Source organism: Saxibacter everestensis (assembly GCF_025787225.1).
Lineage (GTDB): Bacteria > Actinomycetota > Actinomycetes > Actinomycetales > Brevibacteriaceae > Saxibacter > Saxibacter everestensis.
This window is the reverse complement of record NZ_CP090958.1, coordinates 1,885,605-1,943,275: the sequence shown is the minus strand read 5'-3', so window position 1 is coordinate 1,943,275 and position 57,671 is coordinate 1,885,605. Positions and strand designations below refer to the sequence as shown.

At 62.7% G+C, this 57,671-nt stretch carries 51 protein-coding genes and 1 pseudogene (2 of these 52 cut by a window edge); 38 read left to right on the top strand and 14 right to left on the bottom strand.

The genetic code is table 11. The features are described from left to right. Positions 1–912, top strand: partial view of an Nramp family divalent metal transporter gene (locus tag LWF01_RS09320; protein ID WP_349640739.1) — the 3' portion only. The gene continues 498 nt to the left of window position 1, outside the view; 912 of the gene's 1,410 nt are visible here — the last part of the coding sequence; the start codon falls outside the window, past its left edge; its stop codon occupies positions 910–912. Here LWF01_RS09320 and LWF01_RS09315 read toward each other — a convergent pair. Beyond that, complete coding sequence (locus tag LWF01_RS09315) at positions 909–1,454, bottom strand: DUF488 domain-containing protein (RefSeq protein WP_349640738.1); 546 nt, start codon at positions 1,452–1,454, stop codon at positions 909–911. The genes LWF01_RS09320 and LWF01_RS09315 overlap by 4 nt on opposite strands. 185 nt (positions 1,455–1,639) lie before the next feature. Here LWF01_RS09315 and lhgO point away from each other — a divergent pair, with 185 nt between their 5' ends. From lhgO to LWF01_RS09300, 3 genes are all read left to right on the top strand, one after another. Beyond that, on the top strand, positions 1,640–2,839 hold the full coding sequence (lhgO, locus tag LWF01_RS09310; RefSeq protein ID WP_349640737.1) for an L-2-hydroxyglutarate oxidase: 1,200 nt from the start codon (positions 1,640–1,642) through the stop codon (positions 2,837–2,839). 376 nt (positions 2,840–3,215) lie between these two features. Beyond that, complete coding sequence (locus LWF01_RS09305) at positions 3,216–5,675, top strand: S1 family peptidase (RefSeq protein WP_349640736.1); 2,460 nt, start codon at positions 3,216–3,218, stop codon at positions 5,673–5,675. A gap of 155 nt (positions 5,676–5,830) precedes the next feature. Beyond that, the gene (locus tag LWF01_RS09300) at positions 5,831–6,391 is read left to right on the top strand and encodes a hypothetical protein (RefSeq protein WP_349640735.1); all 561 of its coding nucleotides are present in this window, start codon (positions 5,831–5,833) and stop codon (positions 6,389–6,391) included. A gap of 12 nt (positions 6,392–6,403) precedes the next feature. On the opposite strand, the gene soxR is transcribed toward LWF01_RS09300, so the two are convergent. Continuing rightward, positions 6,404–6,868 (bottom strand): redox-sensitive transcriptional activator SoxR, encoded by a 465-nt coding sequence (gene soxR / locus LWF01_RS09295; protein ID WP_349640734.1) that lies wholly within the window; start codon positions 6,866–6,868, stop codon positions 6,404–6,406. 64 nt (positions 6,869–6,932) lie between these two features. Between soxR and LWF01_RS09290 the strand changes: the two genes are divergently transcribed. After that, the gene (locus LWF01_RS09290; RefSeq protein ID WP_349640733.1) at positions 6,933–8,351 is read left to right on the top strand and encodes an MFS transporter; all 1,419 of its coding nucleotides are present in this window, start codon (positions 6,933–6,935) and stop codon (positions 8,349–8,351) included. A 33-nt stretch (positions 8,352–8,384) separates the two neighbouring features. Here LWF01_RS09290 and LWF01_RS09285 read toward each other — a convergent pair whose 3' ends face one another. Beyond that, the gene (locus tag LWF01_RS09285; RefSeq protein ID WP_349640732.1) at positions 8,385–9,425 is read right to left on the bottom strand and encodes a glutathione S-transferase family protein; all 1,041 of its coding nucleotides are present in this window, start codon (positions 9,423–9,425) and stop codon (positions 8,385–8,387) included. Between the two features lie 134 nt (positions 9,426–9,559). On the opposite strand from LWF01_RS09285, the gene LWF01_RS09280 reads away from it, so the two are divergent. Further along, a complete protein-coding gene (locus LWF01_RS09280; RefSeq protein WP_349640731.1) occupies positions 9,560–10,474 on the top strand; it encodes an Fpg/Nei family DNA glycosylase in 915 nt (304 codons plus the stop codon). 25 nt (positions 10,475–10,499) lie between these two features. On the opposite strand, the gene LWF01_RS09275 is transcribed toward LWF01_RS09280, so the two are convergent. Then, positions 10,500–10,880, bottom strand: coding sequence for a nuclear transport factor 2 family protein (locus tag LWF01_RS09275; RefSeq protein WP_349640730.1), 381 nt, complete (start codon positions 10,878–10,880; stop codon positions 10,500–10,502). An 83-nt stretch (positions 10,881–10,963) separates the two neighbouring features. Here LWF01_RS09275 and LWF01_RS09270 point away from each other — a divergent pair, with 83 nt between their 5' ends. Together LWF01_RS09270 and LWF01_RS09265 are read left to right on the top strand one after the other, a co-directional pair. After that, entirely contained in the window at positions 10,964–12,019 is a 1,056-nt protein-coding gene (locus tag LWF01_RS09270) for an FUSC family protein (RefSeq protein WP_349640729.1), read from the top strand. Positions 12,020–12,030: 11 nt separating this feature from the next. Continuing rightward, positions 12,031–12,333, top strand: a complete 303-nt coding sequence (locus LWF01_RS09265; RefSeq protein ID WP_349640728.1) for an ArsR/SmtB family transcription factor — start codon at positions 12,031–12,033, stop codon at positions 12,331–12,333. Here the strand turns inward: LWF01_RS09265 and LWF01_RS09260 are convergent. The 3 genes and pseudogenes from LWF01_RS09260 to LWF01_RS09250 all read right to left on the bottom strand — a co-directional run bounded on the left by LWF01_RS09260 (position 12,330) and on the right by LWF01_RS09250 (position 14,134). After that, a complete protein-coding gene (locus LWF01_RS09260; RefSeq protein ID WP_349640727.1) occupies positions 12,330–13,157 on the bottom strand; it encodes an aldo/keto reductase in 828 nt (275 codons plus the stop codon). The genes LWF01_RS09265 and LWF01_RS09260 overlap by 4 nt on opposite strands. Before the next feature lie 103 nt (positions 13,158–13,260). Then, a pseudogene (locus LWF01_RS09255) lies at positions 13,261–13,431 on the bottom strand (ISL3 family transposase); the annotation flags it as partial. A gap of 10 nt (positions 13,432–13,441) precedes the next feature. Then, positions 13,442–14,134: a helix-turn-helix transcriptional regulator gene (locus LWF01_RS09250; protein ID WP_349640726.1), complete on the bottom strand. Its 693-nt coding sequence runs from the start codon at positions 14,132–14,134 to the stop codon at positions 13,442–13,444. Between the two features lie 203 nt (positions 14,135–14,337). On the opposite strand from LWF01_RS09250, the gene LWF01_RS09245 reads away from it, so the two are divergent. Further along, positions 14,338–15,783: an MFS transporter gene (locus LWF01_RS09245; RefSeq protein WP_349640725.1), complete on the top strand. Its 1,446-nt coding sequence runs from the start codon at positions 14,338–14,340 to the stop codon at positions 15,781–15,783. After that, entirely contained in the window at positions 15,780–17,147 is a 1,368-nt protein-coding gene (locus LWF01_RS09240) for an amidase family protein (RefSeq protein WP_349640724.1), read from the top strand. Before LWF01_RS09245 ends, LWF01_RS09240 begins: the two co-directional genes overlap by 4 nt. A 240-nt stretch (positions 17,148–17,387) precedes the next feature. Here the strand turns inward: LWF01_RS09240 and LWF01_RS09235 are convergent, their stop codons facing one another. Beyond that, positions 17,388–19,211 carry an AMP-dependent synthetase/ligase gene (locus LWF01_RS09235; protein ID WP_349640723.1) on the bottom strand — a complete coding sequence of 608 codons (1,824 nt, stop codon included), beginning with the start codon at positions 19,209–19,211 and terminating at the stop codon, positions 17,388–17,390. 303 nt (positions 19,212–19,514) lie between these two features. Between LWF01_RS09235 and leuS the strand changes: the two genes are divergently transcribed. From leuS to LWF01_RS09200, 7 genes are all read left to right on the top strand, one after another. Further along, on the top strand, positions 19,515–22,469 hold the full coding sequence (leuS, locus tag LWF01_RS09230; protein WP_349640722.1) for a leucine--tRNA ligase: 2,955 nt from the start codon (positions 19,515–19,517) through the stop codon (positions 22,467–22,469). An 83-nt stretch (positions 22,470–22,552) separates the two neighbouring features. Beyond that, positions 22,553–24,019, top strand: coding sequence for an NAD-dependent succinate-semialdehyde dehydrogenase (locus LWF01_RS09225; RefSeq protein WP_349640721.1), 1,467 nt, complete (start codon positions 22,553–22,555; stop codon positions 24,017–24,019). Between the two features lie 117 nt (positions 24,020–24,136). Continuing rightward, positions 24,137–24,958 carry an NAD(+) synthase gene (gene nadE, locus LWF01_RS09220; protein ID WP_349640720.1) on the top strand — a complete coding sequence of 274 codons (822 nt, stop codon included), beginning with the start codon at positions 24,137–24,139 and terminating at the stop codon, positions 24,956–24,958. Between the two features lie 30 nt (positions 24,959–24,988). Further along, entirely contained in the window at positions 24,989–25,690 is a 702-nt protein-coding gene (locus LWF01_RS09215; protein ID WP_349640719.1) for a maleylpyruvate isomerase family mycothiol-dependent enzyme, read from the top strand. A gap of 21 nt (positions 25,691–25,711) precedes the next feature. Further along, on the top strand, positions 25,712–26,380 hold the full coding sequence (locus LWF01_RS09210) for a hypothetical protein (RefSeq protein ID WP_349640718.1): 669 nt from the start codon (positions 25,712–25,714) through the stop codon (positions 26,378–26,380). Positions 26,381–26,488: 108 nt separating this feature from the next. Further along, positions 26,489–27,193, top strand: a complete 705-nt coding sequence (locus LWF01_RS09205; protein ID WP_349640717.1) for a PIG-L deacetylase family protein — start codon at positions 26,489–26,491, stop codon at positions 27,191–27,193. A gap of 156 nt (positions 27,194–27,349) precedes the next feature. Next, positions 27,350–27,898, top strand: coding sequence for a YceI family protein (locus LWF01_RS09200; RefSeq protein ID WP_349640716.1), 549 nt, complete (start codon positions 27,350–27,352; stop codon positions 27,896–27,898). Positions 27,899–28,053: 155 nt separating this feature from the next. Here LWF01_RS09200 and LWF01_RS09195 read toward each other — a convergent pair whose 3' ends face one another. Both LWF01_RS09195 and LWF01_RS09190 read right to left on the bottom strand, forming a co-directional pair. Beyond that, positions 28,054–29,073 (bottom strand): iron-siderophore ABC transporter substrate-binding protein, encoded by a 1,020-nt coding sequence (locus LWF01_RS09195; RefSeq protein ID WP_349640715.1) that lies wholly within the window; start codon positions 29,071–29,073, stop codon positions 28,054–28,056. An 83-nt stretch (positions 29,074–29,156) separates the two neighbouring features. Further along, the gene (locus LWF01_RS09190; protein WP_349640714.1) at positions 29,157–30,215 is read right to left on the bottom strand and encodes an Rv2578c family radical SAM protein; all 1,059 of its coding nucleotides are present in this window, start codon (positions 30,213–30,215) and stop codon (positions 29,157–29,159) included. Positions 30,216–30,375: 160 nt separating this feature from the next. Here LWF01_RS09190 and LWF01_RS09185 point away from each other — a divergent pair, with 160 nt between their 5' ends. Then, positions 30,376–31,671 (top strand): MFS transporter, encoded by a 1,296-nt coding sequence (locus LWF01_RS09185; protein ID WP_349640713.1) that lies wholly within the window; start codon positions 30,376–30,378, stop codon positions 31,669–31,671. Here LWF01_RS09185 and LWF01_RS09180 read toward each other — a convergent pair. Beyond that, on the bottom strand, positions 31,668–32,459 hold the full coding sequence (locus LWF01_RS09180; protein WP_349640712.1) for a hypothetical protein: 792 nt from the start codon (positions 32,457–32,459) through the stop codon (positions 31,668–31,670). The two genes, LWF01_RS09185 and LWF01_RS09180, sit on opposite strands and share 4 nt — an antisense overlap. A 132-nt stretch (positions 32,460–32,591) precedes the next feature. On the opposite strand from LWF01_RS09180, the gene LWF01_RS09175 reads away from it, so the two are divergent. After that, positions 32,592–33,905, top strand: a complete 1,314-nt coding sequence (locus LWF01_RS09175) for a UDP-glucose dehydrogenase family protein (protein ID WP_349640711.1) — start codon at positions 32,592–32,594, stop codon at positions 33,903–33,905. Here the strand turns inward: LWF01_RS09175 and LWF01_RS09170 are convergent, their stop codons facing one another. Beyond that, entirely contained in the window at positions 33,906–34,364 is a 459-nt protein-coding gene (locus tag LWF01_RS09170) for a GNAT family N-acetyltransferase (protein ID WP_349640710.1), read from the bottom strand. 133 nt (positions 34,365–34,497) lie between these two features. Between LWF01_RS09170 and LWF01_RS09165 the strand changes: the two genes are divergently transcribed. The 5 genes from LWF01_RS09165 to LWF01_RS09145 all read left to right on the top strand — a co-directional run bounded on the left by LWF01_RS09165 (position 34,498) and on the right by LWF01_RS09145 (position 42,965). Continuing rightward, on the top strand, positions 34,498–35,733 hold the full coding sequence (locus tag LWF01_RS09165; RefSeq protein ID WP_349640709.1) for an aminotransferase family protein: 1,236 nt from the start codon (positions 34,498–34,500) through the stop codon (positions 35,731–35,733). 527 nt (positions 35,734–36,260) lie between these two features. Beyond that, positions 36,261–38,630 carry a choice-of-anchor G family protein gene (locus tag LWF01_RS09160; RefSeq protein ID WP_349640708.1) on the top strand — a complete coding sequence of 790 codons (2,370 nt, stop codon included), beginning with the start codon at positions 36,261–36,263 and terminating at the stop codon, positions 38,628–38,630. Between the two features lie 109 nt (positions 38,631–38,739). Next, positions 38,740–39,519 carry a DUF5819 family protein gene (locus LWF01_RS09155; RefSeq protein ID WP_349640707.1) on the top strand — a complete coding sequence of 260 codons (780 nt, stop codon included), beginning with the start codon at positions 38,740–38,742 and terminating at the stop codon, positions 39,517–39,519. After that, a complete protein-coding gene (locus LWF01_RS09150) occupies positions 39,516–40,673 on the top strand; it encodes an HTTM domain-containing protein (RefSeq protein WP_349640706.1) in 1,158 nt (385 codons plus the stop codon). The genes LWF01_RS09155 and LWF01_RS09150 overlap by 4 nt, the downstream gene beginning before the upstream one ends. A 330-nt stretch (positions 40,674–41,003) precedes the next feature. Then, on the top strand, positions 41,004–42,965 hold the full coding sequence (locus tag LWF01_RS09145; RefSeq protein WP_349640705.1) for an FAD-binding monooxygenase: 1,962 nt from the start codon (positions 41,004–41,006) through the stop codon (positions 42,963–42,965). A 92-nt stretch (positions 42,966–43,057) separates the two neighbouring features. On the opposite strand, the gene LWF01_RS09140 is transcribed toward LWF01_RS09145, so the two are convergent. Further along, positions 43,058–43,702, bottom strand: coding sequence for a response regulator transcription factor (locus tag LWF01_RS09140; RefSeq protein WP_349640704.1), 645 nt, complete (start codon positions 43,700–43,702; stop codon positions 43,058–43,060). 125 nt (positions 43,703–43,827) lie between these two features. On the opposite strand from LWF01_RS09140, the gene LWF01_RS09135 reads away from it, so the two are divergent. The 11 genes from LWF01_RS09135 to LWF01_RS09085 all read left to right on the top strand — a co-directional run bounded on the left by LWF01_RS09135 (position 43,828) and on the right by LWF01_RS09085 (position 55,824). Continuing rightward, positions 43,828–45,015, top strand: a complete 1,188-nt coding sequence (locus tag LWF01_RS09135) for a sensor histidine kinase (RefSeq protein ID WP_349640703.1) — start codon at positions 43,828–43,830, stop codon at positions 45,013–45,015. Further along, positions 45,012–46,169: a hypothetical protein gene (locus tag LWF01_RS09130; RefSeq protein WP_349640702.1), complete on the top strand. Its 1,158-nt coding sequence runs from the start codon at positions 45,012–45,014 to the stop codon at positions 46,167–46,169. Before LWF01_RS09135 ends, LWF01_RS09130 begins: the two co-directional genes overlap by 4 nt. Next, a complete protein-coding gene (locus LWF01_RS09125) occupies positions 46,162–46,830 on the top strand; it encodes a response regulator transcription factor (RefSeq protein WP_349640701.1) in 669 nt (222 codons plus the stop codon). Before LWF01_RS09130 ends, LWF01_RS09125 begins: the two co-directional genes overlap by 8 nt. 57 nt (positions 46,831–46,887) lie before the next feature. Next, on the top strand, positions 46,888–47,841 hold the full coding sequence (locus LWF01_RS09120; protein ID WP_349640700.1) for a DegV family protein: 954 nt from the start codon (positions 46,888–46,890) through the stop codon (positions 47,839–47,841). Positions 47,842–47,844: 3 nt separating this feature from the next. Further along, complete coding sequence (locus tag LWF01_RS09115) at positions 47,845–48,024, top strand: hypothetical protein (RefSeq protein WP_349640699.1); 180 nt, start codon at positions 47,845–47,847, stop codon at positions 48,022–48,024. Between the two features lie 130 nt (positions 48,025–48,154). Continuing rightward, a complete protein-coding gene (locus LWF01_RS09110; protein WP_349640698.1) occupies positions 48,155–49,282 on the top strand; it encodes an ABC transporter ATP-binding protein in 1,128 nt (375 codons plus the stop codon). Next, the gene (locus LWF01_RS09105) at positions 49,279–50,430 is read left to right on the top strand and encodes a polyamine ABC transporter substrate-binding protein (RefSeq protein WP_349640697.1); all 1,152 of its coding nucleotides are present in this window, start codon (positions 49,279–49,281) and stop codon (positions 50,428–50,430) included. The genes LWF01_RS09110 and LWF01_RS09105 overlap by 4 nt, the downstream gene beginning before the upstream one ends. After that, positions 50,427–51,395 (top strand): ABC transporter permease, encoded by a 969-nt coding sequence (locus LWF01_RS09100; RefSeq protein WP_349640696.1) that lies wholly within the window; start codon positions 50,427–50,429, stop codon positions 51,393–51,395. Before LWF01_RS09105 ends, LWF01_RS09100 begins: the two co-directional genes overlap by 4 nt. Beyond that, positions 51,392–52,306, top strand: a complete 915-nt coding sequence (locus LWF01_RS09095) for an ABC transporter permease (protein WP_349640695.1) — start codon at positions 51,392–51,394, stop codon at positions 52,304–52,306. The genes LWF01_RS09100 and LWF01_RS09095 overlap by 4 nt, the downstream gene beginning before the upstream one ends. Positions 52,307–52,516: 210 nt before the next feature. Continuing rightward, positions 52,517–53,455 carry a helix-hairpin-helix domain-containing protein gene (locus tag LWF01_RS09090; protein WP_349640694.1) on the top strand — a complete coding sequence of 313 codons (939 nt, stop codon included), beginning with the start codon at positions 52,517–52,519 and terminating at the stop codon, positions 53,453–53,455. Next, positions 53,452–55,824, top strand: a complete 2,373-nt coding sequence (locus LWF01_RS09085; RefSeq protein ID WP_349640693.1) for a ComEC/Rec2 family competence protein — start codon at positions 53,452–53,454, stop codon at positions 55,822–55,824. The genes LWF01_RS09090 and LWF01_RS09085 overlap by 4 nt, the downstream gene beginning before the upstream one ends. A 31-nt stretch (positions 55,825–55,855) precedes the next feature. Here the strand turns inward: LWF01_RS09085 and LWF01_RS09080 are convergent, their stop codons facing one another. Then, positions 55,856–56,248, bottom strand: a complete 393-nt coding sequence (locus LWF01_RS09080) for an MmcQ/YjbR family DNA-binding protein (RefSeq protein WP_349640692.1) — start codon at positions 56,246–56,248, stop codon at positions 55,856–55,858. Positions 56,249–56,366: 118 nt separating this feature from the next. Here LWF01_RS09080 and LWF01_RS09075 point away from each other — a divergent pair, with 118 nt between their 5' ends. The 3 genes from LWF01_RS09075 to LWF01_RS09065 form a co-directional block, all read left to right on the top strand. Then, positions 56,367–56,639 carry an acylphosphatase gene (locus LWF01_RS09075; protein WP_349640691.1) on the top strand — a complete coding sequence of 91 codons (273 nt, stop codon included), beginning with the start codon at positions 56,367–56,369 and terminating at the stop codon, positions 56,637–56,639. 232 nt (positions 56,640–56,871) lie between these two features. Next, positions 56,872–57,432, top strand: coding sequence for a 2Fe-2S iron-sulfur cluster-binding protein (locus LWF01_RS09070; RefSeq protein ID WP_349640875.1), 561 nt, complete (start codon positions 56,872–56,874; stop codon positions 57,430–57,432). Then, a protein-coding gene (locus tag LWF01_RS09065) for an FAD binding domain-containing protein (protein ID WP_349640690.1) crosses the window boundary here: on the top strand, positions 57,429–57,671 show its 5' end (the start). It continues 762 nt past the right edge of the window; 243 of the gene's 1,005 nt are visible here — the first part of the coding sequence; the start codon lies at positions 57,429–57,431; the stop codon falls past the right edge of the window. Before LWF01_RS09070 ends, LWF01_RS09065 begins: the two co-directional genes overlap by 4 nt.

The window sequence follows — 57,671 nt, the reverse complement described above, 5'->3', positions numbered from 1 at the left end:
GCCATGCTTTACACCAACAAGTACAGCCTGATCGAGCGTGGCGCCGTCGCCCTCGTCGTCGTTTTCTCTTTCGTGACCATTCTGGTGGCACTCGGCCTGCCTTTCACGCCCTACCCTTACGGTGCCGCCGAACTCGGCACCGGTTTCTCGTTCCTGATTCCGGTCGGCACCCTCGGCGCCGCCCTGGCAATGTTCGGCATCACCGGCGTCGGCGCGGACGAGATTACCTTCTATACCTACTGGTGCGTCGAGAAGGGCTATGCCCGATGGGCGGGGCCGAACGACGGCTCGGATGAATGGGCCCGTCGGGCCAATGGCTGGATCAAGGTGATGTACAAGGACGCCGCTGTGTCGTGGCTGATCTACACCTTCGGCACCTTCGCGTTCTACATCATGGGTGCCGCGGTGCTGAACCCGCAGAATCTCGTTCCTGAGGGCAACGAGACCATCACAGTGCTGTCCCGGATGTACACAGATTCCATCGGGGAGTGGGCGAGCATCGTGTTCCTGATCGGCGCTATTGCCGTCCTCGGTTCGACGATGTGGGCTTCGATTCCCAGCTGGTCCCGGATGTACACCAACCTACTGGCGACTTTCGGCGTGCTGGACTGGAAGGACTCGGTAAAGCGGCTGCGCTGGATCAAGTTCTTCACCGTGGCCCTGCCGATCATCTGGGCTACTGCGTACCTGATCATCCAGGCGCCGGTCATCATGGTCCAGATCGGCGGCGTGGCGACCGGCATTTTCCTGGTGGCCATCGTGATCGCGGTCTGGTATCTGCGCCGGAACGAAACCGATCACCGGCTGTACGGCGGAAGGTGGTTCAACATCGCTCTGTCGGTCAGCAGCATCGCGATTGGCCTGCTCGGCATCTACACCCTGCTGTCCGTTTTCGGGGTGGAGTTCGGCTAGCCAGGGTCGGCGGCCGACGGCTGGCCAGGAACCTGGTCATAGATCAGTTCCCGGCCGGCGACCCGAGCCGCATCCGTCACCGGATGCGGTGTCCGTCGTCCGTCGGGCATGAGATGCTCCACCGCCAAGTCGTCGAGTAGTACCGCGTGATCGGCGATCAGCCGGCGATGGCAACGCCACCAGACGGATTCGCCGCACATGATCGCCGTCCGTTCTGCCCGCGCCTGAGCGACAAGATCGGCAACTGCCTCGGCAAAGTTCTCGGTACGCATGTAACCGGCGTAGGCGCGGAAAGAATCATTGCGCAGGCCAACGTCCGGGGAGTCATCGGCAAGCTTCCGGAAGCCACCGAGTCGTTTGTCCCAGCGGTAGGCGATGCCGCGCTCAGGCAGCCATCGCTCCAGTTCCGGTCTGCCGAACTGCGGATTCCGGCGGCTGCCGGGCCCGATCCGAACGTCAACGAGCGCCGCAACTTCCGCGTCGAGCAGGCGTTCGGCGAATTCGTCCTGCTGGGTAGTGCCGTGACCGACGGTGAGTAGCATCGTTTCTCAAGTCTAGTGCGACCGGGAGGCCGGTTGCTGGCGCCGGTCAACACCCGGTTGCCGGCCAGCACTAGGTGGCCGGACGCCGAACGGGAGCGCTCCCGTTCGGCGACCTAGTCCTTCGGTATCGCCGGTGACGGCAACTGTAGGGTTTCGAGCAATCGACATATTCAGAGGGGACGACGGTGTTATCAGCTGACTTTTGCGTTATCGGCGCCGGGATTGTCGGGCTTGCCACGGCTCGCGCGCTGCAGGAGCGCCATCCCGGCGCATCGGTCACCGTGCTGGAAAAAGAGCCGGTGATAGCCAAACATCAGACCGGTCACAACAGCGGCGTCATTCACTCCGGTATTTACTACGAGCCCGGCAGCCTGAAGGCCAGGCTCTGCCGTGAGGGTGAACGGCTGACCAAGCAGCTGTGCAGGGACCACGGCATCGAGTATCGGGAGTGCGGCAAGCTACTGGTCGCCACAAGCGACGTGGAACTGTCCCGGCTCGTGTCACTCGCGGAACGCGCTGCGATTCACGGTATCCCGGTTGAGTCGGTGTCCGCGGATAGGTTGAACGAGCTCGAACCAAATATCCGCGGCCTCGGCGCGCTGCGGGTTCCCAGCACCGGAATTGTCGATTTCTCGAAGGTTTCGGAACAACTTGCCCGGAACATCGCCGAGGCCGGGGGAGCGGTGGTCCTCGGTGAGCGGGTTGTCGATATCGTCGAGTATCCCGACCACGTTGCGGTGCAGATGGATGCGGAGGACTACCGCTTCGGAGCGCTGGTTGCCTGCGGCGGCCTTCAGGCCGACCGGCTGGCGGAATGCGCCGGCCTGACTCCCGATCTGCAGATAGTGCCGTTCCGCGGCGAGTACTTCCAACTGCACGATGATCTGTCCGATTACGTGCGGCACCTGATCTATCCGGTGCCGGATCCCGCATTGCCATTCCTCGGCGTGCATTTGTCGCCAACGATCGATGATGTGATCACGGTCGGGCCGAGTGCCGTGCTCGGCCTGGCGCGAGAGGGCTACCCGAAGTTCTCGGTGCGGCCGGAGGACGTCGCGCGCTACCTCAGGTTTCCGGGGCTTTGGAAGCTGGCGGGCAAGCATCTCGGCACCGGGTTTCGGGAGATGAGGAATTCGCTGTTCAGTGCCAGCTATCTCAGGGAGTGCCGCAAGTACGCTCCCGGGCTGGAACTGGACGATCTGATTCCCAAGGAAGCGGGCATCCGTGCCCAGGCCGTTCGCACTGACGGAACGCTGCTGCACGACTTCGAGCTGGCGGAGACGCCGCGGATGATGCATGTGCTGAACGCGCCATCGCCGGCTGCAACCGCGGCACTTCCGATCGGACGGTACATAGCCGGCCGGGTGGGCGGGCGGCAGAGCTGAACCGGGCCTCTTATTGCCTGAGCGAAGTGGGGGTCTGCAATTGGGGCGACGCGGCCGACACCGGCCCATCTCGCCCATCTCGCTCGTCCCTCGTTCGAGATGCCCGACCACACCCTGATGGGCCGCCGTCGTCCACTCGCAATCGGTGGCACCGCCCGCCTCGCCTAGCCTGGTTTTCCATGACCATTATGAACAGAACGCGAAACGGTAGTTATCAGCTTGTGATCCAGATAACGGGATGATTAAGTAAAGCTCGTCCCTTGAGGTCTTCCTCTGCACGACCGAGCACATCGAGCGCCTCCGCGAACGTTGAGCAGGTCCCCGCATGCACTCGGGGGGCAACTGCCCTAAGACCCCCTCATAGGAGTTTAAAATTATGCTTCGAAAGCGCTCATTGTTGCGCTCGACGCTCGTGGTCACCGCCGCCGCGAGTATTGCGTTGGGAGGGACCACACTGGCTTCGGCCGTTGTGGCACAACCCGCCGACGCAACCACGACGGCCAGTGCCGCCGATTCCATCGATCCGCAGCTTGCGAAAGCGATCAAGCGGGACCTGGGAATCAGCGTCGACGAGTACCTGGCCCGCGGCGAGACCGCCGAGAAGATTTCCGCCGCCAAAACGGACCTGGAGAAGACCAAGGGCTTCGACGGTGTCTGGATGGACGGCAATAACGTCACCATCGGCGCCAACGCCGCTGCCGGCGCCGACCTGAAGGCTGCTGCCAAGGCGCTGAACGCCAAGGTGGTCAAGACCTCCTCCGGCACGCAGAACTCGGTTGATGCAGCTTGGAAGGCGATCGAAAAAGAGGGCGTTTCCGTCCAGTCGATCGCGCGCAGCAAGAGTGGGTTGAAGGTTACGGTTCAGGCCGAAGCTCAGGCCAAGGCTTCGAAGAAGACGTCGATCGATGCGGCCGCGAACGAAAAAGCCGCGGACGAAATCGATGCTAAGAAGCTCGAAGCGAAGCTCGGCACCAAGATCTCGGTGCAGGCCGCCGACTACAAGATCTCGCCAGCGGCTGCAAACGATCTGCCCGGCGGACACGGCTACATCACATCCAACAAGGGTGGTACGCCGTCCGGCATCTGCTCGGCTGGATTCAACGGTTTCGACAAGGACGGCAAGCCAGTCGTCATTACCGCGGGCCACTGCAACAGTGGCAAGGCGGGCGACCCAGCTGCCTACGGTCAGGGTGGCAAGACCAATCTGGAGAATCCGGCCAAACCCAATGAGCTGACGAAGGATCTCGGCGCCTGGGGACCATCGATCTTCGCCGGGGCCTACAACGGTGCCAGTGACGGCGATACCGACATCGGCATCGTGACGGTCACCAACGGGCAGCTGAACCCGGTCGCCAAGGTGACGGACTGGAAGAACAAGAACGATCTCGCTTCCAGCGGACCGAACGTCAATGGCGTTGTCGATCCGACAGTCGGAGCACCGGTCTGCAAGTCCGGTCGCACCACGTTCTGGACCTGTGACAAGATCGACGAACTGCTGACCTTCGAGGTCGGGATCACCCCAACGAAGACCCAGAAGGTCGAGGGCTTCCGCAGCAACGCCGAAGCCAACGCCGGCGACTCCGGTGGCTCGCAGATCTCCGGAACGAACGCGGTCGGCATCACCAGCGCCGTCGCCAACAAGGGCACGAATCCGGATGGTACCTACATTCTGGAAAACCCTCCGGTGACGTTCGCGACCGGCCTGAAGGACGCGCTCGGTAAGCTGCCTTCCGGCTACACAGTGAAGCAGCACGTTGCCACCCCGACGGTCACGACGAAGAAGGTCGAGTCCGGCGGCAATATCAAGGGCACCGCTCCCAAGGGTTCGACTGTTGTAGTCACGGCCGGCGGACAGTCGCAGAACGTCGACGTCGATGGTGACGGCAACTGGACCATCAAGGCTCCGAACGCGCTCGGCGACTACAACTTCTCCGTGAAGGCCAAGAAGGGCTTCAACGAATCAGCTTCGGTCGACGCAACTGTCAAGGTTGTCGCAGAGGTAATTGACGATGTCACCATCACCACTCCCAAGGACGGCAGCAAGGTATCCGTAAGCGATTCCAAGCTGAAGTTTGAGGGCGAAGGCGAAAACGATGCAGCGGTGAAGATCACCGACTCGGCATCCGACGTGACAGCTTCGGCAACCGTCAAGGACGGCAAGTGGACCGCTGAACTGAGCGACAAGCTGAAGGTTGGCGAGCACAAGTTCACCGCTACCCAGACCGTGGGCAACGAGACCTCAACGGCCTCGGTAACTGTCACGGTCACCAAGGATCCTGCGGCGAAGGTCACCATCACCAGCCCTGAAGACGGCCAGAAGTTCCAGGATGATGACCCGAACATCAAGTTCACCGGAGCCGGTGAAGATGGCGCGGACATCAAGCTGAGTTACGAAGACGGCAAGACCTGGACCGCAAAGGTCACCGATGGTGCCTGGGAAATCAAGCTGGGTGACACGCTGAAGGCTGGCGAGTACACCTTCACCGCAGCGCAGACGGTCGACGGAGAAGCAGCCGGCGAAGCAACAGTGGACATCACCGTTGCTCCAGCTGCCGACACTGACACCGAGGGTACGACCGAGGGCGGCAGCGATTCAGAAGCCGACACCGAGGACGGAACCGACAGTGAAAGCTCGACCGAAGGTGGCAGTGACACCGAGGCCGGCACCGACGGCGAAGGTTCAACCGAAGCCGGCACCAACGCCGAGGACGACAACGGCGATGACCTGCCACGGACCGGTTTTGCCGGAGCGACCGCAGCAGCCATCGGCGGTGGATTGCTAATCGCATTCGGCGCCCTGACGCTGATCGTGATGCGTCGCCGGGAAATGCAGTAAACGAAGGAAAAATAGCGGATAGCGCGGGGTAACGGCCGTGCGATGGCGGGCCTCAAAGTTAAACTTTGGGGCCCGCTTCCGTGTCTTGGGGCGTCCGCGGTCTGGACGTCCGTTTGGTTCCTTACACTTGGAAGTACCGATAGGGAGGCACTCGTATGAAGCTGATGCAAAGAATTGGAGCGACCGTGACCGTGATCGGCGTGGCAACTCTGGCAGCCTGCGGTCCGCAGGACACCGACACGGCGTCACCGGAGGACGGCTCACCCGGAGCCGGCTCGTCCGAGAGTCAGTCCGCCACCGAGCAGACCGACAAGACACTCAAACTTCTGGAAACCCTCAAGACCGAGCTGGGCGACTCCTATGCCCAGGGCTGGATTGAGGAAGGCAAGCTTCACGTCGCCGTGACAACGGATGAGGCGGTGGCCAAGGTCGAGGAGGCCGGCGCGGCCGCGAAGAAAGTGAAGTTCAACGAGAGCCAGCTCAAGCAGGCTCAGCAGGACGTGCAGGATTGGGCCGACTCGCTTGACGCCGAAGCTCGGTCAGCCGTGCAGACCTACGCTGCAGATGGCCGCAACGGCCGGATCGTGGTTGGCGTGCACGAATCCGAAATCGCCGCAGTCGAAAAGGCGTTCCAGCAGGCGAAGCCCGCGGTGGGCGACGGCGTACCGGTGGTGTTCGAAAAGACCAGCGGCAAGATCAGCCCGGCCGGCGGCTAGGCGGGCTTGCCGCTAATCTGCCAGGTCGACCTGGAGCAACCGTGGGCCGACGCCTTTCTGCCCCAGCACGTCATGTGGATTCTGCAGACTGCACCGCTCCAGCGATAGACAGCCGCAGCCGATGCAGTCGCTCAGCTGGTCCCGTAGCCGCCTTAGCTGTTCGATTCTGGCGTCAAGATCTTTCCGCCAAAGAGTGGACAAGTGCTCCCAGTCCTTCGGGCTGGGAGCTTTGTCCTCTGGGAGGGTATTGAGGGCTTCCCGGATTTTCGCCAGCGGAATTCCGACGCGTTGCGAGGTCCGGATGAACGCGACCCGGCGCAGCATCTCCCGGCGGTACCTACGCTGGTTTCCGGAGTTCCGGCTACTGGAGATTAGTCCTTCACGCTCATAGAAATGCAGGGCCGAGACGGCCACGCCGCTGCGGCCGGCCAATTGTCCCGGTGTGAGCAATTTGGCGTTCCACGCCAGGTCGGACATTCGTTTCCCCTCTTTTGACCTCAACTGCGCTTAAGGTCTCAGGATTGAGGGTATCGAAGCTTGGATGGAAAAAGATAGGACGCTGATGAGGATCAAGGGCTTGGCAGGCCAGGCGACAGCTACAGGGACGCCGGGTACCAGCGGCGGCAGGCAGTCGCTCTGGGATCGAGAGCATCGGGCGGCGACGATCGGGCTTTCCGCACTCGCCTTCCTCGTCGCTTTCGAGGCGTTGGCTGTGACCACCGCCATGCCGACGGCGGCGCGTGAGCTGAACGGTGTCACGCTCTACGGCCTGGCGTTCGCGGCACCGCTCGCCGTCGGGATTATCTCGATGACGTTCGCCGGCAGCTGGAGTGACCGGAGCGGCCCCGGTCGTCCGCTTCAGGTCGGCATCCTGATCTTTGTCGCCGGGCTCGTAGTGGTTGGCCTCGCGCCATCAATGTGGATGCTGGTCGCCGGCCGCGGTGTCCAGGGGCTGGGAGCGGGCCTCATCTCGGTCGCGCTCTACGTGGTGATCGGCCGCCGCTACGCCGAAGCGCTGCGTCCGCGGATGTTCACCATGCTGGCCGCTGCCTGGGTGCTGCCGGCGATTGTCGGACCCGCCCTTGCCGGATTGGTCACCGAACGGCTCAGCTGGCGTTGGGTATTCCTTGCAGTGCCGCTACTGGCCGTGAGTGCCGGCGTACTGCTGGTTCGGACGAACCGAGCGCTGAGGCAGCGGAATCAGGCCGTCGTGATTAGCTGGGCTCAGCCGCTATGGGCGGTCGTTGCCGCCCTTGGTGTGCTGGTGCTCAGCCTGTTCGGCGAGCGCGAGCTGCCCTGGTGGGGCGCGGGAGTCCTGCTGGGCGTCGGACTTGTTGCTGTCGCCGTGCCTCGGTTGCTTCCTGGCGGGATCTGGCGGGCCGCCGAGGGCCTGCCAGCCGTGATCGCGATGCGCGGCTTTCTCGCCGCCGCGTTCGTAGGCGCGGAGGTATTCATCCCACTGATGCTTTCGTCAACCCGCGGCCTGTCCGCTTCGCTCGCCGGCCTTGTCCTGACCACGGCGGCGCTGAGCTGGTTCGCCGGTTCGTGGTTTGCCGGACGAAGCGTCGTGCGTCCGATCACCAGGCTCCGCTGGGGTGCTGTGCTGATCGTCGTCGGGACGCTCACGGCGGCACTCCCGCTGATCGAAGCGGTGCCGGTCGCGGTGGGCATGCTCGGCTGGGGCCTGGCCGGCGCTGGGATGGGAATGGCATACCCGACCCTTTCCGTGCTGACCCTGTCGCTGTCCGCCCCGGATGAGCAGGGCGCCAACAGCTCCGCGCTGCAGATCAACGAGGCAGTTGCTCAGTCGATCATGCTGGCAATCAGCGGTGCGGTGTTCGCGTGGCTGCTCGAGGTCAATACGACAGCCGCCTATGCGATGAGCTTCCTGGTTGCCGCCGGGTTGGGCTTGATCGGCCTGCTGTGCGCTCGTCGGATTCCCGCAACAGTCGGCCGTTAGCGCCTGGCCGACCGTTCCCGCAACAGCTAGCCGTCAGCGCCAGGCTAGGGCGCTGTTGGCGGCCGGCACGAGTTCGCCGTCCGGCGGTGGCGGCGGAGCGGTGCCATCGCCAAACGGCCGGCCGCCAAGCTGCTCGCGGTGATGCGCGGTAAGCCAGCCTGACAGGTCGGGGCCCTTCGGAACGATCTGAGTGGGGTTGATGTCGGAGTGCACGATGTAATAATGCTTCTTGATCTGATCGAAATCGGTGGTGTCACCGAAGCCGGGCGTCTGGAAGAGGTCTCGTGCGTAGGCCCACAGCACCGGCATCTCACTGAGTTTGCTTCGATTGCACTTGAAGTGCCCGTAATAGACCGCATCGAAGCGGGCAAGCGTGGTGAATAGCCGGACATCCGCCTCCGTGATGGTGTCGCCGACCAGGTACCGCTGATTCGCCAGCCGATCGCTGAGCCAGTCGAGTCTGGCGAACAGCTGGTCGAAGGCGCGGTCGTATGACTCCTGCGAGCCGGCAAATCCGCACCTGTAGACCCCGTTGTTGACTTCTGTGAAGACGACGGCGGCAACCTCGTCGATCTGGTCGCGTAGATTCTCCGGGTAGAGATCCGGTGCCCCATCCCGATGAAACTCGGTCCACTGCGTCGACAGGTCCAGCGTGATCTGCGCGAAGTCGTTCGTCACCACGGCACCGCTCGGGACGTCGACAATTGCCGGAACGGTTATTCCACGCTGATAGTCCGGAATCCGCCGGAAGAACGCCTCCTGCAGCCGCTCGATGCCTAAGATCGGGTCTTTTCCGCCGGGATCCAGATCGAAGGTCCAGCTGCGTTCGTCGTGGGTGGGACCGCAGATACCCATTGAGATCGCGTCTTCCAGCCCAAGCAGGCGCCGGACGATAACCGCCCGGTTCGCCCACGGACAGGCTCTCGCAACGACCAGCCGGTACCGGCCAGGTTCTACCGGATAGCCGTCCCGGCCATCCCGGGCTATCCGGGTCTCGATGTAGTTGGTGTCCCGGTGATATTCCTGCCCCGGCTCGACGTAGACCCCTTGCGACTGCTGAGCGTTTTCTGGCATTGGAGGCTCCTGGTGGCGGCAATCATCTTCCGCCCCAACGATATCGTGCGTCTGCCGGCACCGAACGTGGCGCACGGAGATGATATTGTCGCCGACGACAATGTGTAATTTTCCCGGACGAGATGTCGTCATTCATGCCTGAGGGTCATTCGATTCACCGGCTCAGCCGGGCTTTTGATGAGTTGTTCGGCGGCCAGCGGCTGTCGGCGTCATCGCCGCAAGGACGGTTCACCCGGGGCGCCGAGATCCTGGACGGCCTGAAGCTGACCGCTAGCGAGGCATTTGGCAAGCAGCTGTTCCTGGGATTCGGCGGAGCGGCCAAAGAGCCGGCTCACTGGCTTCGGGTGCACCTCGGGCTCTATGGGGCGTGGACGTTCGCGGGCGACCGGAATTTTCACGGACCACACGCGATCGGGGCACCGCGGCGCCGGGTCGGTGAGGAAGAGAAAGCACTGCCGCCGGACGCCACGGTCGGCCCCTCGGGCGGCCAGACAGACCCGCCCGATTCGGCTGACGAGCGTTTTGTTCCGCCCGCTCCTCGTGGTGCTGTCCGGCTACGGCTGCTTGGCGACCATGGCTGCGCCGACCTGAACGGGCCGACCGCCTGCGAGGTGATCACCGAGACCGAGATGGCCGGAGTCCTGGCTCGGCTCGGACCGGACCCGCTGCGCAGCGACTCCGATCCCGAGCGCTTCATCCAGAAGAGTCGTGCGCGCAGGGTGGCGATCGGCAGCCTGCTGATGGACCAGGCCGTGCTTGCCGGGGTCGGGAACATCTACCGCGCCGAGTCGCTCTTCCGGGCAGGGGTGGACCCATATACGCCGGGTTCGAAACTTCCCGGCGACGTACTGAACTCGATCTGGCAGGACCTGCGCGTCCTGATGGCTGATGGCGTCGCCCAGGGAAAGATCGTGATCCGTCCCGACCCGGAGGAACCGTTCTTCGTCTATCGCAGGACGGGCATGGGCTGTTTCGTCTGCGGTTCCCCGATCGCCGAAGCCAAGCTTCAGGCCAGGCGGCTGTTCTGGTGCCCGGGTTGTCAGTCCTAGCCGGAGTTCTCGCCGGCTGAATTGACTAGGCGGCCGGCGGGGTGGCGGTGGTGTCCTGGCTGAAGCTGTTGAGCCATGGCTCATCGACGCCCGCACGCTCCCATAGCGAGCTGACGTACATCGCATCCGCAACGCCATCACGTGCCCCGGTATAGTCTGCCCGGTAGCTGAGCAACGCAATATGCTCGGTCAATCGGACCACACGCGGCTCGGAGAGTTCGTAGCTGGCGATACTCGGCCCGTCCTTGACTTCCCGCACATGGTCTTCGCGTGAGCCGAATCCGGATTCGTAGACGCCGAGGAATCCAGGCGTGAGCAGCGCCCGGTCGGCCGCCATGTCGCCTAGCCGAAGTGCCTCCCATACCTCGGTTTCCCGGGCAAGTAGTTCATCGAGTAAGTCAGGCATGAGCACAGAGTAACCCACAGATGATTTAGTTAGTTAAGCTATTTATTATTTGTGCCCGACCAGGAACGGAGAGAAACGAACACATGTACCGAGGACTCGACATCTTTTGGCCGGGCAGAATCGGCCGGCTGGATCTGGAGGCCGCGGTACGTGCCTGTATTTGCGTCCTGGTGCCGCTGCTGGTGCTCTGGTCGCTCGACGAGCTCCAGCTCGCGGCATATGCGTCGTTCGCCGCATTCACCGGCCTGTACGGACGCACCGAGCGGTATCGCCAGCGAGCGGTGAGCGTCGCAGTCGCGGCAGTTGCTCTGCTGGTCACCATACTGGCCGGCATGGGCACGGCCCTCGTAGCTAACCACGACGTCCTGTTCGTTATCGTGCTCGTCCTGATCTGCGGACTTGGCGTTGTGCTCAGCGCGGTAATGCACTGGATCCCCTCGGGTTCAGTCTTCCTTGTGTTTGCCTACTCGGTGTGTTCCGCCATTCCGACATCTGGCGCAGACCTGGTGCCACGCATGTCGCTGGCCGTCGCCGTGGCAGGCTTCGCGTGGCTCGTCGCCATGTCCGGTTGGCTGGTGCGAAGGACGGTTGGCAAGGCAACTGTTGCGCTCCAGCCGCTGCGCGAGGTGTCGAAGCGGGACGGATCTGCGTGTAAGGATCCGGTCGTGCTCAGAGTGGCACTGGAAACCGGGCTCGGCGCCGGGCTTGCGCTCCTGCTATCCGGGTGGCTTGGCCTGGGACACGCCTACTGGGCAGCGGTTGCCGTCGCGGCGACGGTGCCGCGTCCGCATGCCCCGCGGGTTTTCACCCGGGCGATTCACCGTGTCGCCGGCACCGGCATCGGTGTGCTGGTCACCGCGCTGTTCCTGAGCCTCGACCCGACGCCGCTGAGCATCGTCTTAGTTGCTGCGCTATGTCAGTTCCTGGCAGAACTGATTGTCGGCCAGGTTTATTGGATAGCGCTGATCTTTGTCACGCCGCTTGCGCTTTCGGTCAGCAGTCTCAGCGTGCCGGCGGCAACATCGTCACTTGTCGCCGACCGGCTGCTCGACACTCTGCTCGGCGGTGTTGTCGCCGGACTCCTGATCTGGCTCGGTTCGGTCAGGACGGCATTGTCCCGAGATATTCGCGACCGCTAGTGTCTAAAGGTGTGACGGATGCGGAGATAAGGGATCAAACGGCACTGCTTTTCAAGACGCTGGCTTCGGCGTCAAGACTTGCGATTCTGGCGCAGCTCAGGCAGGGACCAAGCAGGGTGAACGACCTGGTCGAGGCCTTGGGCATGTCGCAGCCATTGATTTCGCAGCACCTAAGCGTGCTGCGCTTGGCCCGGCTGGTCGAAGGCAAGCGGCACGGCAGGGAGACCCTTTACGAGGTGTCCGACCTGCACGTCACCCACATCGTCGACGATGCCCTGGCACACGTGGCCGAGAAGTCAGGGAATAGCAGCTAGAACTCTTCGTGGATAGCCGGGTCGAAGCCTTCGCGTCCTTTGCCGGTGTTGAGCGCATTGATGACTGCGGTGTCATCGCTATCCAGGCTGAAATCGAAAACGTCGAGGTTCTGCTGCATCCGGTCGCGGTGCGAGGCCTTGGGGATTACGACGATGTCCTGATCCAGGTGCCAGCGCAAAATCACCTGAGCCGCGCTTTTGCCGTGTTTGGCGGCGATCTCGTCCAGAGCTGGGTTCCCCAGCAATTGTCCCTTGCCGAGCGGGGACCAGGCCTCTGTGACAATCCCATGGTCAGCGTGATAATCGACCAGGTCGCGCTGGGAGAATAGCGGGTTGAGCTGAATTTGGTTCACCGCCGGGACAAGTGAGGTTTCCGCCGCGAGCCGTTCCAGATGTGTCGGGAGGAAGTTCGATACGCCGACTGCCTTGGTCTTGCCGACCGCGAGCATTTCTTCCATTGCCCGCCAGCTCTCGACGTACTTGTCCAGGCGGGGGAGCGGCCAATGGATCAGAAACAGGTCCACGTATTCAAGCCCCAGGCGCTGCAGGCTGTCGTCGAGCGCGCGCTTCGCGTTATCGAAGCCCTGATCGTAGCCACGTAGCTTCGTGGTGATGAAAAGCTCGGACCGGTCGACTGCGAAGTCCTTGATGCCGAGGCCGACCTCGGTCTCATTGTCATAGCGCGAGGCGGTGTCGATGTGTCGGTAGCCGACCTCGAGCGCCTCACGAATGCGGACCCGTGGATCCTCGAGCTTGCTCGTGCCGAGGCCGATCTTCGGAAGCCGTGAACCGCCGTGCAGTTTGATGTCGGGAACCTGGGTCATAGTTGTACCTCGCTTGTTGGGGGCCAGTGAGAATGACTAGCCGCCGGGAGAATAAATCATACTGCCCGATATCCAAGCCGCGGTCCTGGCGAAAGGCCGACGGGTGCTGATCAACGATGCCGGCCGGTTCGACGCCATCAAACCGGGTCGGGTCGTCGATCAGCACCCGCTTGCCCTCGGCGATGACCGCACCGTCGGCAGTGTGCCACGCCACCCCGAGGCTGTCCGCGGCGCGGCTGACAGTCAGATGATTCACGACGATCCCTTCCAGCGACGCTCAGCGGTCACCGGCTCTGACTATTGAGGAAGTGGGCCGCGAGCCCGGCTCGGTTCCGTGTGCCGGTCTTTTCGAATGCATTGGTCAAGTGCGTTCGCAGGGTCGGCAGCGAGATGCCCAGCAAGGAGCAGATCTGCTTGTCGCCGTGGCCCTGGGCTACGAGCTCGGCGATCTGTGATTGGCGTGGAGTCAGGGAGCTGATGGTCGAGGGTTTTTCCAGTGGCCACAGTCGCGTGACCAGGTCTCCGAGCGACTGGAGCAGCACGGCCTCGTCCGCTGTGAAGGGCGCAGACCGGCGCCCGCGCCATAGCCTTAGGTCGATCGATCCGGACTGGGACTTGGCGGGGAAGTAGTTCATCCCGTGGTACATATCGCGACTGTGCAGGAAGTCGTTGATGAATTCGTCACAGGAACTTGGGACGGGCGTAACCGTGGAGGTCCGGCTTTGTTGGAACAATCTTGGAGTCAGCACATCGATATGGCGGAAATGTCGGGCGTAAGCACGGAGCATGTCCTGGCCGAGATTAATCTCCACTGGGTCCGCGTACGGGCCGGTGGCATCGCAAACGTAGGAAACGAAAACATCTGCCTTCAGGATCTCCCGCACCGTGTCACCGAGCAGGAGGCGGCGCTCAGCGGCGGGAGTCTGCGACAGTGCAATGTCAATTGCCTCGCTAAAGAGCCTTTGGTTCTGGTCCATGGTTGCCTCGCAAGGAGTCAAAGGCCAAGCTGCACTGTGCCCGCCTTGTTCTAGTCTGACTTGAAGTGTCTAGCAAAGATCCGGTTCGTGCCTGGGCGCCAGTGTCGAAGACCGGGGCCATCATCAGAAATGACGATGTTGGCGCCCTGATGCCGATTCTAGATTGGTGTGACGCAGATCATTACCATCGGCAAGGAGCCCCCATGTCCACAACACCTGCCCGGTCGGCAACGAGTTCCCGCACGGACCTGCTGCGACGCATCGACCGATTCCCCCGCTGGGGACTGAGCACCACGTCCGTCCTGACGATCGGTTTGGGCATGCTCTTCGTCCAGTACGACATCTTCAACATCAATGTCTCGTTCGTGCAGACTTGCCTGCAGATCATTGACCAGTGCAGTCCCACGACGTCGGACAGTTTCATCGGCCTGCCGGTCTTCATGAGCCTGCTCGGCTACGGCATTGGCGCGATAGTCCTGGGTGTCCTTTCGGACCGTTTCGGCCGGCACCGCATGCTGATTGCCTCAATGGTCGTCACGGGATTGGGATCGATCTACTCGGCTCTGTCGGCCGACGAAATCAACTTTGCCCTGTCGCGGCTCATCACGGGCATCGGGATCGGGGCCGACCTGGCCATCATCAACGTCTACGTTAGTGAGGTCTCACCACGTCGATTGCGCGGGCGGTACACAAGCGTGCTGTTCATTATGGCGGCCTTTGGATCCGCTCTCGGCATCTGGCTCGGTCTCTTCCTGACCACTCCCGTGGGGCCATGGCCTCACGGACTCCCGTTTGCGATCGCATCGGAAGATTTCACCAGCGGCTGGCGCTGGGTCTATGGTGCCGGCGCCGTACTGGCACTCGTGTCGCTGTTCCTGCGTGTGGCCTTGCCCGAGTCGCCGCGCTGGCTGCTGGGGCGAGGAAGGACGGACGAGGCTGCCACCGTATTGGATGCAATGGAAGCCAACGCCACCCGCCGTCACGGGCTGCCACCCGCCGAGCCAGTACGGGATGAAGCACTGGAGCCGCAGCTCAGTAACTGGGGCGCTGTAGCCGAACTACTGTGCTCACCGCTTTACCTTCGCCGACTACTGGTTCTCGGGCTGGCCTGGATGTTGGGTTACTTGACGATTTATAGCTTCTCTGGAGCTTTCACCTCCGTGCTGGTGCGCCAAGGCTACTCCGCGGCCGAGGCCGGGATGGTCTCAGCCGTGGGCTTGCTGGGCTTCATCGCGGCCGCCTTCGCGGCGAGAAGCGTCGTGGACCGGTTGGAACGGCGGTGGTGGATGATGATCGGTGCCGCGATCACGATCGCGGGGTCCCTGATCGTTGCTGCCGCCGGTGGGCCACTGACGGTATTCGCCGGCGCCATGATCTTGTTCTTTGGCCAGAACATCTGGATCCCGGCCCAGTACGCGCTCACCGCAGAGAGCTTCCCGACCCGGTTTCGTACGACCGCATACGCGCTGGCTGACAGTCTTGGCCATGTCGGCGGTGGGCTTGGGGTATTCCTGTTGGTCGGTGCCTTGGGTGAGCTGCCGCTGCGGGCCACAATGCTGGGCCTGGTTGCCTTCCTCGTTGTCGGCTCAATAGTCAATCTGTTTGCCCCCGCCACACGGGGCCGGAGCCTGGAGGAGATCGCTAAGTGACCGCTATCCGGCCGATCATCGACCCGGAACCCGGAGTATGGACCGAGCCCGCGGATGAAATGCAGATCCAGGCGCAGCCGTGGAGCGCCCAGCCCTTCACCCTGGCTGTGAAGGCCAACATATCCGTAGCCGGGTTTCACCGCTCCGCCGGGTGCAGAGCTCTCGTCGTCCGCCCTGAATCCGCTGATGCCCCGGTGGTGGCCCAATTACGCCGGGCCGGGGCCGTCGTCATCGGCATGACGAACATGCACGAGCTGGCCTTCGGCAGCACGTCCAATAACGCCGATTTTGGCCCGGTCCGGCACCCAAATGATTCAGGCCGGGTCGCCGGGGGATCCTCGGGAGGCAGCGCGGCCGCGGTCGCGCGCGGGGACGTGCCCGTTGCATTGGGTACGGACACTGGTGGGTCGATGACCATACCGGCCAGCTTGTGCGGAGTCGTGGGTTTCCGCCCAAGCACTGGACGCTGGCCGACGGCCGGTATCGTGGGCCTGTCCTGGACGCGCGACACACCCGGCGTCTTCGCCCGCACCGTAGCCGAGATCGATTACATTGACCGATGCGTTGTCGACTCGGACGAACTGGACGCCATAAGGCCACGACCTCGGTTGGGCGTTCCGGTCGAATTGGTGGAGAACCTCGACCCTGCCACTGCGCAGTCGTTCGAAGCCGCCCTACAGCGTTGGGGCGGGACCGTCGACCTGATAGACATCGAATTGGGCAGCGTCCTTGATCACGCGCGGGCAGCGGAAATGCCGATCGTCCTGTGGGAGTCCCGCCGTCTACTGGCCGCGGTTGCCGCCGAGGCGCTATTCCTGGAGCCTGAGGAAGCGTTCGGCAAGCTGGTCTCTTCAGTGCAGAGCCCGGACGTGCGGGCCATCCTGGAAGCGGAAATCGCCGTTCCTACCACGCCGTCGGAATATGCCGAGGCCCAGCAGCGGACAGCGCTCGCCCGCGAGGGCTATGTGCGACTGCTCGCCGACCATGACCTGGACGCGCTGGCTTTCCCTGCCACCCCAGCGCCGGCGCCCCGCATCGGCGAGGACGATCTGGTGGAGCATATGGGCGAGCCCACGCCCACCTTCGGACTCTACACCCGCAATACAGGCCAAGGCTCCATTCTCGGGGCCCCCATGCTTACCCTGCCGGCACCAGTACCCGTCAGTGGACTACCGGTTGGTGTGACGTTGCAGGGGCCGCGATTCAGCGACCGGCGGATTCTCCGGCTGGCCGTCAGGCTTGAAGCGCTGCTGACCGAACCACCCGCACATATCAAGGAGCTGCATGACCATGCCCCTAAAGACAGGAAGCGCCGAGGGTTGCCTGTCGGGCACGGCCGGCAGGCAACATCTATAGAGGAATAAGCCCACGTCCAAGGACGAATTTTCTCTTCCAGTCACTGGTGCAGAGCCGACACAGATCCGGGAGGACGGGTGCCGGCCGACGATCTGACGGGAGTAGGCCCGAATCACCCGTAGTCATCCCCGGACGCTCACCCGCGTCGATCGCGGCCTGCTATACATGTAGCTCACAGTCGGCAGACCCATCACCGAACGTTGCGCGTCCCTCTTCAGGAATTGCACCGCGGTTCTCAGTCGAAGTGGCTAGTTCTGCGCCGGCGGCGGTCCGGCGTACAGGTTATCTACCTGGTCGGCGAAGTCACGCTGCACAATATGTCGTTTGATGCTCTGCTTGGCCGACAAATGTCCTGACGCTTCGGACAACTCGATCGGCAATACCTCGAACCGGCGAATTGATTCCGCCCGCGACACCGATTTGTTGGCGTCATCCACCGCATGCTGCAATTCGACCCGAATCCGCTCGTCCTTCGAGGCCGCTTCCAGACTCAGCTCGGGCAGCCCGTTATTGGAAAGCCAGGTAGGCAGCATTTCCGGATCAAGAGTCAGCAGGGCGGCGATAAAGTTTCGACCGTCTCCGACGACCACTGCCTGGCCGACCAGCGGATGCCGGCGCAAACGGTCCTCAAGTGGCGCCGGCGCCACGTTCTTGCCGGCAGCCGTGACCAGAATTTCCTTCTTCCGTCCGGTGATCCTGAGGTAGCCGTCCTGGTCGAGCGTGCCGAGGTCGCCGGTGTGGAACCAGCCATCTACGAATGCATCGTCGGTCGCGGCCTGGTTCTTCCAGTACTGCCGGAAGACTCCGATGCCCTTTGCCAGGATCTCGCCGTCGGCCGCGATTTTGATCGAGGAACCAGGAAGCGGGATGCCGACCGTGCCGATCTTGGACGCAGATGCCAGATTGACCGTAACCGGAGCCGTGGTTTCGGTCAGGCCGTAACCCTCCATCACAATCAGCCCCAGCCCGCGGAAGAAATGGCCGAGCCGCTCACCGAGCGGGCCGCCGCCGGAAACTGCATGAGTCACCCGGCCGCCCATCACATCCCGAAGCTTCGTGTACACCAGGCGGTCGAACAGCGCGTGGCGCAGTTTCAACCCGAGACCCGGGCCGCCGGCATCGAGCGCTCGGGAGTACGCGATAGCGGTGTCCGCCGCGGCCCGGAAGATCTTTCCTTTGCCGCCCGCCTCTGCCTTCTGCTCGGCTGAGTTGTACACCTTCTCGAAGACGCGCGGCACCGCAAGAATGTAGGTCGGCCGAAACGAGCCGAGGTCGGAGGTGAGGTCCTTGAGGTCGCTGGTGTGCCCCATCGTCGTGCCTGCGGTAACGCACAGCACCTGAATGAACCTGGCCAGCACGTGGGCCAGTGGCAGAAACATCAGAGACCGGGCACCGGAGGAGAAGATCTCGGGAGCGATGCTGATCGCGGACCGGGCGATATTGACGAAATTGCCGTGCGTCAGCTCGCAACCCTTGGGCAGGCCGGTGGTGCCGGAGGTGTAGAGAATCGAGGCCAGATCCTGGTTATCAGCGCTCGAGCGGCGTTCTTCCAGGGTTTCATCGGTAATCGCGGCGCCTGATTCGGTGAGCTCGCTCAGAGCACCCGCCTCGATGATCCAGGCATCATCAGTAGGCGGGTTGCCCTCGAAAGCTTCGGTGAGCAGCTCGAGATGCCTTGGCGCTTCGAGGAAGATGCGCCGCGACCCGGAGTCCTCAAGAATCCACTTCAACTGTTCGGTGGACGACGTCTCATAGACAGGCACCGTGACCGCGCCGGCAAACCAGATGGAAAAGTCGATCAGCGTCCACTCGTAGCTGGTCCGGGCCATCAGCGCGATACGGTCACCTGGCTGCACGCCGGAGGCGATCAGGCCCTTTGCCAGACCCGCGACCTGCTGATGGAAACTACGGCTTGAAATATCGATCCAGCTCCCGGAGGAATCCTTGCGTGAGAACAGTGCAAGGTCAGGATTACGCCGCACCTGCTGCAGCAAAGCGTCGGTGATGTTTTCGGAGTCTACGATTTCGAAGGACAGGGGAACACTGGTCTGGGGCGCGAATGTCTCCGGCATGGTTTCCTCTTCATTGACGGTGCCTCGGACGTTCATCCTATCCAGCGGCCGGCAGCATGCGGGCCGGGTACGACGCCAGAGCGCTAAAGCTTGTTGGATTCGAGACCATCGGGCTGCCAGAGGCACGCCTGCGCTACCATATGAGTGTGGAATTCGGTTTGCTTTTTATACAGCCACGTTGAGACGACCTCGACGTGGCTTCCCCTCGGAGCTCTGAGGGGTTTTTTTGTGCCCGGCCGTATTCAGCCAGGGGAAACGTTTCCACTTCACGCAGACCGATGAGTTGAAGAGTTTAGGACGAAGATGACGCAAGGCACCCAGCCAGTCGACGTACCCGGGAGTGGCGCGAGCATCGGCGCCGATCCCGGCGTTTCGATCGATGCTGCGCATTTCCGCTACACGAGCTCCCTGGCCGCTGAGATTGAGCGGCGCTGGCAGGACCGCTGGGAGCGGGAGGGCACCTTCGAAGCCCCCAATCCGGTCGGCGATCTGGCTGCGGAGCCTTCCGCCGGTCATGTGGGTGGTTTGGCGCAGGACAAGCTGTTCATCATGGACATGTTCCCGTACCCGTCGGGCAAGGGACTGCATGTCGGCCACCCGCTGGGCTATATCGCGACCGACGTCTACGGCCGATACCACCGGATGACCGGCCACAATGTGCTGCACGCCCTGGGCTATGACGCCTTCGGTCTGCCCGCCGAGCAGTTCGCCGTACAGACCGGCCAGCATCCTCGGGTCACGACAGATCAGAACATCGATAACATGCGCCGGCAGCTGCGCAGGCTCGGCCTGGCTCACGACGCGCGACGAAGCTTCGCCACGACGGATCCTGAGTTCGTGCGCTGGACCCAATGGGTCTTCCTGCAGATTTTCAACTCGTGGTACGACCCCGAAGCCGCTGACGGCCGCGGCCAGGCCCGTCCGCTGGCCGAACTGATCGAGCAGTTCGCCGACGGCTCCCGCCCGCTACCAGATGGCCGCAGCTGGGACGCTCTGAGCAGCCGCGAGCAGAACGACATCCTGTCCGGATATCGGCTGGCGTACGTCAGCGAGTCGCCGGTTAACTGGTGTCCGGGACTTGGCACAGTGCTGGCCAATGAAGAGGTGACGGCCGAAGGCCGAAGCGAACGCGGCAACTTCCCGGTCTTCACCCGGGAACTTCGACAGTGGAACATGCGAATCAGTGCCTACGCCGATCGGCTGATCGACGACCTTGACCGGGTGGACTGGCCCGAAGCCGTGCGCAATATGCAGCGCAACTGGATCGGACGCTCGCACGGCACCGAAATCCGCTTCGACATTCCGGATGTCGCGGGGCACAGCGGACCCGAGTCCTTCGAGGTCTTCACCACCCGGCCGGACACTCTGTTCGGCGCGACCTTCGCCGTCCTGGCGCCCGAGCACCAGCTGATCGACTCCATCGTGCCGGAGCAGTGGCCCGCAGGCACCAAGGACGCCTGGACCGGTGGCTACCACTCGCCGATCGAGGCCGTGTCGGTCTATCGCAACGTGGCCGCCGAGAAGACCGATCTGGAACGACAGGCAGATGGTCGCGCCAAGACCGGGGTGTTCACCGGAGCTTTTGCCACGAACCCGATCAACGGTGCCCGGATTCCCGTTTTCATCGCCGACTACGTGCTGACCGGCTATGGAACCGGTGCGATTATGGCTGTTCCCGGTGAGGACGCCCGCGACTGTGCCTTCGCCGAGACCTACGAGCTGCCGGTGATCCGCACCGTCCAGCCGCCGGAAGATTTTGACGGCGGGGCGTATACAGGCGACGGTGCCATGATCAACTCGGCAAACGACGAGATCTCGCTGAACGGGCTGGCCAAGGATCAGGCAAAGGCGTTGGCAATTGACTGGCTGGTCAGCAAGGGCGCCGGAACCGCGACCACCACCTACCGGCTGCGTGACTGGTTGTTCAGCCGCCAGCGCTACTGGGGCGAGCCATTCCCGATCGTCTATGACGAGGACAACCAGGCGATCGCCTTGCCTGACTCGATGCTGCCCGTCGAGCTGCCCGAGGTGCCGGACTTTTCGCCGAAGTCGTTCGAACCGGATGATGTCACGAGTGAACCCGAGCCCCCGCTGGGCCGCAATCACGAGTGGGTTCATGTCGATCTGGATCTCGGTGACGGAGTGAAGCGCTACCGTCGGGAAACCAACACCATGCCTAACTGGGCAGGCTCGTCATGGTACGAATTGCGCTACACGGACCCGAACAACCAGGATGTGTTGGCCGACCCGCAGAACGAGAAGTACTGGATGGGGCCTCGCAACGCGGGGGAGGCCGGCGGCGTCGATCTCTACGTAGGAGGCGTCGAGCACGCCGTGCTCCACCTGCTCTATGGCCGGTTCTGGCACAAGGTCTTGTTCGATCTGGGGCACGTTTCCAGCGAGGAGCCGTTCCACAAGCTGTTCAACCAGGGCTACATCCAGGCCTACGCCTTTACCGACTCCCGGGGTTCCTACGTTCCTGCCGCTGACGTCGTCGAGGAGATCGATGACGATGGTAACCCGACGTACAGCTATAACGGCGAGCCGGTCAACCGCGAATACGGCAAAATGGGCAAGTCGCTGAAGAACATGGTGACCCCCGATGACATGTACGACGAGTTCGGCGCGGATACGTTCCGGGTCTACGAGATGTCGATGGGGCCGTTGGATGATTCCCGGCCATGGGAGACGCGCGCCGTCGTCGGTTCGCAACGCTTCCTGCAGCGGGTCTGGCGCCTGGCCGTCAACGAGGAGACCGGCGAGTTGCAGGTCAGCGACGACGAGGCTGACGTTGCGACCCGCAGGCTGCTGCACAAGACCATCGAAGGTGTCGGCAACGACATGGGCGGGATGCGATTCAACACTGTTGTCGCCAAGCTCATCGTCCTGACGAACCACTTGACCAAGTCCAACATCGCGCCGCGGGAAGTCGTCGAGCCACTGGTATTGATGCTGGCGCCACTCGCACCGCATCTGGCCGAAGAGCTTTGGTCCAGGCTGGGTCATGAGACCACCTTGGCCTTTCAGGCATTTCCGGTTGCCGACCCGACGTATCTGGTCGACGACACGGTGACCTGCGTGGTACAGGTTGCCGGGAAGGTCCGGGCCCGCCTTGAGGTTGTGCCCAATGTCGACGACTCGGCGTTGGAGAAACTAGCCTTGGAGTCACCGGCCGTGCAGAAGTCTCTTGACGGCCGCTCCGTGCGCAAGGTCATTGTGCGCGCGCCCAAACTCGTCAACATCGTTCCAGGAGCGTGATCGTTTAGTCCAGTGCTTCGAGCCGACCGTCTGAACTCGACTAACCAGCGAATATTTACCTGACTCATTGAGGAGAACAGCAAGTGGCTGACACGACTCGGGAAGCGGCCGTTATCGGTTCCGCGCCCAATCAATTGTTTATCGACGGCGAATGGGTCGACGGTAGCGAAGGCAAGAAGATCGATGTGCTGGACCCATCGACCGGCGACGTACTGTGCCAGATTGCCGACGCCACGCCTGCCGACGGCCGGCGTGCGCTAGACGCCGCCGTGAAGGCGCAGAAGGACTTCGCGGCGACATCGCCGCGCGAACGTGCCGACATGCTGCGGCGGGCATTCGAGCTGCTGCACGAGCGGATCGACGATCTCGCGCTGATCATGACCCTCGAAATGGGCAAGCCGCTGGCAGAGTCCAGGGGCGAAATCGTCTACGCCGCGGAATTCTTCCGGCACTTCTCGGAAGAAGCTACCCGGATTTCCGGAAACTATCAGACGGCGCCTGCCGGCAACGCGCGCTTCATCGTGACGAAGCAGCCCGTGGGCCCGTGCATTCTGATCACGCCCTGGAACTTCCCGATGGCGATGGGCACGCGCAAGCTTGGCCCGGCAATCGCAGCAGGCTGCACCTCGGTGATCAAGCCGGCCGCTCAGACGCCGTTGTCCATGCTGGCGCTGGCCGCGATCCTGAAGGAAGCCGGTGTTCCGGACGGCGTAGTCAACGTCGTGACGACTTCGAACTCCGGCGGAGTGATGGAACCGCTGATCCGGTCCGGGGACGCCCGGAAGATTTCCTTCACCGGCTCGACCGAAGTCGGCGTGCGGTTGCTGGAGCAGGCGGCGGAGAAAGTTCTCCGCAGCTCAATGGAACTTGGTGGCAACGCGCCGTTCCTGGTGTTCCCGGACGCCGACCTCGATGAGGCAGTCGCCGGCGCGATGGCAGCCAAGATGCGCAATGGCGGAGAGGCTTGCACTGCGGCCAACCGGATGTACGTGCACAAGGACATCATCGGCGAGTTCGGCAAGAGGCTGTCCGAGAAGATGGGCGCCCTGGTGGTCGGCCGTGGTGTCGAAGACGCCACGCAGGTCGGTCCGCTGATCGATGCCAAGCAGCAGGGCAAGGTTGCCGAACTTGTGGACGACGCGATCAGTCAGGGCGCAACTGTTCTCACCGGTGGCTCCGCCCCCGAGGGGAAGGGCTTCTTCTTCACCCCGACGGTCCTGACCGACGTTCCTACCTCCGCGCGGGTGAACAAGGAAGAGATCTTTGGCCCGGTTGCTCCGCTGATTTCGTTCAGCTCAGAGGCCGAGGCGATTGAGCTGGCCAATAACAGCGAGTTCGGACTGATTTCCTACGTCTTCACCAAGGACCTGCAGCGGGCGTTCCGGGTCTCCGAAGCCATCGAGTCCGGCATGGTGGGCCTGAATCAGGGCATTGTGTCGAACCCGGCGGCGCCATTCGGTGGCATGAAGTCCTCCGGTCTTGGCCGTGAGGGCGGTTCCGAGGGAATTGAGGAATTCCTGGAAACCAAGTACATCGGCATGCCGCTTTAAGCAGCGCGGCATAGCGGCATCGAGCGTGTCGGGACCTACCGGTCCCGGCGCGCTCGATGCGTTCTCCTTAGCCCGTCGCCGTGCGGCAGCCAGGGCTCAGGCGGTAGATTTCTGTCTATGGGAGACCTACAGAGCCAGATAATCGCCGCACTCAACGTCAAGCCGTCGATCGTCGCGGGCGAAGAGATTCGGAGCCGCATCGACTTCCTCAAGGCATACCTGCGGAAGTCGGGAGCGAGTGGGTTCGTTCTGGGCATCAGCGGGGGACAGGACTCGTCGCTTGCTGGCCGGCTGGCGCAGCTCGCCGTCGAGGAACTGCGCGCCGAGGGCGCCGAAGCGAGATTCACCGCAGTCCGGCTGCCCTACGGTGTGCAGCACGATGAAGACGACGCGCAGCTCGCGCTGTCATTCATCAAGCCGGACTTCGACCTCACCTTCAACATCCGCGCCGGCGTCGACGGCGTGGCGGAGGAATACGCCGAGGCAACCGGTGAACGCATCAGCGATTTCAACAAGGGCAATGTCAAGGCCCGGTCCCGGATGATCGCCCAATATGCCCTTGCCGGCCAACATGGCCTGCTCGTCGTCGGCACGGATCATGCTGCCGAAGCCGTCACCGGTTTCTTCACCAAGTACGGCGACGGAGGAACGGATGTGCTTCCGCTGGCCGGGTTGACCAAGCGGCAGGGGCGCACGCTGCTTGAGGAGCTCAGCGCACCGGAGCGCCTCTACCTGAAGCCGCCGACCGCCGACCTGCTCGACGATGATCCCGGCCAGACCGATGAGGCAAACCTCGGTCTGAGCTATCAGGAGATCGACAGTTACCTCGAGGGTCGCACGGTTCCGACCGTGATCGCGGATGCCATCGGCCGCCGCTATCTTGCCACCGCACACAAGCGTCAGGTGCCCGCATCGATGTTCGACGAATGGTGGCAGTAGAACGCGATTGGCATGGCTTAGAGTTCAGCTATGAGTGCTGTGAATTTATCTCAGGTGGACGACGCCGAAGCCGCGTTTGATGCACATCTTGCCAGCCTGAGTGATCAGGAGCTTCGCGAGCCGAGTCTGCTACCGGGCTGGACCCGGCAGCACGTGCTGGTGCATGTCGGCTTCAACGCGAATGCCATCGGCCGTCTCGCCGATTGGGCGTTCACCGGCGAGGAAACCCGGATGTACCCATCGGAATCCAGTCGCGATCAGGAGATCGCGGCTGGCGCAGCCTGGGAACCTGCGCGGGCCCGCGAGTTCTACCATCATGCCAATGCCGAGCTTGAAGAAAAGTGGTCGAGGCTGACGGATGACAACTGGCGGGCGCAGGTGCAGACCCGGCAGGGTGACTGGGTAGAGTATCGGTATTTTGCCTGGAAGCGCGCTGTTGAACTCTGGGTACACGCCGTGGACCTTGCTGCCGGTGCCGGCTTCGAATCCGTTCCTCCCGATGTGCTGACCCGCGTCCTGGAAACCATTGCGGAAGGCTGGGAGTCGCGGGGCCTGGCGCTCGAGTTGCCGGACGAATGGAACGATTCACCAGCGGTGGTTCGTTCAACCGCCGACAACAGAATTGTCGTAACCGGGGAACTTGCCGATGTCGCCGGCTGGGCAACCGGCCGCGGAATCGGAAACGTCACCTCGCCGGACGGCAAGGTGCCTCCGGCGCCGAAATGGCTGTGAACCAACCCTCAGGAGACTTAGGTGACTGAACTAAATGCGCCCGATCCGAATCAGCCGGTCGGGGCGACCGATGAGCCGATCGAGGGTGTCGTCGTCGGTTCCGCAGATGATCGATCAGCCGGGTCGGGTACCACCTCGCCAGTTGTCCGCGAGCTGGTCCGCGCACTGACCGTCGCCGTCGCGCTGCTGAAATTTCCGCTGCTGGCGGTGGGGGTGCTTCCGTTCGTCCCGGCGGCTTTCGCGCTGATATTCGCGTTCATTCTCGGCGGCACCTGGCTCGTCGTTGGCGCCATCATCACGGCGCTGCTGATAGCCGGCCCGGTAGTGCTGCTGCTCTTCCGGAGGTCGGCGATCAAGGCAGTATCGTCAGCTCAGTCGTTGGAGGACGAGATCAGCCGTGGGCTCGACCTCGCCGACGCGTGGAAGGATGCCCGTTCGACGGTGCACGAGGTCCGGGACCTCGGTGCGAACAACCCTGGGCTGTTCGGCAGGTTCAAACAGGTTCGGCACGCGATGAATGGCATGCAGGGGCTCTTTGAGCGCTTCACCGAGTTCCCGCGGTTGCGCCCGTTTCTTCCCCCGCGGCTGCCGTGGACCGGCTACCTTGTGGTGGCCTCGCTGGTCGGCACGGTCTTGCTGGTCGTGCTGGGCATCGTCGAATTCGTCGCCATTCTGGCGACGGCGCTGTAGTACCAGGACTGTCTGCCGGGCACGGCGCTTTGCCGGGCACGGCGCTTTGCCGGGTTCGGTGCTGGGCACGGCGCTTCAATTGGCAGGGCGAACTAGGAGAAGATCAAGATGGCCGACCGTGCGGAAATGCCTGACGACTGGAGCCGGGCGCTGGTCCTGATGGCGCACCCGGACGATCCCGAGTACGGTGTCGCAGCGGCAGTTGCGGAATGGACGTCACGCGGCAAAGACGTGCGGTACGTGCTTGCCACCAGGGGCGAAGCGGGAATTGCGGGGACCCCGCCGGCAGTAGCCGCCGGCCTTCGGACCGAGGAACAGCGAGCGGCTATCTCGCACGTCGGAGTGTCCGAGCTGGAGTTCCTCGATTACCCGGACGGGCGCCTCGAGTCCGGGCTCGCACTACGGCGCGATATTGCCGCGGCAATCCGTCGGCATCAGCCCGAGCTGGTCGTCACACTGAGCTACGACGACACGTTCGAGGGTCTGTATTGGAACAGCGCGGACCATCGGGCGATGGGGATCTCGGTCATGGACGCGGTGGCGGACGCGGCAAATGAATGGATCTTTCCCGAGCTGAGCAGCGCGCGGCTTTCCCCGTGGCAGGGCGTCAAGTATGTCGCTCTGGCGGGGACGGCACCTACTCACTATGTGGCTCTGCGCCAGGAGTCGGTTGACGCCGCCATCGCGTCGCTCGCCGAACATCGCGAATACCTTAAAGCGCTGAGCCCGGAGCCGGTCGCCGAGCAGGCGCGGGCGGTGGTTGGCGGGTCGGTCAACGCCGGCCGGATCGAGCTGCGGGTCTTCGGCGCATAGTCGCCATCAGGTTTGGAATAGCCAGGTCGCCATCAGATTTGGAATAGCGAGGCGCGGCACGGTGTTAGAAGATTAGTTGACACTTCAACTAAGTGCGGTAGAGTTGATGCATAAGCATGAACCGCCTAAGGAACCACGAACACAAGGAGTACATCGATGACCGTTCCATCCGGACTGACAAAAGGCACCTGGACCCTCGACGGCGCACACAGCGAGGTCGGCTTTGCCGTTCGTCACGCGGGCATCAGCAAGGTTCGGGGTAGCTTCGACCTGGTCGAGGCTGGCCTGAATGTTGGCGACTCTCTCGCCGATTCAAGTGTGACTGCGGTCGCGAAAGCCGACAGCTTCAATTCCGGCGACGACAACCGCGACGCCCATGTCCGTGGCGAGGACTTCTTCGATACCGCCAAGTTCCCGGAACTCTCGTTTGCGTCCACCGGACTTAGCGGTGACGGCGAAGCCTTCAAGCTCGCCGGTGACCTGACAATCCGCGGAATCACCAAGCCGGTCACATTCGATGCGGAGTTCAACGGAGTTGCGGTCGATGCTTTCGGAACCACGCGCACCGGCATTTCCGCAAACACTGTGATCAGTCGCAAGGAATTCGGCCTAACCTGGAATGCGGCACTTGAGGCCGGTGGCGTCCTGGTCAGCGACAAGGTAGCGATCAACCTCGACGTGGCTTTTGTGGCTCCTAGTGAGTAAGTAGCTTTCGGCGGCGCAACGCCCTGGGGCGGATTTCGTATCCGCTCCAGGGCGTTGTGCGTCTCTAGCGCGTAGCGTGATCTCGCCGTTGCAAGGATGCCGATGTGAAGCCTGCGAACATCCCTGCTGCGATACCCGATCCGGTTTTCTGGTCGCTATAGTTCGCCGTTGGCTGCCTTGCTGAGCTCTGGGAGGATCTTTTCCAGTGTCCAGTCAACGCTGAGCACGGATGGTTGGCTCAGACCGGCGATCACCTGTGTGTCGTCCAGTATCAAAGCGCTGTGGTTCTTCACGGCGCCGAGCTGTCGGGTGAGGTCGTTCTTGTGGAATTCTTCGATGGACATGTCATCGACATATCCGACGATCACGTCCGCATCGACCTGATTAACCTTCTCCCAGGCGACGTCGGCGTAGAAGTTCTCGTCCTTGCTTTCGCGGACGATTTTCTCAACTCCCGGAGCGTTCCGGAAACCGAGTTCATTGAGTAGCTGGACCCGTGGATCCGTCGGCTTGTATACATTGATGAGCTGTTTGCCGAAGTACGGAACGGACACGGTCTTTCCGGCGAATTCCGGGTGCTGTTCGGCTGCGGCCGCGATCTTCTGAGTGGTCTCTTCGACTAGCTTCTCGGCCTCGTCGGTCTTGCCGATTGCTTTGCCGATGATGGTGGTCTGATCCTGCCAGCTGGTCTGCCAGGCCTTGTCCGGGTAAGCGACGGTCGGCGCGATCTCGGACAGTTTATTGTACGCCGCGTCGTCGAAACCCTCGTATGGTGCGAGGATGACGTCCGGTTCGAGCGAGAGGATCTCTTCGTAGGGCGGTCCGTCGGCGGTATCCAACAGGGTTGTCTCGGAGCTCTTGTAGTGCTCGGCCGTCCACGGCATTACGCCGTCCTTGTTGGCGCCGTAAGCATAGGACGGCATGCCGACCGGCGTCTGGCCGAGAGCGTAAACGACGTCCTGGGCATTCCAGCCAAGCGTGACGATGCGCTGTGGCTGCTGCTCGATAGTCGTCTCGCCGAAGACATTCTTGATGGTCACCGGGAACGGGCCGCCGGATTCGGCTGGGCCGGCCTCGGGTGCGGTTCCGCCTCCGCAGGCTGCGAGAACGGAAATGGCCAGCGCGGCCGCGGCCGCGCTGGCGGAACGCCGGATGAACTTTCGACGGGTGGTCACAATCGGTACTCCTTCATGAAATTAGGCAAGGTAAACCTAACATGCAATCGGGATTCCGCCCAGCTGGCCAGGGGGGAGTGGCTTCAGAACAGTGCGGGATTTGCTGTCTCTCGCGGAGCGTCTTTGTTCTGGGGATGCAATCCGGCTGGAAATCCGGTCCGCCGGCTGAGTCGTCGCGGCTCGATGTTCGCATCGCGGTTAAAACCGTGCTTGGTCAACAGTGGCCGAACCGTGTCGCGCAATCGGTCGCGGTAAGTCCTGGGCGCATAGGCGCCGGCGGCGTAGAGCGATTCGTAGCGCTCCACCAGCTCGGGGTGTTCTCGCCCCAGCCACTGCATGAACCAGTCCTTCGTGCCCGGGCGCAGGTGAAGGGCGCTCACTGTCACGCCGGTCGCGCCCGCGCCGGCTAGGCCGGCCAGCAACTGGTCGAGTTGTTCCGTGTTGTCGTTCAGCCATGGAAGGACCGGGGCGATGAAGACGCCACACGGCAGGCCGGCATCCGTAATCGCCTTGATCAGTTCCAGCCGGGCACGCGGAGAGGGTGTGCCAGGCTCGAGACGATCCTGCAGTTCGGGTGCAAGCAGGGCGAGTGAGATACCGATTCCCACTGGCACTCGCTCGGCCGCCTGGACAAGAATCTTCAGGTCGCGCCGAATCAGGGTGCCTTTGGTCAGAATAGAAAAAGGTGTGCCGGCGCCGGCAAGTGCTTCGATGATCCCGGGCATGAGTCGATACCTGCCCTCGGCGCGCTGATAGGGGTCTGTGTTGGTGCCGAGTGCGACATGCTGGTTCCGCCAGGACGGTTTTGCCAGTTCGCGTCGCAGAACTTCCCCGATATTGGTCTTGACCACGATTTGGGTGTCGAAGCCGCTGCCGGCGTCGAAGTCCAGGTAGGTGTGGGTGTTTCGGGCAAAGCAGTACACGCACTGATGCAGGCAGCCGCGGTACGGATTGATTGTCCAGCCGAACGGCATATCCGACTCGCCGGTGACCTTGTTCAGCGCGGACTTCGCGTGGACCTCGTGAAATGTGACGCCGGCGAACTCGGGCGTCTGCACCGACCGGACGAAGCCCTGAAGTGCAGTCATGCCGGGCAGTGCTCCGGCGTCGTCGCTTGATAGTTTCTGCCCGTCCCATCGCATGATGTCATTCGAACATGCATTCGAATATTGCGCAAGGGAGTGCACCTGGTACACATCGGCCGGTCAGGGGAGCCGCGGCAGGCCTGACGTGCCCGCCGGGTGGTTACGAAATGTGCAGCGACCGGATCGTGTTGGCCGACTAGCCGGTAAGGTACGCACCGTGACTATTGCATCCCCTATTCCCAAGTCCCCGCGCTCCGAAGCGCAGCGCCGCAGCGGCCGCCAGATCGTCGCTGCCTCGGTCGGCAACGTCGTCGAGTGGTACGACTGGTATACCTATTCGTTCCTTGCCGTGTTCTTCTCCGCGCAGATTTTCCACACGGATGACAAGGTTGCCAGCCTGCTCAGCAGCTTCGCCGTCTTCGCAGTCGGCTTTTTCATGCGCCCGGTCGGCGGGCTGGTCCTTGGTTCGTTGGCCGACAAGCTCGGCCGCAAGAACATCCTGACCCTGACCATCCTGCTGATGGGCGCGAGTAGCCTGTTGATCGCGATTGTGCCGACCTATGCGCAGGTAGGAGTGCTTTCGCCGATTCTGCTGGTGCTCGCGCGGCTGATTGGCGGCTTCTCCGTCGGCGGCGAGTTCGCCGCGAACAGCACCTTCCTCGTGGAAAGTGCGCCGCCGGGGCGTCGCGGGCTTTTCGCGTCGTTCCAGTACGTGTCGACTACGATCGGCCAGCTGATTGCCTCCGGTTTCGCCGCGATCCTCGCCGTCAGCCTGTCCTCAGCCGACCTCACCTCGTGGGGTTGGCGACTGCCGTTTGTGCTGGGCGCGGTTCTGAGCCTCGTCGGTCTGGTGATTCGGCGCACAGCGAGCGAAACCACGGCAGTACCGGAGAAGAAACAGGATCGGCCGAAGTTGTTCGAGGCGATCATCCATCATCCGAAGGCATCCCTGCTCATCTGTGGCGTGACGATTGCCGGAACCATCGCCTACTACACGTGGACGACATATCTGCCCACCTACGCGCAGCAGAATGGCGGTGTCGACCCGGCGAAGGCCTTGCTGGTGAGCACAATCGCTCTGATCTTCTTCGCGCTGATCCAACCTGTTTTCGGAATTCTCTCCGACCGGGTCGGCCGCAAACCGTTACTGCTGGCCTTCTCCGGCATCTTCGCGCTCGGAATCGTGCCGGCTCTGGCTTACGTTCGCTCCGGCCCGTCATTTGCCGGGCTTCTGCTTCTGACCCTTGCCGGCATGGTCGTCGTGACCGGCTATACCTCGATCGGCGTGGCGGTCAACGCGGAACTGTTCCCGGCTCGGGTGCGCGCAGCCGGCATCGGGTTCCCGTACTCCCTGACGGTTGCGGCGTTCGGCGGAACTGCGCCGTTCATGGGGACGCTGTTCAAGGACGTCGGCAGGCCGGAGCTATTCGGTTGGTACGCGGCAGCTTTGGCCGTCGTTTCCTTCATCGTCTACCTCCGGATGGCCGAGACTGCGAGAAAAGAACTCGACTAGGCGCCCGTTGCGGGATGCGGTTGGGGCCGGCGGGGGTCGAGCGTGCCCTGCTCGAGTCCGACGCGTTCGAAGGCAAGGAACTCGTTGCGAAAGATGTCCGCAAGCTGCTCCGACTCCGCGCGTGCCGCGCTGAATCCACCCCATCCGGCTTCGCGGGCGCTTGCTTCGCGCAGGGTGAAGTGCCTGTCGCCATCGCGTGCGGTCAGCACATCGTCCGTCTCGACACCCTCGGCCCGGAACCAGTCGTTGAGCGCGACAGCGGCATTCCGGAAGTTCAGAAATGCTGTGTGGACCGCTGTGTTCTCGAATTCTGTGTCCTGGTGGGAACGGACGAATTCCGACAGTGCGGAGATGTCACTTGCATACCAGGAGGTCAACGTCGGCGTAATCCGCAGCCACTGTACGAAGCCGGTGTTGTTGGGGAACAGCGACATGATGGCGTTTGCGCTGGTGGTGTCGGCGGATGTCTCATCGACTATCGGCCTGAAACCGGCTAGCTCCTCTGCCAGCCTGCGACGTTCGCCCTGGGCCTCGGTCAGTGAGCCACTGATCCGGTCGCGGTCTGTCGTGACGGCATCAAGCTCGGTCTTGCCACGCTCTGCCAGGTACATGGCTGTCAGTGCGCCGACAAGTACCAGAACCGGGCCAAGCCAGGGCAGTGAAACCAGGAGGTTCCGCAGCGGTGGGACCAGGAGAAACAGCAGCGCCAGCACTGCGTAAACCGCAATCAGTCTGGCCAGCGTCGATGTCTTCACGTACTCGATGTAGTTGCGCACAGAGGTGAGCATATTCGATCTTCGACACAGGCGTTATTCGCGTCGCAAACGGTTACTGACGCATCCGGCTGACAGTCATCAACCCGAGACCGGTAGTGTCTCAAGCGACGTTACGTGGATCAAAACAGCAGGGCGGGGCGAGACATGACGACTATTTCGGTGATCGGTTGCGGCTACCTCGGTGCGGTGCACGCTGCGGCGATGGCCTCGCTCGGCCATGAGGTGATTGGCGTCGATCTGGACCAACGCAGGATCGACATGCTTTCCGCCAGCAAGGCGCCGTTCTTCGAGCCTGGCCTGGAAGACCTTCTGCATGATGCGCAGGCCTTGGGTAGCCTCAAGTTCAGCACTGACCTGTCCGAGATTTCCGCTGCGTCGGTGCACTTCCTCTGCGTTGGCACGCCCCAGCGGAAGGGCGAGCTGGGGGCAGACATGACGTTCGTGGACGCCGCGTTCAGCTCTGTGTTGCAGCACGCCACGGCGGGCGACCTGATTGTGGGGAAATCAACGGTTCCGGTAGGGACGGCGAGCCGGCTCGCCGAGTTGGCCGGGTCCGCCGATGGAGTACTTGTTGCCTGGAACCCCGAATTTCTGCGCGAGGGACACGCCGTAGAGGACACCCTCTCGCCGGATCGGCTGGTATACGGAGTTCCGGACGGAGCAGCGGGGGAGCAAGCGACAACCCGGCTGGACGAGGTGTACGCGGACATACTGCGCCGGGACACGACGCGCCTGGTGACCGACTACGCGACAGCCGAGTTGGTCAAGACCGCCGCGAACTCCTTCCTCGCCACGAAGATCTCATTTATCAATGCGATGGCGGAGCTGTGCGAGGCGTCCGGTGCCGACGTGACCCAGCTGGCGGACGCGATCGGGATGGATGATCGGATCGGGCGGAAGTTTCTCAATGCCGGCTTGGGATTCGGCGGTGGCTGCCTGCCCAAGGACATTCGGGCATTCATGGCCCGTGCCGGCGAACTCGGCGCCGATCAGGCGGTGGCGTTCCTGCGCGAAATCGACGCGATCAACATGCGGCGCCGGATCAGAATGGTCGACCTAGTCCGGGAGGTGTGCGGCGGCAGCCTGATCGGCAAGCGGGTCACCGTGCTCGGCGCCGCGTTCAAGCCAAACAGTGACGACGTCCGGGATTCACCGGCGCTGAGCGTGGCCGCGCAGCTGTCGCTACAGGGCGCCGACGTCGTCGTCACCGACCCGGAAGCTATCGATAACGCCCGCAGTCGATTCCCCGAACTGAACTATGTCGCTGACACAATTGACGCGTTGCGCGGCGCGGATGCCGTGCTGCTAGCAACTGAGTGGACCGAATACCGCGAGTTGTCTCCAGATCAGTTGAAGTCGGTTGTCGGGGTCCCTGCGATTCTCGACGGTCGCAACGTGCTTGATCCAGGTCTGTGGCGAGCGGCCGGCTGGACCTATCGCGCCCTGGGACGCCGTTAGTCAGTCGGTCTTCACCTGGGCGTCGTAGGTGATCCACATCGTCCGGGCGGCGATCCGGTCGTACTTGCTGCGCGCCCGGTAATTGTCGTCCGCGGTGATCCAACGCAGGATGCCCCAGTTGCTGGCGGCAGCGATCTTCTGCAACTCGCTGGCCAGTGCATCCATGACGCCCTCGCCACGGACTGCCGGATCAGCGAACAGATCGTCCACCCACCCGCCGTATTCTCCGGCGATCGGGCGGGCGAACGGCCGGTAGTGGGCAAGGGCAACCGGTGTCCCGTCGGCTGACCTTGCCAGTAGCCCGGAAACTTCGTGTGCCGGATCCTGCAGCCACCCCCAGACGGTCTGAGCCCGCTCCTCACTAGGAGTTTTCCGATAGAAGGTCAGGTAGCCGTCGAAGAGCCTCTTCCACGCCTGGTACTCGTCGCTTCGTGGTGCGGAAATCTGCCAGTCGGACATCGGGACTCCTCATTCGGTCGAGAACACTTTGGCCACAGCATAGCCACTGGCCAGCTCATTGTTGACAATCGGTTAGGTCTTGGCTTGGCTGTTGATGTCCGGCACATAATGCAATCGTCGAGAGGTATCCAAGGTGTCCACTTCGTTTTGGCATCCGCAGGCAATGATGTCCACGGTGAAGAATAATGAGATCGTGATCGATCGTGGTGAGGGTTCGTACCTGTGGACCGAGGACGGCACCAAACTGCTGGATGCGACGGCGGCGCTCTGGTACGCGAACATCGGCCACGGACGACCCGAGATCGCGACCGCGGTAGCGAAGCAGATGCAGAAGCTCGAGCATTACCAGACCTTCGACAAGTACGCCACGCGTCCAACACTCGAGCTGTGCGACCGGATCGTGGACCTTGCTCCGTTCGATGATGGTGCGAAAGTACTGCTCGGTTCCGGGGGATCCGATGCCATCGAGACCGCTGCGAAACTCGCCAGGAGGTACTTCACCGCGACCGGCCGTCCGGACAAGCGGATCATCATCTCCCGTCAACAGGCGTATCACGGTCTGCACGGACACGGAACCTCCCTTGGCTGGCTACCGGCCAACCGCGAAGGGTATGGCGAGCTCGATCCCGCTGTGCTGCGGGCTTCGGCCACGGACTGGCATGATGTCGAGAAGACGATCATGAACACAGGTCCGGAACTCATCGCGGCATTTTTCTGCGAACCGGTGATCGGGACGGGTGGCGTGATATTTCCCGGCGCCGAGTATCTGGCCGAGGTGCGCGAGTTATGCCGCAAGCACGACATCCTGTTCGTTTCCGACGAGGTGATCACCGGGTTCGGCCGGACCGGAAAATGGTTCGCCTCGGAACGGTTCGACCTGCAGCCGGACATGATGACCTTTGCGAAGGGAGTGACATCCGGGTATCTGCCATTGGGCGGCCTGGTCGTGGCACCTCATGTCGCCGAGCCGTTCTTCGCCGATGAGGGGAGCTTGAGTTTCCGTCATGGCGTGACCTACTCCGGCCATGCGGCGGTCTGTGCCGCGGCTCTTGCCAATATCGACGTGCTTGAGCGGGAGAACCTGGTGCAACGGGTTGCATCGCTGGAAACTGTGCTCGCGGATGCACTTGCCCCACTTGCCGAATTGGACGGCGTCATCGACGTGCGCGCCGGTGTCGGCCTGCTCGGAGCGGTGGAGCTTCGGGATGCTCAACTCGCGAACAAGGTAGAGGCACATGGGCTGGGACATGGCGTGTTGCTGCGCAAGATCGTCGGCGGAAACGTCATCCAGATCTCGCCGCCGTTCATCATTACCGAAGACGAAATTCAACTGATCGCCGACACGATAGCCGCGGCCCTGGGGGAGTGACCGACCGGCACCCCTAGTGGGCCGGTGAGGTACCCGGCCTGGCGCGGATGACGCGGGTTGGCTGGCGAACGACGAGATGGCGGCGAGGTCGTGGGCTGGCGGCGAACGCGAACCCGTGCAGGCCCGGCGGCGAGGTCGCGGACTCTGTGTCAGACCGCGCGCGTATTCAGGCGTGTTTCCTGCACAGAGCTCGCGGACCTTGCCGACGCAGGCCCAAACCCACAATCCTATGACGTGACGCATGTCTCAATTGCCTCCTCATCCTTTCGGATGAACCCGCTATCACGATCCGACAAAGCTGTTCGAGATCAGGCTGTAATCAGGCCGTGACCAACTTGTTTCGCCCTAATGTCGGGAGCACTGCCCGTTTCCCCGCGTGCAGTTTCAAGTTGGTTACCCTCACAGCCAGGAGTGGCATGCGTACATCTGCGGGCCGAAGCAGCCCCATACGAAAGGTGCTCGGCATAACGAGCGCACTAGCACTAGGCGTCGGCGTTGCATTGGTCCCGCTAGGGGCAGCGACGGCTGTGCCTTCAGACGAATCCGAGGCCTTGGCGCATTTCCTCAACGCTGACGGCTTGTCGGCGGATCTGGCGGATGTCGGCATCGCCGAGAGCGGCTATCCAAGCGATCCAGGCCCGGACCGCGGCGAGATCGACGCGGAAGTCCTCGGCCTCCTTGGCCCGCTGACCTTGCCAAACGTCGAAATTCCGCTTATCGGCGACGGAGAGAACGGTGGCCTGCTCGACCTCGGCGAAGGAGCCGGTGCGGGCATTCTCAAGTCGTATGCCTCCTCGCCCGATGGCGCCCATTCCACCGCGGCTAGCGGTGCGATCACCGACGACGGCTCAATCGACGTTGGCAACCAGGCGAACGACGGCATCAGCACCGCCAAGGTCGATCTGACCGCGTTGCTCGAACAGCTGGATCTCGATGGGCTGACAGACGAACTCGTCGACGAGGTTTCAGCTGAGATCGGTGCCCTCGCCTCGCGCGCCGAGTCAACCGGTCCGGATTCCGCGGAGCGCACCTACGAGATCGCCAATGGCCGAATCGTTATCTCCAGCCCGGCGGTCGAAGGTCTGTCAGAAGATCTCACCACTGCACTCAATGGGGTTGAATCGACGCTCAATGAGAGTGTCGGCACGGGTGGCGTGATCGACGACATTCTCAGCGGGGTCGACATCGATGTGGACCTGGGGCTCGCGTCGTTGACGGCGGGGCCTGCGACAGCGACCATCGACTCTGATCTCGACGGGGTGATTACGGAACTGCTCGAGACGCCTCTGGTCAGCGATGACGGTATTGTCACGATCGACCTGAGCACCGGGCTGATTACGATCGACCTGGCCAAACTCCTGAAGGGCGAAAATGGCGAGGATCTGAACAATCTTCCGCCGAACACGCAGGTGCTGACAGCGGAAACGATCGGCAAGATCGTCGCCGGCGTTGCCAGCTCCCTCGGTTCGCTCGGCGAGTCGGTCACCAGTGCGGTGACCGAAGCGCTCAACGGGGTCGAACTCACCATCAACCTGCCGGCGGAGCTCACTCTCCTCGGGCAGAGTTCTGATATCGAGATCACGATTCACGGCACTCTCGGTGGATTTGCCGGAATTGAAGGCGAGGACGAGCCTGAAATCACCGTAGAGGGCAACCTGCTGGGCATTCCGCTCGATACGGTGCTTGACGCGTTGCTCGAGCCGATCACCGACGCAATCCTGGAACCGCTGCAGGCAGTGATCAACACGCTGCTCACGGCGACCGCGGATGAGATCAGTGGAGCAATCGAGGACGTTATCGATCCGCTGCTGGAGGGGCTTGAGCCGATACTTGAGGGTGTTCTGGCGAACATCGTTCAGTTGACGATCAATGTGCAGACCGAGGGAGACCTCGGCCCGGAGTCGTTCACGGTACGCGCCCTGAATATCTCGTTGTTGCCAAATGCCGATGCAGTTGGCGTGGATCTGGCATCCTCCACGGTGCGGGCTTCGGACCCAGCCCAGGAGACGGAGACCGAGACGGCGACGGAAACCGAGACAGCGACGGAAACTGAGACTGACACCGCGTCGGCCACGGAAACCGAGACTGAGACTGACACTGCGTCGGCCACGGAAACTGAGACTGACACTGCGTCGGCCACGGAAACTGAGACTGACACTGCGTCGGCCACGGAAACCGAAACTGAGACTGACACGGCGTCGGCCACGGAAACCGAGACTGACACGGCGTCAGCCACGGAAACCGAAACTGCGACGGAGACTGAGACTGACACGGCGTCGGCCACGGAAACCGAAACCGATACTGCGTCGGCCACGGAAACCGAGACTGACACGGCGTCGGCCACGGAAACCGAGACAGCGACGGAAACTGAGACTGACACGGCGTCGGCCACGGAAACCGAAACCGAAACTGCGACGGCGACGGAATCCGAAACCGAGACTGACACCGCGTCGGCCACGGAAACCGAGACAGCGACGGAAACTGAGACTGACACGGCGTCAGCCACGGAAACCGAAACCGAAACTGCGACGGCGACGGAATCCGAGACCGAGACTGACACTGCGTCGGCCACGGAATCTGACTCCGACACCGCTGGTAGCGATACTGCTGGTAGCGAGACGGCTTCGGAGACCGAATCCGATTCGGCTTCGGCTACCGCTGGCAGCGACACGTCGGGAAGTGCCACACCGGGCGACAGCTCCGGTAGTGACAGCTCCGGTAGTGACAGCTCCGGTAGCGACAGCTCAGGTGGCGACAGCTACGGCAATGGAGACGGGGAAGATCTGCCTCGTACCGGTGCCGATATGGCGCCACTCGGGATCAGTTTGCTTCTCGTGGTCATTGGCGCCGCCGCGGTGGTGTTCAGCCGTCGTAACAAAGTGAGTAAGGATTCCTGAGTCACCTCGTCGACTCAGTGACATCTAATAGAGTGTGCTCGTCCGTGTCTGACACGGGCGGGCACACTCGTCTCGCGTTACCCTTCGTACGAAAAGGTTAAGCCTCCCCATGGAAATGCAGCGGAACAAGCAAGGTCCAGCCCAGGTCAACCGTCCCTGGTACGTGCGGATTATTGCGCTTGCACTCGCGCTCGTCCTGAGCTGGCACTTGCTTGCGACTTTCATCTGGTCAAGCGGGTCCAGTCCGATTCGGGACGCGGTTGGAACATCGACAGTCAAGAGCTACATGCTTCCGATGTTCTCGCAGAGCTGGTCGGTTTTCGCCCCAGATCCAATCAGGTCGAACAGCGCGTTCGAGGTGCGCGCCAGGACCGACTCGGGGAAACTGACCACGTGGTACAGCATCAGTTCCCGTGACATTGACCAGGCCATTCGCTATCACGCTGTTCCTTCACGGCTCTACCTGACGAACTTCCAGCTGGCTACCCACTACCGAAGCGCCTTTGGTGAACTCAGTGCGGAAGAACAAGACGCCGTCGCCGCGCGATATGAGGGCGATGGTTGGCACGAGGCACTGAAGGACAGGTTGTCCAGAGCGGGTAAGCAGGACAAGCTATCTGCAGATGGCAGCGAGCTGCTCGCGAACGATATCGCGGTGACTCGGCTCGCTTCCGAGATCGCCGTCGCCCGATGGGGTGCGGAGGTGCAATCGGTGCAGGTCCGGTTCCTGAACCAGGCTGTGCGGCCGTATTCGCAACGCGCCAACCCGGATTTCAAGACCCGATCATCGATCATCACGCCTGGCTGGCGACCGATCGACAGGGTCGAAGGTCTTGATACTGGCGTAATCCAGCGGATGTACGGAGATCAGGCGGAGGCCGCGAAATGACGTCCAGCAAGAGCAATGACAACGCGCAGCGCACCGACCCTGCGGAGAAATCCTTCGGCGAGCTGCTCGACATCGGAATTGCCTGGTCCGAATCCATGTACAAGCGAGCCGAGTCGTGGGTTCTGGACGGACAAAAAGCGAGCTATGGCGCCTCTGTAGCACGGATTATCTACGGACTCGCGATCCTGCTGATTGTGCTGACGAACTTCGCGGATCGGAACTTCATCTGGGGCAGTGCCTCCGGCTGGTCGGAGAACCTTCGGACCGACTCAGCATGGCCAGGGATATTCGGCTTCTACACAGGAGACGAATCGTCCGGCCTGTTCACTCTGAAGTTCCTTCTGTTCGCGGCGACCGGCCTCGCGCTGTTGCTGGGCTGGCACACGCGTACTGTCGCCATCCTCGCGCTCTACTTGTACATCAGCCTGGTCAACCAGGGACCGGTGTCGGTGGACCAGGCGGACAACGCGTTCCGGATCATGCTTTTCTACTTCTGTTTCACCGACATGTCGCAGCACTGGTCGCTGGATGCCCGGCGGAAACGGCGGCGGATCGCGCGCGGAAAGGCACCGACGCTGTGGGCCGCGCCGGACTGGCTGCGTTCGCTATCGCACAACCTGGCGCTCATCGCGGTGAGTGTGCAGATTTTCATCATCTACGTCACTGCGGGACTTTCCAAGGTGCAGGGAAACCTGTGGGAACGCGGCACCGCGATTTACTACCCGCTCAATGTCGAGAAGTTTCAACCGTGGCCGTTCCTCAGCGATCTGGCCTCGACCAACGGACTGATGATCGGGATCATCACCTACTTCTCGGTCTATATCCAGGTGTTCTTCCCATTTCTGCTGCTGGTCCGCTGGACCAGGGTGCTTGGCCTGATCGGGATCATGGGCATGCACGTAGGCATCGGAATCCTGATGGGCCTCGGCGTCTTCTCGCTGACTATGGTCGCCGCTGACGTCATTTTCGTTCGGAACGGCACGTACGCCGCCGTCGAACGCTGGCTTACGCCGCGCCTGGTCCGATTGCGTGACCGGGTGCTGCCGGGTAGAAGGACCCGGGCCGGGTCGGAGGTCGCCGACCAGCCGGCCGACGTAACGGAGCCGGCATACGCCGGCTCGGCCACTCCGGCCGCCGAGCACTCCCGAACGTAGCCAGCCTGCTCGGTTCCGTTCATCGACAGGGTGAGGCATCTGTCCTGGCTCCCGGCCTCCGTGGCTCCGAATGGTGTGAACGTGATCAGTATTTGATTGCGGAATTCAGACTGGCGGAACGGTTTCGATCCGATGACCGACCTGTTGGTCCCCCTTGAACCGGATTACGGGACATCAACACTGCCCGCCGGACTCATTTCTGGGCCCTTGTCGTCCGCGTAATAGGTGTCGTACAGTTTTGCCTAACGCATGTTCCGAATATAGAAGCGGAAATTCGCATATAGAACACGGCTAGATGATCGACAGCCCACAGTGAAGTGAGGAAAGTCCGTGCAGTTCCACCACCACGGTTATGTATCCGGTGACCCGCGGGTCCAGCCCGCCGCCGGGGTCGGTATCGACCGGCCCGCAGAGCTCCCCGAAGAAGTAGACGTACTTATCGTCGGCACCGGCCCTGCCGGAATGCTCGCGGCCGCACAGCTTTCGCAATTCCCGAATGTCACTACCCGTATCGTGGAGCGTCGTCCCGGACGGCTCGCCATCGGCCAGGCCGACGGCATCCAGGCCCGCAGCGTGGAAACCTTCCAGGCGTTCGGCTTCGCCGAGCGGATCATCGCCGAGGCCTACGCGATCACCGAAATGGCGTTCTGGAAGCCTGACGTCAACGACCCGTCGCGCATTGTCCGCACCGCCCGGACCCCGGATGACCCCACAGGTATCAGTGAGTTCCCGCATCTCATCGTGAACCAGGCCCGGGTGCTGGACTACTTCGCCGAGTACATGGTGAACGCACCCACCCGTATGACGCCGGACTATGGCTACGAATTCCGAGGCCTGGAGGTTGCGGACGAGGGAGAGTACCCGGTCACCGTGAGACTCCTCCACACCGCGGGTCCGAACGAAGGGCAGGAACGGGCTGTGCGCGCCAAATACGTGGTGGGAGCTGACGGCGCCCGGAGCAAGGTGCGCCAAGCGATTGGTTGCACGCTCGCCGGAGACCAGGCTAACCACGCCTGGGGCGTCATGGACGCACTTGCCGTCACCGACTTCCCCGACATCCGCACCAAGTGCGCCATCCAGTCAGGCTCCGGCGGCAGCATCCTCCTGATCCCGCGCGAAGGTGGCCACCTCTTCCGCATGTACGTTGACCTCGGCGAAGTGGTCTCCGATGACAATGGCGCGGTCCGCAACACCAGCATCGAGGAAATCATCCAGCGGGCCAACGAGATCCTCCACCCCTACATCCTGGACGTCCGCAACATCGCCTGGCACAGCGTCTACGAAGTGGGCCACCGGCTTACGGACCGGTTCGACGATATCCTCCCGGAAGACCGCGGCACCCGCACCCCGCGGGTGTTCATCACCGGGGACGCCTGCCACACGCACAGTGCAAAAGCCGGCCAAGGCATGAATGTCTCCATGCAGGACGGCTTCAACATCGCGTGGAAGCTCGGCCACGTGCTCGAAGGCCGCAGCCCGGAAAGCCTGCTGCCCACCTATTCCGCCGAACGACAGGTGGTCGCCAAGAACCTCATCGACTTCGACAAAGAGTGGTCCACGCTCATGGCGAAAAAGCCCGAAGAGTTTGAAGACCCCGCGGAGCTTGAAAACTTCTACGTCAGCACCGCGGAGTTCCCAGCCGGCTTCATGACGCAGTACGCGCCATCTGTGCTTGTGGGCAGCTCTGACCACCAGGACCTCGCTACCGGCTTTCCCGTAGGTAAACGCTTCAAATCCGCCCCCGTGGTCCGTGTCGCCGACACCAACCCCATCCACCTCGGCCACCACGCCACAGCCGACGGCCGCTGGCGCATCTACGTCTTCGCCGATGCAGCTGCAGCGGGTGAACCGTCAGGTGTGGCGGACTTCGCCGAGTGGATCACAAACGCACCGGAATCACCGCTGGCGGCAACGCCGTCAGACGCTGATCCTGGCGCATGGTTTGACGTGAAGGTGATCTACCAGCAGGATCACCACAGCGTCGATATCGGCGCTGTCCCCGGCGTCTTCAAGCCGCAGGTGGGCCCGTTAAAGCTGACCGACTACGAGAAGGTCTACGCCGCCAATCCCTCCGCGGACATCTTCGAACTCCGCGGCCTGGACCGCGATGGCGTCGTGGTTGTGGTACGCCCCGACCAGTACGTTGCCAACGTCCTGCCCCTGACGGCAACGGCCGAACTCGGGGCTTTCTTCACCCCTCTGTTGTCGGACCGGGAGTCCGAGGACGGTCCATCACCAGCGTTGTCCGACGGCTCCGCCCAGCACTCCTCGCTTGTCAACAGCCGGGTGTAAGAGGGAGCGGGTCTTCCGGGGCGGTTAGCGTCCGCGTTCCAGAATGGATCGGCCGTGCAGGTTACGCCTGGGCCGTCGCATCGAGTGCTGGCCTACGGCTGCAGGTACCCGTGCCGGGCGAGGGCGTCTCTGAGCTCGAGTTGGGTCCGAACCTGGAAGCCCGCCTCCTCGTAACGCCGCCGGATTCGATAGAGGTGTGTCTTCGTCGTCGAGACGCTGATCCCGATCCGTTCGGCCACCTTGTGCACCGGAAGGCCTGAACCGCCGAGGTACAGGGTGGCGACCTCGCGTTCTTTCTCCGAAAGTCGAGGAGGTTCGGGGGAGTTCAGCGCGTCGAGTGGGACAAGCCCTTCGGTTACAGTCATCTCGCCGCGGACCGCAGCTTTCGCGGCAGCAAGAATGGTTGCCATGTGCTCAGATTTGGACACGTAACCCATGGCGCCGGCGGAAACAGCATCGATAACCGTCTGTGGTTCTGCAAAGGCGCTTATCACCACGACGGGGATGCCACGTGAATTAAGCCGATCGATTTTGCTCTCGAGTGGGATGCCGTCGTTCAGCATTAGATCCAGCAGGACGACATCCGGATCAGAGCCTCTTGCGGTGAAGGCGCGCCAGCTGGAATAGGTCTCGCAATTGCCGACCGCGTCATCGGCTTCCAGCCAGTGGGACATACCGGCGAGCAACAGGCGATGATCGTCGATGACGGCGACGTGGAGTCTGGAAACCTTGTCCACTTGCGACTCCTCTTGTTCCACAAAAGCGATCGCGTTTTGCTCACCTGGCCTGCGGCTCAATTAAGACCCTATTACGAATGTTGTCGATTCGGTAGAAGCTGGCAATAAGTGAATACGCTTCCGATATGCCACTTCGTCGCGTAAGCCGTGCGGACTCAATCCTGCGCGGGCTGGCCATGCGAATCGGCATCATGTATGTCGGCATCGGCTGGCTTTATCTGATGATCAACGACATTCCGCTCGGCAATCGCTGGCAGGAAATGGGCGACGTCGTTTCCCTCTGGCTCTGCACGTTGTTTGCCATCTTCGCAATCACCGGCTACCTCCGCATCGGTCGCGCTGCATCGGCGCATGCGGTCGTGTTCACGATATTGTGCTGCATGGGCATGTTGGTCAGCATCGCGGCCACGGAGCAGGTCGATGAGAAGTGGACGATGGATTCCGCTATCCATCAGGTGTTGGGCGGCGGCAGCGGCGCCGCAATCCTTGGTCTGCCGCCGTCGCGCAGGAACATCGTCCTGATCGGCGGCCTCTTCCTCGTCGTGCACGGCCTCGCCGTGGTGTGGCTGGCCCGCGAACCGCAAGGTCCCTCGATGAACCTGCTGGTCTTGCTTCGCGGTCCGTTAACCTGGCTGGTGCTGTACTTCCTTGCACTGGTTCTGCGCCGGGCGTTTTCCGCCTATGAGTCGAGCCAGGAAGACCTGACGTCGGTGTGGCGGAGAGTCGCCGCCGAGGCACAGAAGGCTCGTCAGACGACGGAAGCAAATCGGCTGCTGCATGACACTGTGCTCTCCACGCTCGCCGTGCTTGCGCACGGAGGCGCCGGCGTGGACCAGCAGCGGCTGCGTGAGATGGCGAGGAGCGACGCGCGAACCCTGCGTGGTGAGCCGGCTGCGCCACAGCCTGGTTTCGCGGACGCAGGCAAGGAGTTGCTCGGCGTTATTCGCGAGCTTGTCGATGACCAGATTGCCGGCACCGGACCCAAGGTCCTTGTCTCCGGCCAGCTTTCCCTGGATGCTCCGCTGGACGCCGGAACCCGCGAGGCTCTTCTCGGGGCTATTCGTCAGGCCGTGCACAATGTCGTCCAGCACGCCAGGGCGGACACCGTCGTCATCGCGTTGTCCAGCCACGAGAGCACCCTCCGGACTGTCATCACGGACGATGGCGTGGGTTTCGATCCACGGTCGATTCCGACCAGCCGCTTCGGTATCTGGGGTTCGATCGAATCGAGAATCGCAGAGCGCGGCGGACAGGCCCGGATCTTCAGCACGCCCGGCCAGGGTACGACAATCTCGCTGGTGGTTCCGCTGTGAACGCTTTCAAGCAGCTGACGCTGCACTTCGTGGTCAACTCGCTGAGCAGGGATCTGTTGCTTTTCCGGGTAATGCTGCTTTTCACCGCAGGGTCGGCAGCCCTGTCTGTTGTCCGGGTTGTCGCCGGTGCGGTGAGGGACCAGAACCCGCTGCTACAGCTGTTGCCGATCGCCGGACTGGTCGCGTTAGCTGTTATGGCGTACATCCGCGCGCGCCGGGATGGCGGACGACTCACCCGATCCGGGTTGGTGGGATTCATAGTGGCGCTGGTCGGGATCAACATCATGGACCTTGCCCTGGTATCGGTCACGGGATCGTACCGGGACAACAGCGTCGTGATGGGCACCAGCAGTTTCGTGATCATTGCCGTTGCCAGTGCGCGGTCCGGGCGGACTGCAATCAGGCTGTTGCTGGCACAGGGACTGTTCTCGATGTTCGCCTCGGGATGGTTTCAAAGCCCGCGTCCCGTCGGCGCCGATGTGATCGAGATGGTTGTTCAGTACGCCGTGCCGGGTGTCATCGGGCTTTACCTGATCGAGCAAAATGTTAGCTGGGCCAAACGTCCGCGGGTTTCCGGTCTACGGCAGACCATCGTCGACACCGCCGTCGAGGCCAGACAAACGCAACAGCATGAGCTCAATCGCCGGGTGCGAAACATCGACACCCGTCTGCTCTACCTGCTCGACGCGGTCGGCGCGGACGAACCACTGCCACTTTCGGTCGAAAAGCAGGAACTTGCCAGACACCTGGGAAACGAGCTGCGATCGACCCTGGTTCGCAGCAGGTCGAACGGTGATCTGGGTGCCATTCTGTACGCCCTTGGTGCTCCGAGCGGGGAGGTTGTCCTTGAAAACGTAGAGAATCTGTCACTTCGGGCACTCGAAGACGTCAGCCTTGAAATTCCGCTGGCGATTCTTGCGTGCATGATCAGAGAGGTCTGCCAAACCGGTAAGGGTCAGGTCCATGTGAATGCGCAATCGCGGCTGAATGGGCGGGAAGCCGTCGAGTTCCGGGTGGAAACCTATAAGCGTATCCGGTTTAGCGAACTAATGTGGGAATATATCCATTCGTCCGAAAAGTACTCAGTGGAGACCACTGCCGGAATGATCAGAGTCGTTGTAACACTGCCTCAATCGGACTCGATTAATGCCTGATGTCAAGCCACGAGTCGAGGTCGCGATTGTTGACGACCATCACCTGGCGCTGGAGTGCCTCGCCCGCTGGATAAACGATACGACGTCGACGCTGCACGTTGCCCTCGGCGTCACCACCTGGTCCGATCTGATCACTCATCCCGATTACCCCTTTGACGTCGTTCTGCTTGACGTCTTCTTGAACGACGATATTCCGGTGAAAATGAAGATCGGATCCCTGCTTGCATCCGGCTGCCAGGTAGTAATCATCAGCACCCTGATCGAACCCCAGCTCGTTCAGCGGGCCATATCCGCAGGGGCTCTCGGCTACCTGAGTAAGGACGACCCGCCGGGTCATATCGAGGACGTTGTCACTTCTGCGGCAAAAGGGCGGTTGTTCCTGACGCCTGCCCTAATCAGGAATCTCGGAACGGCTCCGGCTGAGGAGGTGCCGGATGTCACTCCGCGTGAACAGCAGGTCGCCGCGTTGTACTCTGCCGGGCACGGGATGACGATCGCAGAGGTCGCCCGGGAACTGGGGATTTCCAGCCACACGGCCAAGACGCACTTGAAAAATCTGAAACTGAAGTATGCCGAGCGCGGCATTCCGCTGCACACCAGGCTCGAACTGTACGCACAATTGGTCCATGACTATTGGATCCTGACACCGCCGAGGCCGTAGGCGATCGACCGGAAAATCGATAGTGTGGGGTGCGACCCTGGGAGGTGGAGAATCACGATGAGTATTGCGTTAGTCACCGACTCCACCTCAGGGCTAGACCTGCGCGAGATTGAGGGCGTCCAGGTGCGCATCGTCCCGCTCAGCGTGATCGTCGACGCGCAGGAATACGAAGAGAACGTGAACATTTCACCCGAGCAGATTTCCGCGCATCTTCGTGCCGGGCGGGCGGTGAGCACGTCACGTCCGTCGCCGTCGGCGTTCTCAGATACCTATCTCGACCTGCAACGCGAGGGCATCACCCGAATTCTCTCGATGCATCTGTCGGCGGAACTCTCGGGCACCTGTGAAGCGGCGCGGCTCGCTGCCGCTTCTGTGGGTTCGGCCGAGCTCACGGTCCAGGTTGTCGATACGCAAACTTCCGGTGCTGTGCTCGGCTACGCCCTGACCAAATCGGCCCAGGCAGTCGCGCTTGGCCGGGAAGCAACGTCGGCGGCTCCGTCGCTTACCGACCTTGGTGCGCTCGTGACCGGGATCTGTTCGCAACGTTCCCGGACACTGTTCTATGTGGCCACGCTGGAATACCTGAGACGTGGCGGCCGGATCGGTTCTGCGGCAAGTCTGCTGGGGTCGGCGCTCGCCATCAAACCGCTGCTGCACATGCGTGACGGCAAGGTTCAGACGCTGGAGAAGGTGCGCACCGAGGCGAAGGCGCTCGCCCGGCTGAAGACTCTGAGCCTCGAAGCCGCTGCCGGCTACCGCGACGTCGCGCGCTCAGAACAACGGTCGCCCCGGGTGCGGTTCTATGTGCAGCACTTCGATGCACCGGAAGCGGCTGATCGCCTGCTTGAGCAACTGCTCGAAGGGGCGAGTGATCTCAGCAAGTACAGCGGTGTGCACCTGTCGGCGGCAGGGGATGTTTGCGAAATATCGGTCGTGCTGGGCGCCCATGTCGGCCCGGGAATGCTCGCCGTGACGATTGTGGATGACGGCGCGAAACCCACTGAGGAGTAAGCGATGGAACCCAATGCGAGGATCGATGGCGGACGAACTGTCAGTGCGATCATTAGGCAGTTGAGCGACCTGGAAGCAAGACTCGAGACCTATGCCCCGAGTGATGATCTCCGGACCAGTCTGAACGGTGCCTTCAAGGCGCTGGAGGCGCTGAAATGGACGTTGGAGCAGGAATCCGCGTAACCTTCCCGGGCGTCTGACCGCGTATCCACGGCGTGGTCAACGGTGTTGACTCATGAGATGAATCATGGTGTTCTTGGTTCGGCACGAAGTGTGACCTGTGCCACCAACATCGAGTTCGAGGAGAACAACCATGACCGTCACGATGCCGTCACATGGTTCCGCCAGGGAGGCGACAGCCACCGAGCCGGGGGCGCTGCAGATTCGCGGCGTCAGTAAGCACTACGGTGACGCAATAGCGGTTGACCAGCTGGATCTCGATGTGCGTGCCGGAGAGTTCCTCTCACTGCTCGGCCCCTCCGGCTGCGGCAAGACGACGCTGCTTCGGATGCTGGCCGGTTTCGAGGAACCCACCAGCGGCGACGTCGTGCTGGCCGGGCGGTCATTGCGGGGCGTTCCCGCGCACAAGCGGCCGGTGAACACCGTATTTCAGGCCTACGCCCTGTTCCCGCATATGACCGTGGCTGAAAATGTCGCGTACGGACTGCGCCAGCGCCGGGTGCCGCGCGCCGAGATCAACAGCCGGGTCAGCGAAGCCCTTGCGATGGTCCGGATGGACTCATTTGCGACCCGAAATCCAAAGATGCTGTCCGGCGGCCAGCAACAGCGCGTCGCCCTGGCCCGTGCCCTGGTGAACCGGCCCGACGTACTGCTGCTCGATGAGCCGATGTCCGCGCTGGATCGCAAGCTCCGTGAGGAGATGCAGCTCGAGCTCAAGCTGCTGCAGAAGCAACTCGGCATAACGTTCATTTTCGTCACGCATGATCAGGAAGAGGCGCTGGCGATGAGTGACCGGATCGTGGTGATGTACAACGGCCGGATCCAGCAGGTCGGCACGGCCGAAGACATATATTCAAGCCCGGCGTCATCGTTCGTGGCCGGTTTCATCGGCAAGCAGAACTTCATCAAGGTCACCGACGCCGGCGACGGCAGGCTGTCGTCCGCCGAGGGAGAGCTGCTGACCACTGCGCCACGGCCGGCTCACCAAGAGGGAACACTGACCGCGGCAATCCGCCCCGAGGCGATCGGTGTGGCAGCCCGCCCGCCGGCGTCGTCCGATGTGACCGGTTCGACCAACTCCATCGAGGCCCGGCTTGCCGGAGTTTCTTTCCTCGGTGACGTGGTGCAATACGTCGGCCTGACCAGCACCGGGCAGGAAATCCTCTCCCGGGTGCCCCGGGCGAACGCGCCGGATATTGCGGAGAACTCCCAGATCTGGTTCACGTTCGACAGCGACTGCGTGCAGGTGTTCGCCCAATGACGCAGATCAGGGTATTGTCGCCACGCTCGGTGAGCGCGCGGATCAGCCGCCGTGCGCTGCTCAGCGGCTTCGGCGTGCTCGGCGCCGGAGCTGCGCTTGGCGGATGCGGCAGATCGAAGGCAGTAGCGACATCTCCCGCACCGGACGGTGAGGTGGAGAGCAAGCTCAACCTCTACAGCTGGGGTGACTACGAAGACCCCGCCGATATCGCCAAGGTCGAAAAGGCGGCCGGCATCACGGTGCAAAGCGACAGTTTCGGCTCCAATGAGGAACTGATCGCGAAGCTCGCCGCTTCCCGAGGCACCTCGGGGTACGACGTCGTCGTGCCGACCGGGATCTACATTCCGCAGATGGCCGAGCATAATCTACTGCAAAAGCTGGACCACTCGCTGATCCCGAACTTCGCCAATATCGATCCCAACTACCGGGATCAGGCATGGGACCCACACAACGAGTACGCAGTCTGCAAATGCTGGGGGACCAGCGGCTACATTTATGACTCCTCGAAGATCAGCAGGCCGATGGAGACCTGGGCGGACTTCCTCGCCGCCGCGAAGGACGAGGCCAGCGGCGAACTCTCCGTGATGGAAGACGCGTGGGAGGTCTGCGCGGTCTGGCTGGCCGCGGAGGGACTCGATATCAACACCACTTCCGCGGCGGAACTGGAAGACTGTCGCAAGGCCCTCACCGACGATCTCGCGCCCCATGTCAAGGCCTACCTGTCCACCGTCACTTCCGGCGTTGCCCAGGGTAGTTTCAGTCTGATGCACGCCTTCAACGGTGATGCCCGGCAGGCGATCCTCGAGGTCGAGGATGCCGCGAAGTGGAAGTACGTCTACCCCACCCCGACTGCAAACCTCTGGATGGACACCTGGGCGATCGCAACCGGGGCGCCGCATCCCGATGCCGCGCACGCCTTCATCAACACGATGCTCGAGCCCGAGATCGCCGTCAATGAGGTGGACTACATCGGCTACCACACCGGGATCAAAAACCTGAAGGAGCTCGCGTCGGACCTGGAGCTGGACGAGCCGGACCTGGTGTTCCCCGACCAGGAAATCCTTGACCGGCTGACCCCGGCGGTCCTCCGCGCCCAGGAAGAACGGGTCCGGATCCTCAACGAAATGCAGTCAAGGAGTGGCGCATGAAAACCCTTCGTCAACGTATTTTCGGGCCGGCGGCACTGTCCTTTCCGACCTGGGCCTACCTGCTGTTCTTCTTCATCATCCCGGTCGCCCTGGTCATCTGGTACAGCTTCGGTTACAAGCCCGACCAATTCACCACGTACGCAACCGACCAGCTTTCTTTTGACCGCTATGCCGAGGCTGCCGATCCGACCTTCCTCTCGACATTCGTGGCAACTCTGCGGATTTCGGTCGTCGGCACGCTGCTGTGTCTCGTGATCGCCGTGCCTTTCGCGTATTGGCTTGCGGTGAAGGTTCCGGCCCGTCGCCGGGGTCTGATGCTGGCGCTGGTTCTGGTGCCGTTCTGGACCAACTTCCTGGTTCGAACCCTTGGCTGGCAGGTGATTCTGTCGCCTGAAGGATTCGTTTCACATTTCATGCAGTTCGCCGGAATGATCGACGGGCCGCTAGCCGTGCTCTATACCCGCACCGCCGTGCAGATCGGCGTTGTTTACAACTACCTGCCGCTGATGATTCTGCCGCTGTTCGTTGCGATGGATCGGGCCGGCGTCAGTCTCCGTGAAGCAAGCAACGACCTGGGAGCGGGCCGTTGGCGAACCTTGTTCCAGGTCACCCTGCCGATGGCTGCGCCGGGCATAGCGTCCGGCTGCCTTCTGGTCTACATACCGCTGATGGGTGACTACATCACGGCGTCCGTGCTGGGTGGCGCGCAGGGGTCGATGGTCGGGCAGCTCGTTGCCGCCCAGTTCAACGCTGCACAGAATTGGGCGCTGGGCGCCGCGATGGCGGTCGTCCTGATGCTGCTGATCCTGGCGACGGTCGCAATCGTTGGAGCGGTCGTGCTGGTCCTGCAGCGGATCATTCGCGCCGGACGCCGGGTCGAGATTGTGCCAGTGAACGCAACGACAGCGCCAGTGAACGCAACGACAGCGCCAGTGAACGCAACGACAGTGGGGGAGCAGCCATGAGCGTTATAGAGCGAACGACCGAGGCAGATGCTTCGGCGGGCGAGGCGCCAGCCGGCCCGGTGTCCGGGAAAAGGGATCTGCCGAACACAGCCCTGACTGTATGGGGTGTGCTGGTCTTCGCGTTCCTGTTCCTGCCGATCCTGGTGATCGTGGTGTACTCGTTCAATAATGGCCGGCTGCTTGCCGCCTGGGACAGCTTCGGATTCGATGCGTACGTCAACGGCTTGTCGAACAAGGTGATTCGCGGAGCCATTTCGACTTCACTGCAAGCCGCAGCCGGATCGGCGATCGTCTCGACCATAATTGGAACCCTTGGCGGAATCGCGCTGGCTCGGGCGAAGATCAGGGCGAAGTGGGCGCTTGGACTGACGCTGCTGCTCTCCTTCACCCTGGTTACCCCGGAGATCGTCGATGCGATCGCCTTGCTGCCCTGGTTTGTGACGCTCGGTGTCGACGCCGGCGTATCGCCGCTGAACAACGGCATGGTCCGGCTGGTCATTGCGCACTCGGTGGTTTCAATGGCGGTGGTCACCTTCATAATCCGGGCGCGGATGGCGGGCCTCGATCAGTCGTTGGAGGAGGCCGCCGCCGACCTGTACGCGACGCCCTGGCGCAGGTTCCGGGATATCACCCTGCCGATGGCCGGACCAGGCATCCTGGCAGGTGCGTTGATGTCCTTCACCCTCAGCCTGGACAATACGATCGTTTCAAGCTTCGTGCAGCAGCCCGGATTCACGCCATGGCCGGTTTACATATTCAGCTCGCTCAGGGTCGCGTTGCGGCCGGAGATCGCCGCGGTCTCGACGCTGATGTTCATCCTGACCCTTGTCGCGTTGGGAGTAGTCGCCTACGTGCTACGCAAGGTCGGGGAGAGTTCGACAGACATTGTGAAGGCGATGACCGGATCCTGATCCCGGCACGCTGAAGGGGCTGCGGGCTTTGCGCTGGTGTCGGTGCTTCCGGAATCATGGCGGGAACGCGTCCTCGGTGAGGAGGTCGAGTACTACGAGGCGCGCAACTGATGAGCCGCACTTGTCGTCACAAAGGTTGCGGGAAGCGGGCTCCTGCACAGAAGTCGCTTCCACGGGCCAGGTGCGACCCCAGCTGACTACCGTCATGCCATGGCAGGTCTACGTCGACAGTCAGCTGGGCAGCCGCCCTCCGCACGCTCCCCGGCCGACCGGATGGCCGACCTGCTCGCTTCGGCGCGCGATGTCGAGGCGTCGGAGCCGAGCCGTGGCTGGACTCCCAGGCAATACGACCATGATGCCCCCGAAGTAACCGACACCCTGAGCGGACGCATTGCCCGGCGGATTCCGGCTGTCCTCGGTGGGGGAACCGGTCGGTGGTCCATTCGGCTCGGCGCGACAGTTATCGTGGCGTTGATCGCGCTGCTGGCCGGCACGTACCTCGCGGTAAGGGCGGTGACCGAAGCGCCGGACCGTGAAGTTCGAACCGTCGCGCCACGGCCAAGTGCGGCGACGGGGAACGAGGCGCCGCAGGACCCGGAGCGTCCGGACGGCAGCCAGGCCGGTGAGCCGTCAGGCCAGGCCGGCAAGCCGTCAGGCCAGTCAGAGTTCAAGATTCACGTTGTCGGCGCGGTGAGGAAGCCCGGGCTTGTCACAGTTCAGGCCGGTTCCAGGGTGGATGACGCCATTGAGCTGGCCGGTGGTGCTGCCGCGGGGGCCGACCTGAGCCGCATAAATCTCGCGCGCCAGTTGGTCGACGGAGAGCAACTATACGTGCCAAAGGTCGGTGAAGCCGCTCCGGGGCCGCCGTCCGCTCCGGCTTCCGGACCAGGTCAGGCCCCGCCATCCGACGGTGCAGCGCCGGGGAATCCGGGGCACCGGGATTCGGGGTCCCAGAGTTCGCTGGTCAATTTGAATACCGCATCTGCTACTGAACTCGACGAACTTCCCGGGGTCGGGCCGGTGACGGCAGAGAAGATCATCTCCTGGCGGGAGGCAAATGGCGGATTCACGGCGATCGAAGATTTGATGGACGTGCCAGGGATCGGGCCGAAAACCTTCGCCGAACTCAAGGATCTGGTCACGGTATGAGTGATCTCGCGAAGGCTTCCTGGCGCGCCGATCTACGGTTGGCACCGAGCGCAGTGGCCTGTTGGGCAGCAGCGGCCTGGGCAGTAGGTGCCGGCTTTCCGGCCGCCGTTCTGGTTGCCGCCAGTTGTGCTGCAGCCGGCCTACTTCTGCTGTGCGGGAGCCTGCTGCGCCGCGGCGCGCTGCCGTGGTGGGGCAGAACCGTCCCGGCGGTCTGCGTCGTGCTGCTGACCGGCTCGTTGGTCATTGCGTCGTCCGCGGTTCACAACCGGATTCGTGCGCCTCCGGACCTGACCAAACAGCTGGCGCTGCAGCGGAGCTACGCGGTCCAGATGGAGGTGGCCCGCCCGCCGGAGACCGCGCCGACGCCGGATCGTTTCAGTGGGCGGGATCGTACCGTCGTGACTGTGCGGCTCACCGCAATTGACGGGCGGCCGGCGATGAGCGATCTGCGAACTCCTGTCACGGTGCTGGCCGGTTCGAGCTGGAAATCCGTGCGTAGTGGGCAGACGCTTCGTGCCCGGGTGAAGTTCTCAGTGCTGGATCCTGGAGGCGCCGCTGTTGCATTGGCATTCCCGGATGGCCCGCCGGTGGTGATCACCGAGCCGGACGGCTATCACCGGACGACGGAACGGCTGCGGTCTGGGTTGCGTTCCTCGGCAACGGTGTTGCCGGCAGATGCGCGCGGGCTGCTGCCCGGCCTGGTCGTCGGGGACACCGCAGGGCTCGATGCCGGACTTGAAGAGGCGATGAAGCGCACCGGAATGACGCACCTTACAGCTGTATCGGGAAGCAATCTGGCGATCTTCTCGGGAGCCGTGCTGCTCGTCGGCGCGGCGGTAGGGCTCCGTCGTGGCCGCAGAATGCTGCTCGCCGCCGGGTCGGTTGTAGGATTCGTCGCGCTCGTCGCCCCGGACCCGACCGTCCTCCGGGCTTCAGTGATGGCGATGGTGTGCCTGCTTGGCCTGGGAACCGGACGTTCGGGACGCGGCCTGCCGGCTTTGTGTCTCGCCATGCTGCTGCTGTTGACCGCAGATCCATACTTTTCCCGAAATTACGGGTTCGCATTGTCCGTGCTTGCCTGCGTCGGCTTGCTGCTCTGCGCAAAACCGTTTGCCCGGTTGTTGGCGCGGTGGTTGCCGGACTGGCTGGCTTTCGCTCTCGCGGTGCCGACTGCAGCCCAGCTGTTCTGCTCTCCGGTCATCATTTTGCTGCAACCGGCCGTCAGCAGTTATGCGGTGCCGGCCAACGTGCTGGCGGCGCCGGCAGTCGCTTCGACCACAATCCTCGGCGTCCTGACCATTCCTGCGGCACAGCTTTGGCCCCCAGCGGGAGAGTTTCTGGCCTGGTGGGCCGGTATCGGTGCGCAATGGATCGCCAGCGTCGCCCGGTTCTTTTCAGGCCTGCCGTTTGCACAGATTCCCTGGCCGTCCGGTATCGGAGGGCTGATTCTTCTGGCCGGGTTGACTGCCCTGTCCGTGGGACTGGTGATAGTGGCGACCCGGCTGAAGCATCCTCGGATCGTGGCATTTGTCGTGCTGGCTGGTTTGCTGGGGGCGGCTATCACAGTGCCCCTCTGGCGCCCGGGGAATCGCTGGTTGCCGAGCGACTGGGACGTGGTGGCGTGCGACGTGGGTCAGGGCAGCGGCACCGTGATCAGGGGAGGGGCCGGGTCGGCGATTGTTATCGACGTCGGCCTCGAGCCGGAGCCGGTCGACCGTTGCCTGACCACGCTGGGCGTCGAACGTGTATTCCTGATCCTGAGCCATTTCGATCTGGATCATGTCGGTGGGCTGGAGGGCGCGATCGCCGGGCGAAAGGTGGACGGGGCATTGCTGAATCCGGTCAGGGACCCGCCGGCAACCGCCGGGCGGGTGCGGCGGCTGCTCGTCGATCAGAAGGTGCCGATCACGGTCGCCTCGGGTGTGATGTCCGGGAAAGTTGGAAATGCCTCCTACCAGGTGCTCTGGCCGCCGGCCGGCAATGACCTTCCGCAGGTTGCCGCAAATGGTTCGAACGCGGCGAGCATCGTCGTTCTGCTCACGGTAGCGGGACACACAGTGCTGATTCCGGGCGATATCGAGCCGGAAAGCCAGGCAACGCTGCGCCGACGCTACGATCTTGATGCCGAGGTTTTGTTCGTGCCGCATCATGGTTCGAAGAACCAGGATGCCCGTTTCTTCGCCGAACTGCGGCCGCGACTCGGTGTGGTGTCCGTCGGGGCGGGTAACGACTACGGGCATCCTGCCCCTGCCACCTTGCAGCTGCTGAGCCGGGCGCGGGCGAGCACAGTTCGCACCGACCTCTGTGGCAGTATCGCGTTGAGTTTCGATCCGGCGGACATCCAGGTCGCGACGGAGCGAAGCTGTTAACAGTGCGGGTACTTACTGCCCTGTCCTCGGTCTAGTCGACCGTGCCAAGGTACTCCGTGGCGAGTCGCTTCGGCGCCCGGGCGAGCCAGGCTTCGACCAGCAGTTCCTGCAGCTCGGAGACGTCGATTCGTTCGAGCCGCACCAGAATTGCCGGATATCCATCGAAGTGTGGCGTGGTGAAGTAGACACCCGCGTTGTCGGCGAGTAGCGCTTCCTTTGCTCCGGAGTCCGGCACCCGTGCGCCGATAATCGGGCCGTCGGGCGCCGAACTGCCGAGCGCTTCGAGGTCGGACTTCTTCAGCGGTCGCTCCCAGACAAAGAGCTTGTCCCTGACCCGCCATGAAGGTACGCCATCATAAGACGGGCGCTCGGTGGTCTCCGGCAGGCTGAGGGCAATCCGCCGGACGTCATCCCAATTGGCCATTCCTGAATCCTAGGCCGAGGTGCTGTCGCAGGACTGAGCCCGCAGGGACTGAGCCCGCCAGGGCTGGTTAAGCCAGTCAGGGCTGGCCAAGCGATCGTGCCGGGGTTATCTTGGCGCCATGAATGTGGTTCGGCGCCTGGTTACCGTGACCGGAAGCGTGCAGGGCGTCAGCTTCCGGTACTACTGCAAGAAGACTGCTCAGAGGCTCGGAGTGAGTGGCTGGGTTGGCAATCAGCCGGACGGAAGCGTTATGGCGGTACTGGAGGGCGATTCGGACCTAGTTGAGGCAACCGTCGAATGGATGCGGCACGGCCCGAGGCTGGCCCGGATCGACCAGGTCAGTGTCGTGGAGGAGGAGCCACAAGGCGAGACCGGCTTCATGATTCGCTGATTCGCGATTCGTGAATTTGCCGCGCTTCGCCGCTTCTTCGAATGCATCGGCCGGCCCCGGTCGCGGACGGAGGCGCCACCGGCCGGCCCGGTTTCGGTCGGTGGCACCAACGCTGGCACCGATCGAGCGGAGTCAGCCGATCCGGCCTCGAAGTGTGCTCAGCGGTCCTTGTTGCGTGTCAGTGCGCTGCGATAGGTTGCGGTATATGGCTCTTGAGGAGGCGCGCGACTCGATGAACGCCCGGATCACCCTGAACGTGGACAAGGAACAGCGGACGTTAACGGTTGATACCAGGACGACCGTTTTGGACGCCCTGCGGGAGCAACTCGGTATCACCTCGCCCAAGAAGGGCTGTGATCACGGTCAATGCGGCGCGTGTACCCTCCTGATCGACGGCCGCCGGGTCCTCAGCTGCCTCTCGTTGGCGGTTGCCAACGATGGCGCGGAAATCACCACCGCTCAAGGGCTAGTCGAGGACGAGCAGCTGCATCCCGTGCAACAGGCATTCCTCGATCAGGACGCCTTTCAATGCGGCTACTGCACACCGGGACAGATCTGTTCGGTGATCGGCATGCTGGACGAGGCGTCCTCGGGGCACCCGAGCCATGCGACCAGCGACGTCGCGGGCGGGGTCGGCAGTCCTGCCTCCCTCGATGATGACGAGATCAGGGAACGGATGAGCGGCAACCTCTGTAGATGCGGCGCGTACGTGAACATCGTCGCCGCCATCCGGCAGGTCGTCGATGAATCGGATACTCCTAGCACCCAAGCAACCGAAGGGTATGCCTCATGATTCCGTTCGACTACCAGCGGGCGCCGGACGCCCTCTCCGCGGTGCGGGCGGTCGTCGGCAACCCGAAGGCCCGGTTTCTGGCGGGCGGCACAAATCTGGTCGACCACCTAAAACTCGGCATCGTCGAACCGGAGTTGCTGGTCGACGTGAGCGGCCTGCCGCTGGACCGGGTCGAGCAACGCCCCGACGGTAGCGTGCGAATCGGTGCGACCGTGCGCAACAGCGACCTGGCAGCGCAC

Coding starts and splice junctions, on each gene's coding strand:
- LWF01_RS09315 (WP_349640738.1), bottom strand. CDS start 1,454: ATGCTACTCACCGTCGGTCACGGCACTACCCAGCAGGACGAATTCGCC.
- LWF01_RS09305 (WP_349640736.1), top strand. CDS start 3,216: ATGCTTCGAAAGCGCTCATTGTTGCGCTCGACGCTCGTGGTCACCGCC.
- LWF01_RS09300 (WP_349640735.1), top strand. CDS start 5,831: ATGAAGCTGATGCAAAGAATTGGAGCGACCGTGACCGTGATCGGCGTG.
- soxR (WP_349640734.1), bottom strand. CDS start 6,868: ATGTCCGACCTGGCGTGGAACGCCAAATTGCTCACACCGGGACAATTG.
- LWF01_RS09290 (WP_349640733.1), top strand. CDS start 6,933: ATGGAAAAAGATAGGACGCTGATGAGGATCAAGGGCTTGGCAGGCCAG.
- LWF01_RS09285 (WP_349640732.1), bottom strand. CDS start 9,425: ATGCCAGAAAACGCTCAGCAGTCGCAAGGGGTCTACGTCGAGCCGGGG.
- LWF01_RS09280 (WP_349640731.1), top strand. CDS start 9,560: ATGCCTGAGGGTCATTCGATTCACCGGCTCAGCCGGGCTTTTGATGAG.
- LWF01_RS09275 (WP_349640730.1), bottom strand. CDS start 10,880: ATGCCTGACTTACTCGATGAACTACTTGCCCGGGAAACCGAGGTATGG.
- LWF01_RS09270 (WP_349640729.1), top strand. CDS start 10,964: ATGTACCGAGGACTCGACATCTTTTGGCCGGGCAGAATCGGCCGGCTG.
- LWF01_RS09260 (WP_349640727.1), bottom strand. CDS start 13,157: ATGACCCAGGTTCCCGACATCAAACTGCACGGCGGTTCACGGCTTCCG.
- LWF01_RS09250 (WP_349640726.1), bottom strand. CDS start 14,134: ATGGACCAGAACCAAAGGCTCTTTAGCGAGGCAATTGACATTGCACTG.
- LWF01_RS09245 (WP_349640725.1), top strand. CDS start 14,338: ATGTCCACAACACCTGCCCGGTCGGCAACGAGTTCCCGCACGGACCTG.
- LWF01_RS09235 (WP_349640723.1), bottom strand. CDS start 19,211: ATGCCGGAGACATTCGCGCCCCAGACCAGTGTTCCCCTGTCCTTCGAA.
- leuS (WP_349640722.1), top strand. CDS start 19,515: ATGACGCAAGGCACCCAGCCAGTCGACGTACCCGGGAGTGGCGCGAGC.
- nadE (WP_349640720.1), top strand. CDS start 24,137: ATGGGAGACCTACAGAGCCAGATAATCGCCGCACTCAACGTCAAGCCG.
- LWF01_RS09215 (WP_349640719.1), top strand. CDS start 24,989: ATGAGTGCTGTGAATTTATCTCAGGTGGACGACGCCGAAGCCGCGTTT.
- LWF01_RS09205 (WP_349640717.1), top strand. CDS start 26,489: ATGGCCGACCGTGCGGAAATGCCTGACGACTGGAGCCGGGCGCTGGTC.
- LWF01_RS09200 (WP_349640716.1), top strand. CDS start 27,350: ATGACCGTTCCATCCGGACTGACAAAAGGCACCTGGACCCTCGACGGC.
- LWF01_RS09190 (WP_349640714.1), bottom strand. CDS start 30,215: ATGCGATGGGACGGGCAGAAACTATCAAGCGACGACGCCGGAGCACTG.
- LWF01_RS09180 (WP_349640712.1), bottom strand. CDS start 32,459: ATGCTCACCTCTGTGCGCAACTACATCGAGTACGTGAAGACATCGACG.
- LWF01_RS09175 (WP_349640711.1), top strand. CDS start 32,592: ATGACGACTATTTCGGTGATCGGTTGCGGCTACCTCGGTGCGGTGCAC.
- LWF01_RS09170 (WP_349640710.1), bottom strand. CDS start 34,364: ATGTCCGACTGGCAGATTTCCGCACCACGAAGCGACGAGTACCAGGCG.
- LWF01_RS09155 (WP_349640707.1), top strand. CDS start 38,740: ATGGAAATGCAGCGGAACAAGCAAGGTCCAGCCCAGGTCAACCGTCCC.
- LWF01_RS09150 (WP_349640706.1), top strand. CDS start 39,516: ATGACGTCCAGCAAGAGCAATGACAACGCGCAGCGCACCGACCCTGCG.
- LWF01_RS09135 (WP_349640703.1), top strand. CDS start 43,828: ATGCCACTTCGTCGCGTAAGCCGTGCGGACTCAATCCTGCGCGGGCTG.
- LWF01_RS09125 (WP_349640701.1), top strand. CDS start 46,162: ATGCCTGATGTCAAGCCACGAGTCGAGGTCGCGATTGTTGACGACCAT.
- LWF01_RS09120 (WP_349640700.1), top strand. CDS start 46,888: ATGAGTATTGCGTTAGTCACCGACTCCACCTCAGGGCTAGACCTGCGC.
- LWF01_RS09115 (WP_349640699.1), top strand. CDS start 47,845: ATGGAACCCAATGCGAGGATCGATGGCGGACGAACTGTCAGTGCGATC.
- LWF01_RS09110 (WP_349640698.1), top strand. CDS start 48,155: ATGACCGTCACGATGCCGTCACATGGTTCCGCCAGGGAGGCGACAGCC.
- LWF01_RS09105 (WP_349640697.1), top strand. CDS start 49,279: ATGACGCAGATCAGGGTATTGTCGCCACGCTCGGTGAGCGCGCGGATC.
- LWF01_RS09100 (WP_349640696.1), top strand. CDS start 50,427: ATGAAAACCCTTCGTCAACGTATTTTCGGGCCGGCGGCACTGTCCTTT.
- LWF01_RS09095 (WP_349640695.1), top strand. CDS start 51,392: ATGAGCGTTATAGAGCGAACGACCGAGGCAGATGCTTCGGCGGGCGAG.
- LWF01_RS09090 (WP_349640694.1), top strand. CDS start 52,517: ATGGCAGGTCTACGTCGACAGTCAGCTGGGCAGCCGCCCTCCGCACGC.
- LWF01_RS09085 (WP_349640693.1), top strand. CDS start 53,452: ATGAGTGATCTCGCGAAGGCTTCCTGGCGCGCCGATCTACGGTTGGCA.
- LWF01_RS09080 (WP_349640692.1), bottom strand. CDS start 56,248: ATGGCCAATTGGGATGACGTCCGGCGGATTGCCCTCAGCCTGCCGGAG.
- LWF01_RS09075 (WP_349640691.1), top strand. CDS start 56,367: ATGAATGTGGTTCGGCGCCTGGTTACCGTGACCGGAAGCGTGCAGGGC.
- LWF01_RS09070 (WP_349640875.1), top strand. CDS start 56,872: ATGAACGCCCGGATCACCCTGAACGTGGACAAGGAACAGCGGACGTTA.